The organism is Georgfuchsia toluolica (genome assembly GCF_907163265.1).
Classification (GTDB): domain Bacteria; phylum Pseudomonadota; class Gammaproteobacteria; order Burkholderiales; family Rhodocyclaceae; genus Georgfuchsia; species Georgfuchsia toluolica.
In genome coordinates this window covers 1-57,671 of record NZ_CAJQUM010000001.1, presented here as the reverse complement: position 1 = coordinate 57,671, position 57,671 = coordinate 1, and the positions used below count along the sequence as shown (strand labels likewise).

Annotated in this window: 50 protein-coding genes and 4 pseudogenes (1 of these 54 running past the window's edge); 22 read left to right on the top strand and 32 right to left on the bottom strand. The window is 54.6% G+C overall.

Annotation, left to right across the window (positions count from 1 at the left end; all coding sequences use genetic code 11):
- The 14 genes from K5E80_RS00265 to flhD form a co-directional block, all read right to left on the bottom strand.
- Nucleotides 1-474, bottom strand: the 5' portion of a protein-coding gene (locus tag K5E80_RS00265) for an RNA polymerase sigma factor FliA (RefSeq protein WP_220634268.1). The gene continues 237 nt to the left of window position 1, outside the view; the window shows 474 of its 711 coding nt (coding positions 1-474); its start codon is at nucleotides 472-474; the stop codon falls past the left edge of the window.
- A 45-nt stretch (nucleotides 475-519) separates the two neighbouring features.
- Nucleotides 520-1,473, bottom strand: coding sequence for a MinD/ParA family ATP-binding protein (locus K5E80_RS00260; RefSeq protein WP_220634267.1), 954 nt, complete (start codon nucleotides 1,471-1,473; stop codon nucleotides 520-522).
- A 1-nt stretch (nucleotide 1,474) separates the two neighbouring features.
- Nucleotides 1,475-2,701 (bottom strand): flagellar biosynthesis GTPase FlhF, encoded by a 1,227-nt coding sequence (flhF, locus tag K5E80_RS00255; RefSeq protein ID WP_220634266.1) that lies wholly within the window; start codon nucleotides 2,699-2,701, stop codon nucleotides 1,475-1,477.
- Entirely contained in the window at nucleotides 2,698-4,785 is a 2,088-nt protein-coding gene (gene flhA / locus K5E80_RS00250; protein WP_220634265.1) for a flagellar biosynthesis protein FlhA, read from the bottom strand. Before flhA ends, flhF begins: the two co-directional genes overlap by 4 nt.
- Nucleotides 4,782-5,924 carry a flagellar biosynthesis protein FlhB gene (gene flhB, locus K5E80_RS00245; protein ID WP_220634264.1) on the bottom strand — a complete coding sequence of 381 codons (1,143 nt, stop codon included), beginning with the start codon at nucleotides 5,922-5,924 and terminating at the stop codon, nucleotides 4,782-4,784. Before flhB ends, flhA begins: the two co-directional genes overlap by 4 nt.
- Nucleotides 5,925-6,342: 418 nt before the next feature.
- Complete coding sequence (locus K5E80_RS00240) at nucleotides 6,343-8,085, bottom strand: putative bifunctional diguanylate cyclase/phosphodiesterase (protein ID WP_220634263.1); 1,743 nt, start codon at nucleotides 8,083-8,085, stop codon at nucleotides 6,343-6,345.
- A gap of 92 nt (nucleotides 8,086-8,177) precedes the next feature.
- Nucleotides 8,178-8,930: a protein phosphatase CheZ gene (gene cheZ, locus K5E80_RS00235; protein WP_220634262.1), complete on the bottom strand. Its 753-nt coding sequence runs from the start codon at nucleotides 8,928-8,930 to the stop codon at nucleotides 8,178-8,180.
- A 41-nt stretch (nucleotides 8,931-8,971) separates the two neighbouring features.
- A complete protein-coding gene (cheY, locus tag K5E80_RS00230) occupies nucleotides 8,972-9,370 on the bottom strand; it encodes a chemotaxis response regulator CheY (RefSeq protein WP_220634261.1) in 399 nt (132 codons plus the stop codon).
- Between the two features lie 96 nt (nucleotides 9,371-9,466).
- Nucleotides 9,467-10,975, bottom strand: a complete 1,509-nt coding sequence (locus K5E80_RS00225; protein ID WP_281420329.1) for an HDOD domain-containing protein — start codon at nucleotides 10,973-10,975, stop codon at nucleotides 9,467-9,469.
- A complete protein-coding gene (locus K5E80_RS00220; RefSeq protein WP_220634259.1) occupies nucleotides 10,969-11,784 on the bottom strand; it encodes a class I SAM-dependent methyltransferase in 816 nt (271 codons plus the stop codon). The genes K5E80_RS00225 and K5E80_RS00220 overlap by 7 nt, the downstream gene beginning before the upstream one ends.
- Nucleotides 11,765-12,673, bottom strand: coding sequence for a flagellar motor protein MotB (gene motB, locus K5E80_RS00215; protein WP_220634258.1), 909 nt, complete (start codon nucleotides 12,671-12,673; stop codon nucleotides 11,765-11,767). Before motB ends, K5E80_RS00220 begins: the two co-directional genes overlap by 20 nt.
- 17 nt (nucleotides 12,674-12,690) lie before the next feature.
- Entirely contained in the window at nucleotides 12,691-13,551 is an 861-nt protein-coding gene (gene motA / locus K5E80_RS00210; RefSeq protein ID WP_220634257.1) for a flagellar motor stator protein MotA, read from the bottom strand.
- 52 nt (nucleotides 13,552-13,603) lie between these two features.
- Nucleotides 13,604-14,200 (bottom strand): flagellar transcriptional regulator FlhC, encoded by a 597-nt coding sequence (gene flhC, locus K5E80_RS00205; RefSeq protein ID WP_220634256.1) that lies wholly within the window; start codon nucleotides 14,198-14,200, stop codon nucleotides 13,604-13,606.
- A 16-nt stretch (nucleotides 14,201-14,216) separates the two neighbouring features.
- Complete coding sequence (gene flhD / locus K5E80_RS00200) at nucleotides 14,217-14,552, bottom strand: flagellar transcriptional regulator FlhD (RefSeq protein ID WP_220634255.1); 336 nt, start codon at nucleotides 14,550-14,552, stop codon at nucleotides 14,217-14,219.
- Nucleotides 14,553-14,835: 283 nt separating this feature from the next.
- On the opposite strand from flhD, the gene K5E80_RS00195 reads away from it, so the two are divergent.
- Complete coding sequence (locus K5E80_RS00195) at nucleotides 14,836-16,266, top strand: PAS domain-containing sensor histidine kinase (protein ID WP_220634254.1); 1,431 nt, start codon at nucleotides 14,836-14,838, stop codon at nucleotides 16,264-16,266.
- On the opposite strand, the gene K5E80_RS00190 is transcribed toward K5E80_RS00195, so the two are convergent.
- A complete protein-coding gene (locus K5E80_RS00190; protein ID WP_220634253.1) occupies nucleotides 16,243-16,440 on the bottom strand; it encodes a hemerythrin family protein in 198 nt (65 codons plus the stop codon). The two genes, K5E80_RS00195 and K5E80_RS00190, sit on opposite strands and share 24 nt — an antisense overlap.
- Nucleotides 16,441-16,460: 20 nt before the next feature.
- On the opposite strand from K5E80_RS00190, the gene K5E80_RS00185 reads away from it, so the two are divergent.
- The 3 genes from K5E80_RS00185 to K5E80_RS00175 all read left to right on the top strand — a co-directional run bounded on the left by K5E80_RS00185 (nucleotide 16,461) and on the right by K5E80_RS00175 (nucleotide 19,251).
- Nucleotides 16,461-16,604 carry a hypothetical protein gene (locus tag K5E80_RS00185; protein WP_220634252.1) on the top strand — a complete coding sequence of 48 codons (144 nt, stop codon included), beginning with the start codon at nucleotides 16,461-16,463 and terminating at the stop codon, nucleotides 16,602-16,604.
- Nucleotides 16,605-16,947: 343 nt separating this feature from the next.
- On the top strand, nucleotides 16,948-18,609 hold the full coding sequence (locus K5E80_RS00180) for a methyl-accepting chemotaxis protein (protein WP_220634251.1): 1,662 nt from the start codon (nucleotides 16,948-16,950) through the stop codon (nucleotides 18,607-18,609).
- 246 nt (nucleotides 18,610-18,855) lie between these two features.
- On the top strand, nucleotides 18,856-19,251 hold the full coding sequence (locus K5E80_RS00175; RefSeq protein ID WP_220634250.1) for a DUF3135 domain-containing protein: 396 nt from the start codon (nucleotides 18,856-18,858) through the stop codon (nucleotides 19,249-19,251).
- A gap of 310 nt (nucleotides 19,252-19,561) precedes the next feature.
- On the opposite strand, the gene K5E80_RS00170 is transcribed toward K5E80_RS00175, so the two are convergent.
- From K5E80_RS00170 to K5E80_RS00150, 6 genes and pseudogenes are all read right to left on the bottom strand, one after another.
- Nucleotides 19,562-21,415 carry a chemotaxis protein CheA gene (locus K5E80_RS00170; protein ID WP_220637175.1) on the bottom strand — a complete coding sequence of 618 codons (1,854 nt, stop codon included), beginning with the start codon at nucleotides 21,413-21,415 and terminating at the stop codon, nucleotides 19,562-19,564.
- Nucleotides 21,416-21,470: 55 nt separating this feature from the next.
- The gene (gene cheZ, locus K5E80_RS00165) at nucleotides 21,471-22,280 is read right to left on the bottom strand and encodes a protein phosphatase CheZ (protein ID WP_220634249.1); all 810 of its coding nucleotides are present in this window, start codon (nucleotides 22,278-22,280) and stop codon (nucleotides 21,471-21,473) included.
- A 26-nt stretch (nucleotides 22,281-22,306) separates the two neighbouring features.
- Nucleotides 22,307-22,681 carry a chemotaxis response regulator CheY gene (cheY, locus tag K5E80_RS00160; protein ID WP_220637174.1) on the bottom strand — a complete coding sequence of 125 codons (375 nt, stop codon included), beginning with the start codon at nucleotides 22,679-22,681 and terminating at the stop codon, nucleotides 22,307-22,309.
- Nucleotides 22,682-22,748: 67 nt separating this feature from the next.
- Nucleotides 22,749-23,186, bottom strand: coding sequence for a response regulator (locus K5E80_RS17010; RefSeq protein ID WP_343213256.1), 438 nt, complete (start codon nucleotides 23,184-23,186; stop codon nucleotides 22,749-22,751).
- Nucleotides 23,187-23,213: 27 nt separating this feature from the next.
- A pseudogene (locus tag K5E80_RS17005) lies at nucleotides 23,214-23,603 on the bottom strand (chemotaxis protein CheW); the annotation flags it as partial.
- Between the two features lie 132 nt (nucleotides 23,604-23,735).
- Nucleotides 23,736-24,686: pseudogene (locus K5E80_RS00150) on the bottom strand (chemotaxis protein); the annotation flags it as partial.
- A 526-nt stretch (nucleotides 24,687-25,212) separates the two neighbouring features.
- Here K5E80_RS00150 and K5E80_RS00145 point away from each other — a divergent pair.
- The gene (locus K5E80_RS00145) at nucleotides 25,213-26,922 is read left to right on the top strand and encodes a methyl-accepting chemotaxis protein (RefSeq protein WP_220634248.1); all 1,710 of its coding nucleotides are present in this window, start codon (nucleotides 25,213-25,215) and stop codon (nucleotides 26,920-26,922) included.
- Between the two features lie 530 nt (nucleotides 26,923-27,452).
- On the opposite strand, the gene K5E80_RS00140 is transcribed toward K5E80_RS00145, so the two are convergent.
- The 7 genes and pseudogenes from K5E80_RS00140 to K5E80_RS00110 form a co-directional block, all read right to left on the bottom strand.
- Nucleotides 27,453-27,824 carry a pyridoxamine 5'-phosphate oxidase family protein gene (locus tag K5E80_RS00140; protein ID WP_220634247.1) on the bottom strand — a complete coding sequence of 124 codons (372 nt, stop codon included), beginning with the start codon at nucleotides 27,822-27,824 and terminating at the stop codon, nucleotides 27,453-27,455.
- A gap of 109 nt (nucleotides 27,825-27,933) precedes the next feature.
- On the bottom strand, nucleotides 27,934-29,232 hold the full coding sequence (locus K5E80_RS00135) for a DUF1329 domain-containing protein (RefSeq protein ID WP_220634246.1): 1,299 nt from the start codon (nucleotides 29,230-29,232) through the stop codon (nucleotides 27,934-27,936).
- A 20-nt stretch (nucleotides 29,233-29,252) separates the two neighbouring features.
- Nucleotides 29,253-31,322: a DUF1302 family protein gene (locus tag K5E80_RS00130; protein ID WP_220634245.1), complete on the bottom strand. Its 2,070-nt coding sequence runs from the start codon at nucleotides 31,320-31,322 to the stop codon at nucleotides 29,253-29,255.
- A gap of 271 nt (nucleotides 31,323-31,593) precedes the next feature.
- Nucleotides 31,594-34,065, bottom strand: a complete 2,472-nt coding sequence (locus tag K5E80_RS00125; protein ID WP_246590806.1) for an efflux RND transporter permease subunit — start codon at nucleotides 34,063-34,065, stop codon at nucleotides 31,594-31,596.
- Complete coding sequence (locus K5E80_RS00120) at nucleotides 34,058-35,095, bottom strand: WD40/YVTN/BNR-like repeat-containing protein (RefSeq protein ID WP_220634244.1); 1,038 nt, start codon at nucleotides 35,093-35,095, stop codon at nucleotides 34,058-34,060. The genes K5E80_RS00125 and K5E80_RS00120 overlap by 8 nt, the downstream gene beginning before the upstream one ends.
- A gap of 824 nt (nucleotides 35,096-35,919) precedes the next feature.
- Nucleotides 35,920-36,890 (bottom strand): IS5 family transposase gene (locus tag K5E80_RS00115; protein ID WP_246590805.1). Its coding sequence is split into 2 segments (ribosomal slippage): nucleotides 35,920-36,743 and nucleotides 36,743-36,890, totalling 972 coding nucleotides; the frame shifts between segments, so codons are not numbered across the junction.
- An 82-nt stretch (nucleotides 36,891-36,972) separates the two neighbouring features.
- Nucleotides 36,973-37,203: pseudogene (locus K5E80_RS00110) on the bottom strand (DDE-type integrase/transposase/recombinase); the annotation flags it as partial.
- 531 nt (nucleotides 37,204-37,734) lie between these two features.
- Here K5E80_RS00110 and bssD point away from each other — a divergent pair.
- The 13 genes from bssD to K5E80_RS00045 all read left to right on the top strand — a co-directional run bounded on the left by bssD (nucleotide 37,735) and on the right by K5E80_RS00045 (nucleotide 50,229).
- Nucleotides 37,735-38,733, top strand: a complete 999-nt coding sequence (bssD, locus tag K5E80_RS00105; RefSeq protein WP_220634242.1) for a [benzylsuccinate synthase]-activating enzyme — start codon at nucleotides 37,735-37,737, stop codon at nucleotides 38,731-38,733.
- A 27-nt stretch (nucleotides 38,734-38,760) separates the two neighbouring features.
- A complete protein-coding gene (locus K5E80_RS00100) occupies nucleotides 38,761-38,937 on the top strand; it encodes a benzylsuccinate synthase gamma subunit family protein (RefSeq protein WP_220634241.1) in 177 nt (58 codons plus the stop codon).
- A 23-nt stretch (nucleotides 38,938-38,960) separates the two neighbouring features.
- A complete protein-coding gene (locus tag K5E80_RS00095) occupies nucleotides 38,961-41,555 on the top strand; it encodes a glycyl radical protein (RefSeq protein WP_220634240.1) in 2,595 nt (864 codons plus the stop codon).
- An 88-nt stretch (nucleotides 41,556-41,643) separates the two neighbouring features.
- Nucleotides 41,644-41,874, top strand: a complete 231-nt coding sequence (locus K5E80_RS17065; protein WP_220634239.1) for a benzylsuccinate synthase beta subunit family protein — start codon at nucleotides 41,644-41,646, stop codon at nucleotides 41,872-41,874.
- A gap of 258 nt (nucleotides 41,875-42,132) precedes the next feature.
- The gene (locus K5E80_RS00085) at nucleotides 42,133-42,999 is read left to right on the top strand and encodes an AAA family ATPase (RefSeq protein ID WP_220634238.1); all 867 of its coding nucleotides are present in this window, start codon (nucleotides 42,133-42,135) and stop codon (nucleotides 42,997-42,999) included.
- A gap of 36 nt (nucleotides 43,000-43,035) precedes the next feature.
- Nucleotides 43,036-44,778 carry a vWA domain-containing protein gene (locus K5E80_RS00080; RefSeq protein ID WP_220634237.1) on the top strand — a complete coding sequence of 581 codons (1,743 nt, stop codon included), beginning with the start codon at nucleotides 43,036-43,038 and terminating at the stop codon, nucleotides 44,776-44,778.
- A complete protein-coding gene (locus K5E80_RS00075; protein ID WP_220634236.1) occupies nucleotides 44,768-45,343 on the top strand; it encodes a DUF4125 family protein in 576 nt (191 codons plus the stop codon). Before K5E80_RS00080 ends, K5E80_RS00075 begins: the two co-directional genes overlap by 11 nt.
- 16 nt (nucleotides 45,344-45,359) lie before the next feature.
- Entirely contained in the window at nucleotides 45,360-45,647 is a 288-nt protein-coding gene (locus K5E80_RS00070) for a MoaD/ThiS family protein (protein WP_220634235.1), read from the top strand.
- A gap of 21 nt (nucleotides 45,648-45,668) precedes the next feature.
- Entirely contained in the window at nucleotides 45,669-46,193 is a 525-nt protein-coding gene (locus tag K5E80_RS00065; protein WP_220634234.1) for a hypothetical protein, read from the top strand.
- A gap of 28 nt (nucleotides 46,194-46,221) precedes the next feature.
- Nucleotides 46,222-46,776: a YgiT-type zinc finger protein gene (locus tag K5E80_RS00060; RefSeq protein ID WP_220634233.1), complete on the top strand. Its 555-nt coding sequence runs from the start codon at nucleotides 46,222-46,224 to the stop codon at nucleotides 46,774-46,776.
- Between the two features lie 11 nt (nucleotides 46,777-46,787).
- Nucleotides 46,788-47,711, top strand: a complete 924-nt coding sequence (locus K5E80_RS00055; protein ID WP_220634232.1) for a DUF4037 domain-containing protein — start codon at nucleotides 46,788-46,790, stop codon at nucleotides 47,709-47,711.
- A gap of 10 nt (nucleotides 47,712-47,721) precedes the next feature.
- Entirely contained in the window at nucleotides 47,722-48,657 is a 936-nt protein-coding gene (locus K5E80_RS00050) for an NAD-dependent epimerase/dehydratase family protein (RefSeq protein WP_220634231.1), read from the top strand.
- Nucleotides 48,658-48,789: 132 nt separating this feature from the next.
- On the top strand, nucleotides 48,790-50,229 hold the full coding sequence (locus K5E80_RS00045) for an amidohydrolase (protein ID WP_220634230.1): 1,440 nt from the start codon (nucleotides 48,790-48,792) through the stop codon (nucleotides 50,227-50,229).
- Nucleotides 50,230-50,258: 29 nt separating this feature from the next.
- Here the strand turns inward: K5E80_RS00045 and K5E80_RS00040 are convergent, their stop codons facing one another.
- The 3 genes from K5E80_RS00040 to K5E80_RS00030 all read right to left on the bottom strand — a co-directional run bounded on the left by K5E80_RS00040 (nucleotide 50,259) and on the right by K5E80_RS00030 (nucleotide 53,551).
- A complete protein-coding gene (locus K5E80_RS00040) occupies nucleotides 50,259-51,155 on the bottom strand; it encodes a DMT family transporter (RefSeq protein WP_220634229.1) in 897 nt (298 codons plus the stop codon).
- Nucleotides 51,156-51,467: 312 nt separating this feature from the next.
- A complete protein-coding gene (locus tag K5E80_RS17060) occupies nucleotides 51,468-51,650 on the bottom strand; it encodes an FAD-dependent monooxygenase (RefSeq protein WP_220634228.1) in 183 nt (60 codons plus the stop codon).
- A 197-nt stretch (nucleotides 51,651-51,847) separates the two neighbouring features.
- On the bottom strand, nucleotides 51,848-53,551 hold the full coding sequence (locus K5E80_RS00030) for a sigma-54-dependent Fis family transcriptional regulator (protein ID WP_220634227.1): 1,704 nt from the start codon (nucleotides 53,549-53,551) through the stop codon (nucleotides 51,848-51,850).
- A gap of 414 nt (nucleotides 53,552-53,965) precedes the next feature.
- On the opposite strand from K5E80_RS00030, the gene bssC reads away from it, so the two are divergent.
- The 3 genes and pseudogenes from bssC to K5E80_RS00010 all read left to right on the top strand — a co-directional run bounded on the left by bssC (nucleotide 53,966) and on the right by K5E80_RS00010 (nucleotide 56,995).
- Nucleotides 53,966-54,148, top strand: coding sequence for a benzylsuccinate synthase subunit gamma (gene bssC / locus K5E80_RS00025; protein WP_220634226.1), 183 nt, complete (start codon nucleotides 53,966-53,968; stop codon nucleotides 54,146-54,148).
- 26 nt (nucleotides 54,149-54,174) lie between these two features.
- Nucleotides 54,175-56,759, top strand: a pseudogene (gene bssA / locus K5E80_RS00020) (benzylsuccinate synthase subunit alpha).
- Nucleotides 56,760-56,773: 14 nt separating this feature from the next.
- A complete protein-coding gene (locus K5E80_RS00010; protein ID WP_220634224.1) occupies nucleotides 56,774-56,995 on the top strand; it encodes a benzylsuccinate synthase beta subunit family protein in 222 nt (73 codons plus the stop codon).
- Here the strand turns inward: K5E80_RS00010 and K5E80_RS16870 are convergent.
- Complete coding sequence (locus tag K5E80_RS16870; protein WP_281420152.1) at nucleotides 56,986-57,117, bottom strand: hypothetical protein; 132 nt, start codon at nucleotides 57,115-57,117, stop codon at nucleotides 56,986-56,988. The genes K5E80_RS00010 and K5E80_RS16870 overlap by 10 nt on opposite strands.
- Here K5E80_RS16870 and K5E80_RS00005 point away from each other — a divergent pair.
- Nucleotides 57,116-57,671, top strand: a 556-nt coding sequence (locus K5E80_RS00005; protein WP_220634223.1) for an AAA family ATPase, incomplete at its 3' end; no start/stop codon positions are given. The genes K5E80_RS16870 and K5E80_RS00005 overlap by 2 nt on opposite strands.

The window sequence follows — 57,671 nt, the reverse complement described above, 5'->3', positions numbered from 1 at the left end:
ATGACGATCGAGAAAGCAGTCGTCGTCGGATCCGTCGAAGTCCTCGTAATAGAGCAATTGATAGCCGCGCGCATCCTGTAGCCACAACTGGTACTCGGCCAGCGAAACCTTGAGATAGCTCGCCAGCTCCTGCTCCGTCGGTCCGCGCTTCAGTGTCTGCTGCAATGCGCTGACTGCGGCTTCGATGCGCCGCATGTTCTTGCGCACGCCGCGCGGCACCCAGTCGCACTGGCGCAACTCGTCGATGATTGCACCGCGAATGCGCTGCGACGCATAGGTTTCGAACTGCGCCCCAAGGGATTCCTGATAGCGATTGACGGCATCGAGCAAGCCCATCATGCCGGCCTGGATGATGTCGTCCACTTCCACGCTGGCCGGCAGCTTTGCCATCATGTGATGAGCTATGCGTTTGACCAGCGGCGCATACTGGACAACCTGCTGTTCCTTGTCGGCGAGTCCTTCGGCTGTATACATATTTTATTGGTCTCCTGTATGACTTTTCCAGTTATTAGATTCGCATCACGATGCCAGTGCGATTCTTGCTCCGGAGGCCCGGGGCTTCACGGAACCCGCACCACGGGGGACACACCACGTACTTGATGGTTCCTTACCGCTGGCGGGGGTCTGGTTCGCAACGCACCTGATGAGTCCATGCAGAAAACCGGCAATATCGCCGCCGTCTATGGGCCGTGGCCACTCCGCAACTGCCATCCCCAAGTGCCGAAATACCGCGGCAGCAGACGAATCCGGAAATGCCTTGAGGACGGAGAGGCCCATTCCGGCCGCGCGCTTGACGGCGTCATCGGCGGGAATCATGCCCATCAGATCGAGTTCGACCCCAAGATAGCGCCGCGCCGCATCAGCCATGTTTCTGAATATGGCGCGCCCCTGTTGCTCATTGCGTACTTTGGACATCAGGACACGATAGCTTCGCTTGCCGTATTCGTTGGTCGCACCCTTGATGAAGGCATATGCATCCGTGATCGACGCAACACTGTCCGTAACCACCAGGATTTCCTCCTGGTCGCGCAGCGCCAGCGGCAACAACCGGCTGGACGATCCGGCTACGGTGTCGATGATCACCACGTCACAGGCCAGCTTGCATGCCGTCAACGTATCGCTCAAGCGCAGGCGATTCTCGTGTGGAAGCCGGGCCAGTTCCGCCATCCCGCATGCCGCCGGCAGAAAGGAAATGTCCGCAGCGCGTTGAATCGATTCCTCCAGTTCGCATTGTTCCCGCACCGCTTTGAGAAAGTTGCGATGAGCAGGCTGACCCAGGCAGTCCGCGATATTTCCCTGGTCTTCGTTCTCGTCCAGGATCAATACCTCGCGCCCCTTTTCAACCAGCGCGGCAGCGAGATTGATCGCGCAACTCGTCTTGCCGACGCCGCTCCGCCCCGAATTCAGGCGCACAATCCGCAACCCCTGTTGGCCGAGCAAACGGCGCAAACCCTCTGCCTGATCGCGTGACATGTTATGCAAGGGATGCTCCTTCGCGCCGCGCAGCCGTTGCAGAATTACGCGCGGCGCAATTCATCACCAGCGAAAACTCTTCGTCGTTCAAGGCATGCACGGCATTGTCCGGCACGGCCTTGAACGCGCGACGTGCCAGGTCGTCGCGCTGCGCCACATGCAGATCCTCAGGCACGCGCTGCCCGTTGGCTACATAGTGAAGTGGCATCCGGTGGCGGATAACCGTATCGAGCACCGGGCCGACATTGACCGCTTCGTCGAGCTTGGAAATGATGCAACCATAAAGGCCGCTTCCCTTGTAGGCCAGCATCACATCGTCGAGCGTTTGGCTGCTGCTGGTCGCGTTGAGCAGCAACAGACGCCTGGCATGGCCGCCCTCCAGTAGACTCAGTTGCTCCCCTACCATCTGGTCGCGCTGACCGACGCCCACGGTGTCGATCAACACCAGGTGCTTGCTCTTCAATTCACCCAATGTGCGCTGGAAATCGGCGCCGTCGTGTACCGCGTGAACGGAAACTCCGAGTATTCGACCGTAAATTCTCAACTGCTCCTGCCCGCCGACACGATAACTGTCGGTGGTCAGCAGCGCGAGGCTCTCCACGCCATGCCTGACGACACAGCGTGCCGCCAGTTTTGCGGTGGTAGTGGTTTTGCCGACCCCGGTCGGCCCCATCAATGCATAGACGCCGCCCGCGGTAATCATTTCATCCGCGGCCGCCACCGGAAGATTGCGCGCAATCGTTGTTTGCACCCATTCGGCGCCATCGCCCGCACTCAGCCCCGTCGGCAGGTGATCCATGATTTTGCGCGACAGCGCGGGGCTCAAGCCGGCCTCCAGCAGGATCCGCAACTGGAGCATTCTTGCCGGGTTGCGACGCTGCGCCTCACCCCACGCCAGACCCTCGATCTGCTGCTCGATGGTGGCCCGCATCATGGCAAGTTCCTTCAACAAGGTCTGCGCCAAGGCTTCCGCGGCAGGCGGTTGCACCGAGACACTTGACTCCTGGCCGGCCGGCCGCAGCACCTCGCGTATCCTGACTCCATCCTGGGGCGCAACGCCGGTCCTGGTTTCCGTAGCGTCCGGAATATCCCCGGCCGCCATAGCCACGATTTCGACGCCGCCTTCCACTGTGCGATTCGACAGCACCGCGGCTTCTGCGCCCAACAGACGTTTGACTTCGCGCAATGCTTCGCGCGAGTTCGTGCCAAATACCTTGCGGATGTTCATGCTCCACTCCCTATCATCATGGCTACGCGGATTTTTCTGGAGTCAGGAATTTCAGCGTGCGAAAGAACCTTGAGTTGCGGCACCGTGCGGCGCAGGAAACGCGACAACTGTGTCCGCAATTGCGCGGGCACCAGCATCACCGGCGGCAGACCGATCTGTTCCTGACGTTCGGCGGCACTCGCTGTCTCGCGCATCAGTGTGTCGGCGAGACCAGGCTCTATGCCGGCACCGCCACTGCTATCCGCCTGCATTACCTGCAGCAGCAGACGCTCCAGTCCCGGATTGAGGGCCAAGACCTGCATTTCGGTGGCCGAGGGAAACAACTGCTGGGTAATGGCGCGGCCTAATGCAATTCGCACTGCCGAGGTAAGCAGTGCCGGATCCTGCGTCTGTGCCGCATTGTCGGCCAGGGTTTCGATGATGGTGCGCATATCGCGGATGTGCACCGCCTCTTCCAGCAGATTGTGCAGCACCTTCTGCAATACGGAGAGCGGCAGCATTTTGGGCACCACGTCCTCCACCAGCTTGGGCGCGGATTTCGCCAGATGGTCGAGCAGCTGCTGTACTTCATGGCGCCCCAACAACTCGGCGGCATGGATTTGTATCAAGTGGTTGAGATGCGTTGCCACCACGGTACTCGAATCGGCGACGGTATAGCCAAGGCTTTGCGCCTGCTCGCGCAAGGCGGGTTCAATCCATACCGCTGGCAGGCCAAAGGCGGGATCCTGCGTGCTGATGCCGGGAATGACCCCCAGCACCCGGCCGGGATTAATAGCCAGCATCATGCCGGGCTGTGCTTCGCCGCAGCCGATCTCCACCCCTTTCAGGGTGATGCGATATGCATTGGGCTTGAGTTCCAGATTGTCACGGATATGCACCGGTGATGGAAGGAAGCCGATTTCATGGGCAAATTTTTTACGTATCCCCATGATCCGCTTGAGCAGTTCGCTATCGTGAAATTTGTCCACCATCTGTATCAGCCGATAGCCGACTTCAAGACCGAGTACATCGACCGGCGTGACATCGTCCCAACTTGCCTCCTGCGACGACAGCGTGGTCGCTTCCGCCAATGGCAGAATGCCTGCTTCAACCGCAACGGGTGCTTTCTTCAGCATATGCGCCCCGCCCAGCAATAAGCTGGCAAGCAGCAAAAATGCGAAATGCGGCATGCCCGGAATCAGCCCCATGCCACCGACAATGCCGCCAGTCAGCAACAGCACCTGCGGCTTGCTGAACAACTGGTTTACAACCTGCTCGCCGAGGTCTTCATCGGTCGATACCCGGCTCACCACCATGCCGGCGGCGGTAGAGATTATCAGCGCCGGTATTTGCGCCACCAGCCCATCGCCGATGGCCAGCAGCGTGTAGTTGTGCGCCGCCGTGGCAAAGTCCAGATCGTGTTGCAGCACGCCGACCACAAGGCCGCCGATGACGTTGATGAGCATGATGATGATGCCCGCCACCGCGTCGCCGCGCACGAACTTGCTGGCGCCATCCATGGAACCGAAAAAATTGGCCTCCTGCGAAATCTGCGCGCGGCGCCTGCGTGCCTCTTCTTCGCCGATCTGCCCAGCGTTGAGATCGGCGTCGATGGCCATCTGCTTGCCCGGCATGGCGTCCAGTGCAAAACGCGCGCTGACTTCAGCGATGCGTCCGGCGCCCTTGGTGATTACCACGAAATTGATCACCACCAGAATCACGAACACTACAATTCCGATAGCATAATTTCCGCCGACCAGAAAATGGCCGAAGGCCTCGATCACCTTGCCGGCGGCGTCTGGACCGGTATGGCCCTCCATCAGCACCACGCGGGTCGAGGCAACATTGAGTGACAGCCGCATCAGGGTGCTCATCAGCAGCACGGTGGGAAAGGACGCGAAATCCAGCGGCTTAAGGCTATACAGGGATACCAGCAACACCATGATGGACAACGCGATGTTGAAGGTGAACAGCAGATCGAGCAGGAATGGCGGCAGCGGCAGGATCATCATCGCCATGATGAGGATGATCAGCGCCGGGCCGGTTATGCCTTTCAGGTTTTCCTGATTGGCCCAGACGGGCAACGATGTGGCGTTTGTGTTCATGCGAACGTACTTTCCGGATCAAGGCCGGCCGGCACCGGCAGATCGCGCGGCGGCTGTGGCGGACGACCACCCTTGATGCTGTGTCGGCGCAATTGATAGATATAGGCAAGGACTTCCGCTACTGCCGCGTAGAGCGCCTCCGGAATCTGGTCGCCGAGTTCGGTATGCCGGTGCAGCGCACGCGCCAATGGCGGCGCTTCGACAATGGGAACCCGGTGCTCGGTGGCAACTTCACGGATGCGCGCCGCTACCAGCGATGCCCCCTTCGCCACCACGCGCGGCGCGCCAGTGGCGCCTTCCTGGTAGCGCAGGGCCACGGCGAAACGGGTCGGGTTCACAATCACGACATCTGCCTTGGGCACTTCAGCCATCATGCGTTTGCGCGCGGCATCGCGCTGCAGGCTGCGTATCCGTGCCTTGACATTGGGATCGCCTTCGGTTTCCCTGGCCTCTCTGCGCACCTCATCCTTGCTCATGCGCAGCTTGCGGTGATGATCCCAGAGCTGAAACGGCACATCCAGCGCAACGATGGGGACCATGGCGCAGGCGATGGCAATGAAGCTCATGACCACCAGGCTGCCAAGATGTCCCACCCCAACCCCCAGCGGTTCGTTGCTCAGGCCCATCACGCCATCCCGGTAATGCCACATGATCCAGACGGCGATGCTTCCCACGATCAGGGTCTTGGCAATGGCTTTGGCCAGCAGTACGAGACCGTGCAGGGACAGCATCCGCGACAAACCCCGCAACGGATTGATGCGCCCGAAATCCGGTTGCAATCCCTTGGCGGTGAACATCCAGCCATTGAGCAACAGCGGCGATGCAAGAGCGGCGATAAACATCAGGAGCAGCAATGGCAGCAGCGCGGACAAGGCATCCCACCCCTGGACGGAAAGCCGCTCCATCATCAACTGCGGATCAAAGGCCATTTCACGAGGCAGCACCAACCCGGATTCAAGCATCCTTGACAGGCGTGAGAATATGCCGCCTCCCATCAGCCAGATTCCCAGACCACCGGCCATTAGCACGGCAAAGGTCGATAGCTCCTGGGAACGGGCGACCTGCCCCTCCTCGCGTGCCTGTTCCAGGCGCCGCTCAGACGCTGGTTCGGTTTTTTCGAGATCGCCTTCCTCAGACACATCATTCCCCTCTCAATGAGAATGATTATTCGCTGGCAAGGGATTCCGCCGTACAAAAAACAACCGGCTGATTGCATCACACTCTTTTGGTTGGTGGTCCCATAGGAAATTCAATGGGGCGCTGGACGATCACCCAGAAACGGTGGTATGGGTCAATGCAAACTGTCCGTAAGCGCGGCAGCGACGCGTGACTACTGGATAAGAATCAACCTGGAAAAGCAATTCACCACGGCAGGCATGACTAAAGGAAATGACCCCCGGGAATCACTGTGGGATCCCCGTGGGACGGCAGAAAAATCAAAAGCTTGCCAATGGACTTTGTTTCACCCAATGGGTAAGGCGCCGCATGCCTGCCATGCCTTGTGTTTTCGCCGTGCCGCCGTGTTCGCCGTGGTTCAAATGAGGGTTTCAGAATCAATTAACCGGGCTGTGCTATGACGATACCTGATGACAGCATGTCGCTGATTTTTTCCGCCGTCGTTGGCTTGCTGAACAGGTAGCCCTGATATTCATCGCACTCCGGATACTGCAGGAATTGTAGTTGCGCCTCGGTTTCAACCCCCTCCGCAATCACTTTGAGATGCAGGCTCCGCGCCAGTGAACTGATGGCTCTGACGATGGCCAAATCTTCGGCCTCCTGGGTTATTTCATTGATGAAGGATCTGTCGATCTTGAGGGCGTGTACCGGGAAACGTTTCAGATAGGCCAGGCTGGAATAACCGGTGCCGAAATCGTCGATGGCGATTCCCACACCCATATCGCTCAACTGCCTCAGCGTCGCCACCGAACTCTCGGTGTGATTCATCAGTATGCTTTCAGTGATTTCCAGTTCGAACAAGCCGGGATCTATGCCGTATGCGTTAATGGCAGATACGGTGGCCCGCAACAGATTCTTGTTCTTGAACTGCCGTGCCGACAGATTGACCGCGACCTTGAGAGTGAGCCCCGCATCGGTCCAGAGCCGGCATTGCCGGCAGGCCTCGTGCATCACCCAGTCACCAATCGGCAGAATCAGGCCGGTATCTTCTGCCACCGGGATGAAAGAAATCGGTGGCACAAAACCGAGATCCTTGTTATTCCAGCGTAGTAGCACCTCGACTGCGACGATCCTGCCGCTCTTGACATCAACCCGCGGTTGATAAACAAGAAACATTTCGTTGCGCTCCAGCGCATGGTACAACTGGCTTTCCATGGTCAATCGCACCGGCGATTCGGCATGGGTCGCGCAGGAATAGAACTGGTAGTTGTTTCTGCCCTCCAGTTTGGCGCTATCCATGGCCAGATTGGCCGCCTTGATAAGTTTTTCCTCGGAGTCCGTGTGATCAAGGTAGGTGGCAATGCCCATGCTGGCGGTTACGAACAACTCCTCGCCCTGAATCAGTATCGGCTCACCAAAGATTTCAAGAATCTTGTCGGCGAGCAATGATATTTCATCGATGGACGACAGCCCCTCCATGATCATGGTGAATTCGTCGCCGCTGAGCCGGGCGATGGTGTCAGATTCGCGCATAGCGGTCTTGAGACGGCTGGCAATATGCTGCAGCACTGTGTCTCCAACTTCATGACCCAGTGCCTTGTTGACCTCCTTGAACCGGTCGAGGTCGAGGAACATCAATGCCATGATGCGATTTTCGCGCTGGGCGCGCAGCATGGCGAGCCTCAGGCAGTCACGGAACAGCATGCGGTTGGGCAAGCCGGTCAGCATGTCGTACTGGGCCAGATGATTAATATGCTCTTCCACCAACTTGCGTTCGGAGATGTCCGAAAAGCATATGACGTGATTTATGAGCTTCCCGCCATCGTCATGCACTGCCTTGATGGTCACCCACTCGAGATGGATCTCGCCGTTTTTGCAGCGGCACCAGAGCTCTCCTTTCCACCTTCCGTTTTCGTGGACATTCCGCCGCATGTTCGTGACAAAGACAGGGTCGTGCTTGCCGGAATCAAGCAACTCCAGCGCGCAGCCGGCGACCTCTTCCTGGGTATAACCCGTGACCTCGGTGAACACTTTGTTCACTAACTGAAACCTGAATTCATCATCCGTGACCACAACGCCTTCCCAACGCTTGTCAAAAGCCAGGGTTTTCAGTCGATTGTGTTCCTCCCGACGAAGGCGCCCAACGCTATCAGGATTAATGATTCTGATGAGTGAAGCCGGCATCTGCCTCTCACTGCCATCGCAGACATGTTTCTGCTGTGCCGCGCCGGCAGGCCGTCTGTACGATCTTTCCGAAATCCGATATTCGGCCATGGTTAGAATCCCAAGCTCTCCAGCAAGTCGTCGACCTGATTCTGGTCCGTGACCACTTCAATGCCATTTTCGGCATTGATGACAGGTCCGTTCATCAAGCCGCTTGACACCTCCGTCCGTTTTTTGGCAGGAATGTTGTCAAGCAGAAGTTGCAACAACTGGCGTTCCACCGTCTGGATGATTTCTGTGGTCTTCTTGATCACCTGCCCAGTGAGGTCCTGGAAGTCCTGAGCCATCATGATTTCCATCAATTGCATCTTGGTAGCGGCGGTTTGCCCCGGAACCTTGTCGAGATAAGCGCGCGTCCGTGCCACCAGTTCCTTGAACTCGGCAATCCCAAGCTCGTTAGCGAACAGCCGGCTCCATTGCTCCGACAACGCAGTGGCGCCATTAGCAAGCTGATCCTGGATAGGCTTGGCCACGTCGGTGGCGTTCAGCGCCCGCTCTGCCGCCTGCTCGGTCATCGTAGTCACATACGCCAGCCTGTCACTGGCGTCGGGAATCGCGGCTGCGGTCTTTTCAATGATCTTGTCGTAACCGAGGGCGCGCAAATTTTCATGCAGTGCGCGCGTCAAGTGGCCAACCTGGATCAATACTTTATCAGCGCCGCCTGTTATCCCGTCGTCGGCAATGTCGGTAACTCGCAGCAGCTGACTGACGCCATGATGAGCCGTGATTTTCCCCTTTGTCACGATGCTGTCGAAAAGTTCTTCCAGAGCGTCGACATTTTCGGAAATCTCTGACGCCTGATTCACTATGCCACCTCGATTTGTCGTTATGAACAGCCTGATCCGGGTCAGGCAGCCGCAGCTTCCATATTCTTGAAAACCTTGGCCAGCTTCTCATCCAGGGTCCCGGCGGTAAACGGCTTGACCACATATCCACTGGCGCCGGCCTGGGCAGCAAGGATGATGTTTTCCTTCTTGGCCTCCGCAGTGACCATCAGCACCGGGATATGTTTCAGGCCTTCATCGGCGCGGATCGACTGTAGCAGTGCCAATCCGTCCATATTGGGCATGTTCCAATCGGAGATCACAAACTCGAAGCTCTGATTTTTCAGCTTTTGCAAGGCAATGACACCATCTTCGGCTTCATCGACATTGACGTAGCCGAGCTCCTTGAGCAGGCTGCGGACAATTCGCCGCATGGTAGAGAAATCATCCACGACTAGAAACTTAGTATTTTTATCAGACATCGTGAACTCCAAGGTTGCTTCGTCGCATAGGCAACGGATATAACGGCACTCGCGTGAAGAAATTTAGTCTTATGGAAAACGATTTGACAAATCGGTTCATTTGAATTTTGCCCGGCCAGCCTGGTCGGCGCCCATTCGTTTCTCCGCGGCCATTACAACATTCCTGAACTGCGTGAATATCTCTTCTTCGCCGCAGGCATGGGGTGATAGGCAGTCTGCGTAAATCAGGCTCCCGCACTGCCCCAGGTCGTCGAGCAAAGGCAGCGCCATACATTGTTCGGCAGGGTTTCGGCCACAGGCTTCCACCGACAGCAGTTGCGCCAGGATCTCGCGTAACTGAGCAAGTTCTGTCGCATCACGCATTTGCCGCAACAGCCCGCTCAATTGTGGGCTATCCAGCGCCGAAAAATGCAATCCCCGAGAATTTCCGGCACTCCGCCCACCCACGATATATCTTGGAACAAGCAAGCTGCCACTCTCGTCCACATCGAAAAACAGCACCCGATCAAAACCCAGCGCGGCGTGAATTCCGTTCATGGCACTGGCCACTGTGTCGATTGCGCCGATATTTCGCGCCGTGATGTGCGCATGGTTGTATGTCGCCGCATGTCCTGCGGCCACGGGGCAGGACAAATAATGCAACGTCTGCTCCAACAATTCGGAGTCAAAGCCGTACTGGGCCCCTGACAGGCGATTGGAGTAATGGTGAAAAAACAAGGGAGCCGGCGGCAGCCACGTGGCAACGGCGCTCTCGGCGTGGTATTGCTGGTTCGTGATTGCAGCCAGTTCGACCCAATAAATGTTTCTTTTTACTTCCTGGCCTGGCAAGCCCAACAAGTTTTCGATTTCGGCGAGATCGTCGGGAAGCGCCTCATCCCACCAGCCATGCGCGGAATGGCGTGCGAACGCAACTGCCAGCAATGCATTGCGGACGCGCTGCCGATGCACCTGTTGCTCGTCCATCAGTGACCTCAACAAGTTAGGTAACAGCCATTCCCGGCACAGCGCCAATTGCAATTCGGACAATCTCACGCCCAGTACCGCCTGCTGCACTGCTGCGTTGCGTAACGGGGAAACGGACTTCATTCTGTCCGCGATTTCAATTGCCAATTGGGGTGCAAAAAACCAGATCAGCAATTCCGCCATGTCATGCAGCAAAGCGGCAATCGCGATTTCATCAGATTCAATGTCGGAACGTAGCGCCGCCCAGTTTCTGGCGTGCAACGCCGCATGTTGTGCCCTCGTCGTTACCTCCATAAATCCGCGCAACACCACGGGATTTTCGACAAACAGATCCTCGACTATGGAAAGATTTTGGAATTGTCGAAAAAAAGGCGACACCCCCATCATCATGACGCCGTGTTCAATGGTGGTGATGTCAGCGATCTGGCGATTCGGGCGCAGCGTCTGCAAAGTGCGCAATACCGACAGCGTCAACATCGGATCGCGTAAAATGACGTTGGAAATATCTCGCGCCACCACCTCGTCTTCGCGCCGCATGAGTTCGAGCAAGGCTTCCACCGAGCGGCGGAGCACGGGAATCCGCGCTTCGCGAAGCCTGGCAATCCAGCCTTCCAGTGTAAGTGGTGAGCAAATAATCAACATTGATTCAAGCACCACAAGTAGACATTTGCTCCGGGTCGAGGGCTGACCGTCTGCGTCGGCGCAACGCCTGGAATCGGGAAGCTGTTGCTGATCAACAGGCTGCCGGGGCGCATCTCGCGCCTGACCTTGGTCCACAGGGCGGGCATGCACGCTGGTGAGAGGTAGGCATACACGACGTCATAAATGCCAAGATCCACTCCCCACAAATCGCCCCAACTCACCTCGTAGCCGGCCAGCCGACCCCGTATCCAACTCACTGCGAATGGCAGGATCGCGCCCTCGATTCCGTGGTACTCGCAGTCGCTACGCCGCATCGCCAAAGTGCTAAGAACGCCACCAAAACCGCAGCCGAGATCGATGCAACGGAGTTCTGAGCGCGACGGTAACAAGTCTGCCACCACTTTCGCCACCGCTCTTCTGGAAAGATGGGTCGGCACCTGGGTTCGGTAAGTCGCCCCATGTACCAGAAACAAGAGGATAAATCCGGCCAGGAACGGCCATGAAGGCATGCTCATGGAAAACGTCAGCACCAATGCCGGCAGGAACACCATGTGGATTGCCAGCCACCAACGCGCCATGGAAAAATAGTGAGCCAGCAGGGTTGCCAGCGCTGCCTGAATCATCGCCCAGGCGATCATCGGCAACGCCGTCAAAAACAGAATGGTCCAGGCGCGCGCCAGGCCAACAATGATGGCGCCTGCCAGTAATTGCACCATGAGCGCCCTGATGGCAGGTTTCGGCAGCGGATTCCGTCCCTTGCCGCTCGATCCGCCATCCTGGCTGTCAGTGTTAGCCGTCGCTGATGTCATCGGCGCTACTCACATTGAATTCACCAGCCTGCTTGTTGAGCGAGTCCTCGGTCTGCTTGTTCATGACGACAATGCTGATGCGGCGATTCATGGGATTCAACGGATCAGTTTTGTTGAGCAATACTGCTGATGACAATCCGACCACGCGCACAATCTTGCCGTCGTCCATGCCGCCTTTAATTAACTCGCGCCGGCAGGCATTGGCGCGGTCGGAGGACAGTTCCCAGTTGCTATAGCCTTTCGCGCCACCCGGATAAGGAGTAGCGTCGGTATGTCCCGACAGCGCGATCTTGTTCGGGACATCGTTCAGCATCTTGCCGATCTCATGCAGTATCTCGCGAGTGTAAGGCTGCAGGTCCGAACTCCCCATGGCAAACATGGGACGGCTCTTCTCATCGATGATCTGGATGCGCAGGCCTTCCCTGGTAATGTCCAGCAGCAACTGATTCTTGAACTGGCGCAGCATGGCGCTGGCATCAATGGCGGCTTCCATGTGTGCCTTCAGTGCTTTCAGGCGAGCCGTTTCGATTTGTTGCAATTCGGCCTCGGCCGCCTTGAGATTGACGGTTCTCTTTTTGGAGTCCACTTCGCCCTGATTGATCTGACCTTCGCGTCGTGTCAGATCCTTGCCGCCACCATGAATGATACTTGAGCTGTCACCGCTTCCCGAACCACCGGCCAGCCCGACCTGCAGCGGATTCTTGAAATACTCGGCGATGCCTTCCAACTGCCCCTTGGTGGTGGAACCAAGCAGCCACATCAGCAGAAAAAACGCCATCATTGCCGTCACAAAATCGGCATAGGCAATTTTCCATGCACCGACATGATGGCCATACTCCTTGCGCCGGCTGCGGCGAATCACTATCGGGCGTTGCGCGATCTCAGCCATGTCTGACTTCTCCGGGGTTAACGATTTTTGCTTTTCTTGACATGATCTTCCAGCTCGTTGAACGAAGGGCGCTCGGTTGAAAACAGCACCTTGCGGCCGAACTCGACCGCCAGCGCCGGGGCATAGCCGTTGAGGCTGGCAAGGACGGTGACCTTGATGCACTGAACCAGCTTGCTTGATTCCTGCAGCTTTTGTTCAAGCACGCCGGCGAGTGGCCCAACGAAACCATATGCGAGAAGAATGCCGAGGAAGGTGCCGACCAGTGCATGCGCAATGAGTATGCCCAATTCAGCCGGCGGCAGCCCGACCGACTCCATAGTGTGGACTACGCCCATCACCGCGGCAACAATGCCGAAGGCTGGTAGCGCGTCGCCCAGCTTTGAAATGATCTGTACCGGCACGAGGCCCTCGTCATGATGGGTCTCGATCTCGTTGTCCATCAGGTTTTCGATCTCGAAGGCATTGAGATTGCCGCCCACCATCAGCCGCAGATAATCGGTGAGGAACTCGATGGCGTGGTGATCGCCGAGTATCTTCGGGTACTTGGCGAAGATTGGACTTTGGTCGGGAAAGTCCACGTCGTTCTCAATGGACATCAAACCTTCCTTGCGTACCTTGGCCAGGACTTCGTATAACAGGGACATGAGTTCCATGTACATGGCCTTGTTATAGCGGGAACTCTTGAACAACGTGGGGAGCGCCTTGAGAGTGGCCTTGATAGCCTTGGGTGTGTTTCCGACGGCGAAGGCTCCGACCGCAGAACCCACGATGATCAGGAGTTCAAGAGGCTGCAGCAGAACTGCCACATGCCCACCGGAGAGTACAAAGCCCCCGAGGACCGACGCGGCAACAACAAGGTATCCAATAATTATCAGCATGGTTCCAGTACGGGCGGAAGCCCGACCGCAGGGCCTATACTGAATTACGGATTTATCCTCCGATACTTGAGACCTTCAACGCATTGTCGCCGATTGCGCTGTCTACTGCCGTCCTGGCATGTTCCGCCAGTTCCAGGCTGCGGCTTCTTCCCGCGCGTGATGGCGGATTGCACAAACCGCAGACGTAATGGTCATACAGCTCCAAGGCATGAACCACGAAGTTGCCCTTGCATCTGGTGCATGGTGTGGTCTGGAGCAATTTGGATTCAAAGTAGCGCAACAACATCCAGGTTCTGGTCAGGCTGAGCATCGGCTCGTGGCCCTGGCTTTCGACATGTTCGAGATAAAGCCGGAATGCCTTGATCAAGGCCTCGATACCTCTAACACCCGTGTTGATGATCAGATATTGATAAATGTCGATAAACAGTGAGGCATGAATATTCGGCTGCCAGGTGACAAACCAATCCGTGGAAAAAGGCAGCATGCCCTTGGGCGGCGATACTCCTTTCAATTCCTTGTAAAGTTTGATCAGTCGCTCGCGGCTCAGCGTCGTCTCGGCTTCCAGCACCTGCAGGCGCGCCCCCAAGCCGATTAACTCTGTCGCCAACCGGATCTGCCGACCTTCGGTTACTACGCTCTTTGCCACCATGTTCGTCTTGTTTCAATTAACGGACAGAACCAGCACAGCTCATCCGCGCTGCGGGTTTGCCGGTCATCACAATGGCGGCATGGGAATTGTTTGTCGCGGGAATTCTGCCATGACCAGCCATCAACTCGAAGACAGCACGATCATCGCAACGGAAACAGCACAGCAAAACACTGGAGGACGCCATTTTTGCAATCTGCGCCGGAGTCAGCACCTCTATGATCTCGGCGACGTCCGCGCCGATCCCGAGCCGGTACATTGCGCTGTTGCGATCCTCGCGCAACATCTGTTGCGCGAGCATGAGATAGGTAAGGTTGGCTTCCCGGATTTCACCTGTCAATTCTGTTGAATTCATTGCTATCCCCTAAAGTTTTTCTTCGATGTGGCGTAAACTTGAACTGTTACGCTGGGGTAGATGATTTCACCGCGTTGCCGCGGACGCAATTCAACGGTCTTCCCAATGTTGCGTAGGAAGTCGTCTGCGCGCTTGCAGGAACTTTTCCTACAAACAAACGGCCGTGTTTGACTCATTTACACTATGAGCAACCGGCGCAGAAATAGAATGATCATACATAAAATAGTGCCAAAATGCGGCAAAGTACCGGAAATGTAGTTCCGCTGCCGCAAAGGAAAATCTGATGCTCACTCAGTCTCTGACGTTTATGCAGCTACTGTCGCTGATTCTGCTGCTGTTGGGAATCGGACTCGCTTTTTCCCATATTCGGCTTTCAGGCTGGGTTCTGGGCTGGATTCTTCTCAGCGGGGCACTTCTGCTGCAAGGATTCCGTAGCATACTGGACGATATCGTCGCACAAGGCGTCGTAGATCCAGCTATCCACGCAATAGCCAAAGACTGGATGGGGTTGGGATTCTCGCTGCTGATCATCGCCGCAATGTACTTGATGCGGGACGTATTTACTCGACACAGGCTGGCCACCGAAAGCCTGCGCATGATAAGCGCCGCCGCCAATGATGCCATCATCATCATTGACAAGGCCGGGACGATTACTGTCTGGAATCAGGCGGCGCAAAGAATTTTCGGCTACGACACCGAGGAAGCGCAAGGAAAAAAGCTGTGTGAACTAATCGTCCCGGAATACTATCGCATTGATTTCGACAGCATCTTCAATCTTCTCGACAACGAATCCCGGAAATCAATTAGTGGTACACCCACTGAGCTCGCGGGGCTGCGCAAGGACGGGGAAATAATTGTCACGGAATACTCCATTTCCAGCGTAACCATTAACGGAATATGGCACGCGATCTACATCGTCAGGGACATCACCGCCCGCAAACAGGCCGAAGTAGCAAGCCGGGAAAGGACTGCAGCCCTGGAACTGCTCTCCGCCAAGATGCTGAGCGGCGATGAGCAAGAAAAGAAAAAAATCGCGTTTGGTCTGCATGAAGGTCTCGCCCAAACACTTGCATTGATCAAGATGCTCATTGAGCGCAAGCTAAAACAAGTCGTGACAAGCAAGGGACACAATCGCCGCGCTTATGACGATTCCCTGGCATCCACGGTTCCGCTGCTGCAAAGTGCGATTAACGATGTCCAGACCATTGCAAGCGGACTTCGTCCCTTGATCCTCGACGAACTCGGTTTGCTGCCGACGATCGACTGGTTCTGCCGCAAATTTGATTCCCTGTATCCGGCAATCAGGATTACAGAAAGGATTTCAGTGCAGGAAAATGACCTGCCTGTGCCGCTGAAAATCGTCATTTACCGCATCATTGAGTCGGCCTTAACTGACATCGTCCGCAATGAGAACCCCGACCGGATTGAACTCTCATTGCAGTTGCAAGATGGCGTCATCACCTTGACAATCGATGACGCATCGCAGGATACGCGTTACGCGTCCGCACAGAAACTCGATTCGGAGTCCGATCTGCAGGCGCGATTTGGCGAAGCGAAGGAGCGCACTACCTTGTCCGAGGGGAATTTCACGATCGCACGCAACAAGACCGGCAGAGTCGTGCTACACGCTGTGTGGGACAAGCATGAACTGTTGGCGACCTCTCACGAAGCAGGCCACAGCATTGGGAATCTACATATACAGAGCGCGGCCTAGCACTTTATCGGTTTTCATGATGTGATTAATCAACCAGTCGCGGATGAAGGTCATTACCTCGGTGGAAAGTGCTTCGCCACCTTCAAAGCGGGCCTGATGGGCAAGAACAACTTGCACTAACTGCCGGTGCCGGCTTTGGTGTGCATCCGCGTCAACATAGCCATGTTTGTCCATCAGGCGTCTTCAAACTGAAAATGACCCGCGGTGTGGTCAATCAGTTCATCGAGCACGTTGCCCACCAGCTGTCTGCCTTGGCCGGTGCGGATAGCCTAGTTGAGACGATTGCCGATGGCGATGAGCTGGCGATGTTGTTCATTGATTTCCGACAGTCCGGTTGACAGCGCATCGTTCCACATCAGCAGCCGAACCTGCCTCCGTTACCATCGGCAATTCTGGCCCACTGGCTACCGAGCCGTACCTGAAGACTTTGTACATCCTTTTCCGGTGCTGCCGAGTCGGCTGAGGCTTCGCGGATGGTGGTCTCCGTGGTCTCGGAAACCAGCACCGAGCTTGAAACGCACTATCTGACCGATGCCTACCCTTTCATCTGGCACCTTGCTACTAAAGAATAATCAGGTAATACCGTTAATAATCTTGAGTATTGGTAGCCGCCGTGATGGGAAATGGGACTCTGCTCTCTCTCACACTGGTATCTCTTCCACTCCGATAAGGTGAATATAAATGTTCGGCATATCCGTCTCTAAACGCTGGGAGAAAATCGGGCTGCAATTGAAGTTGCAGCTTTTGATTCAGGGATTCCTGATAATCATTCTGGTCCTCACTCAGCTAGGGATAACCAATCAGTTTGAGAATCAAGTCATGAGCACTGCCGAAGAGCGAGCAATTGCCGTGGCTGATGGCGCCATCAACGGTTTGAACGTCTTGATGATCACTCAAACGGGTCAGGGTGCCATTATCAGTGACCGGAAGGCCCGCGCTACCTTCATCGAGAAGATGGCCGCCTCGGACAAGGTCAAGGAAATACGGGTCATCCGCAGCAAGCAACTTGAAACCGCGTACCCTCCAGATCTTCCTCAGGCTGCTCCTGTGGATGAAATGGACCACCGCATCCTCACCAGCGGCAAGAGGGAAGCCAAACTGATCCGCAACGGCGATGAAGTGTGGCTCAGGGTAATGATACCGTTCATTGCAACGAAAAATTTTCGCACCATCAATTGTGTTGAATGCCATGGAGTCAATGAAGGCACGGTTCTCGGTGCCGCCAGCGTCACCATCGATGTCAAGGACGATTGGGCCACCGCAAGAAATATTGCTATCTGGGGCTGGATCGGACAGGGCATGCTGCAGATCATATTGTTCTTCTTCATCGGCCTCATCGTCCGTCGCTTGCTCAGTCAGCTTGGCGGCGAGCCGGCTTATGTGATCAATATCGTTCGCCAAATCGCCAAGGGCGATCTGTCGAAGTCAATAATCACCCGCAGCGGCGACAGCAGCAGCATGCTGTGCGCCATGAAGCAGATGCAGGTCAATCTCAGAAATATTATCGAAGGAATTGTCCTAAGCGCGGACCAACTGGTCCAATCTGCCCAACAACTAACCAGTTCCTCGCGCCAAGTACTGAAAGCCTCCGAGCGCCAGAACGATGCGTCCGCCTCGGCAGCGGCTTCAATTGAGGAGATGACTGCATGCATCAGTCAGATCTCGGAGAATTCGAGCGATGCCCAAAAACACGCCGCGGAAACAGGCTCATTGGCGAAAGAGGGATCCAATGTCGTTCAGGGCGTGATTGTCGAAATGGACAAGATATCGGAGGCAGTCACGAATTCCTCCGCTGAGGTTACTTCACTCGGCGAGCAATCCCACAAGATATCCAGTATTGTCAATGTCATCAATGAGATCGCGGATCAGACAAATCTGCTGGCCTTGAACGCCGCTATCGAAGCCGCTCGTGCCGGCGAACAGGGACGAGGGTTTGCCGTCGTCGCTGATGAAGTAAGAAAACTGGCCGAACGTACGGCGCGCTCCACCCAGGAAATCGCATCAATGATCCAGACAATCCAGGACGGGACGAGCGACGCGGTAAAAGGTATGTCAATAGGTAACGAGCGTGTCAATCAAGGCGTCAGGATGGTGGGACATACCGGAAGTTCGATGGAAAAAATTCAGGAGGGCGTTGAAAAGGTACTGGTTGCCGTGAGCGAAATCTCGTCGTCGCTGAGAGAACAAAGCTCTACCAGCAACCTGATTGCCCAAAACATCGAGGGAATCGCGCAGATGACGGAAGAGACCAGCACCACTGTCAGGGAAGTCTTCACCGCTGCGGATCACCTCGAGGAACTCGCAGGTAAACTGAAGCATTCGGTCGACCAGTTCAAGCTATAAGGGCGCCTTGAGTAAATCGACAATTTATTGAAGACGGCCATTTCAGACCATGGCTGTTTAATCAACGTGGTGAAATGGGCGATATCTAGCTCAGGATTCAGCCGTACTTTCTGAACCGGGTCGATTCTCCACAGAACCTGGTGTTCATACAGACTTGCCCTCCTAAAGCAGAAGGGATATTCTGGACGATATATATTCATCGGTCTTTCTCCTTCTGGTGTCTTGGTGCAGATGACGGGAGCGGATATGAGTAAACATCATTCGATAGAACTTCCAAGCCACGATTTTCTTTCAACACTCGCACGCACTGATCCGAAAGGCTATGAGTTGTTGCGAAGCAAGTTAATAAAAGAATTGATAGACAGATCACCAGAGAGCATGAAATCTCGCCTGCGCGGAATGCAATTTCGAATTGATTGTGAACGCCAGTTGTCACACTCCGCTTTAGGTATGACGGTAAAACTTTATGAGTTGATGTGGGGGTCGTTTTTGAATTTGAATGATCGCTTGCAGGATTTCATTGCCCCAGAAACAGAATCTCTCACATCACAGAGATCAAAACCTGGCTCAGGGGCGGTCGTGCCGCCGCTTTCGGAACAATGCGCGCAAGTTCTTGAATTTCGGCCGCGGGATGAAAGGTGAATCACTCTCGATTGAGTCCTTCTGGAGTTTTTTGCCGGTGATTCCCTTGGTTTTACCGGAGCAAAAAGCCTGACTGGGGCAGTGTATATCACCTCGCACAAGACGGCCAAAGGAAAGAATTTGGCGTTCTGTTATCCGCTGACCAATTACGCAAACACCGGCTACTGCGCGACCGACTGCAACATTCCATGGCGCCTTGGAAAAGAGTCTCGGACTGGCGATAATAGTTGAAGGCGAGCCCCCGAGACTCAGCGCAGACGCTTCAAAAGCGATAGGCTTCAACAGAGGCTTGGCAAATAATGGAATCGGCTCAAGCAGCTGTGGGCAGCGCGCTAAAAAAGGTGCTACGCGGAACGGCGCATGTCGCGGCACGTTTGGCCATCAACTCTTTCATGTCGGCGATTAGTACAATCTCGCCGGTAGCCATGGTGCTGACACCCGCAATACCTTCCGGGCGAAAACCTTCAAGCGATTTGATGACGGCATCTTCTCGACCAAGGAAGCGATCCACCGCGAGTATGAATGTCTGCCCTGTGCTGTGCATGAGAATTCCATACTCCGGGATCTGCTGCGATTCCCATCCCATCAGATTGGAAAGCGGATAGATCGGCATTGCATCGCCGCGCACGACCATGGTGGCGCGACCGCCGATCTCCTGCACATGGTTGATGTCGATAAGCAGGATCTCGCGCACCATCGACAGCGGCACGGCAAATGGCTGCTCGCCGAGCAGTACCACCAGCACGGGCAGGATCGCCAATGTCAGCGGCAGCGAGATCGCGAACGTAGAACCCTTGCCAGACACCGAGACGATATCGATGCTGCCGTTGAGCTTACGGATATTCGTGCGTACAACATCCATGCCGACCCCTCGGCCGGATACATCCGATGCGACATCCTTGGTGGAAAAACCGGGCAGGAAGATCAGGTTGAAACTTTGCTTCTCGTCCATGGTGTCGGCTGCTTCTTGCGAAATCAGGCCTTTCTGTACCGCCTTGGCGCGCAGCAATTCAGGTTGCATGCCGCTGCCATCATCGCTCACTTTGATGACGATATGGTCTCCATCCTGGTAAGCCTCAAGGCAGACCAAAGACATTTCGGATTTTCCCGCGGCAATACGCTGCTCGGTGCTTTCGACACCGTGATCGATCGCGTTGCGGATCAAGTGGATGATCGGGTCTGAAATATCCTCGATCATCGTTTTGTCGATTTCGGTTTCTTCGCCAATCAGCCGCAGTTCTACTTCCTTTCCCAGTGCACGAGCCAAGTCGCGGGCGATACGCGGATATTTCTGGAACAGTCGGCCTACAGGTTGCATGCGGGTTTTCATTACCGCATTTTGCAAATTGGAAACCAGCAAATCGAGTTGATCTACCGCCTGATCAAGCGCTTGCAAGGTTGCCTTGTCGCGCTTGTCGGATAGGATGTCGGAACGCAGCGAAGTCAGCCGGTTTTTGGTGAGTCCGATTTCGCCCGAAAGATTCAGCACTTGATCCAGCCGCACGGTATCGACGCGGATCGTGTTATCACGGTTTTTTTCATTGTCGCGTCGCCCGGCAGGCGCCGAGTTGCCGGGTCTGTCGGTCTTGCGGCGACCGATGGCTTGCTGAATGATTTTCTCTTCAGCTTCGACTCTGAGTTGTGGTACGGGTGGCGCCTTCACTACCCCGGCACCGGTAATTGCTCCATAGAGTTGCGTCCAGTTCGGCTCTACAGCGACAGGTTTTTCACCGGCTGTGGAAAGTGGTGCAACCATTGCGGCAGTGAGCGCTGATGCAGTCGATATTGGTTCACCTTCGATTACCGCTTCTAGCCGCACCAGCAGACTTGCATCGGCGGGCTTGGGCAGGATGTTCTGCTCCATCTCCGCAAACATGCTACGTACTGCCGTGGCCGCATCAAGGATGACATCCATCGTGCCTGAGGTCACCCGCAACTTGCCGGTACGCAGCAAGTCGAACAGGCTTTCAGTATGGTGGCATAGCGTCACCAGTTCCGTTGCCGCCAGGAATCCGGCTCCACCTTTTATTGTGTGGAACCCCCGAAAGATATCGTCGAGAAGCTTCTTGTTGTCGGGGGCTTGTTCCAGGTCAACCAGGCCGTTTTCCACGCTGGACAACAGGTCCCCGGCCTCGATTAGAAAGTCCTGTAACAGTTCTTCCATTCCATCAAAATCGCTCATGGCACTCTTCCCCAATAAATTGGAATTATTAAACCGTCTAAAAGCCCAGGCTTTCCAGTAAATCATCCACCTGGCTCTGCGACGACATTACGTCGCTACGTCCTTCGGCGTTAAGAGCCGGGCCGTTCAGCAGATTTTCGTTCTTTTCCCACTGGTGTCCGGCTGGAATGGCCTCTATCAGCAAACTCACCAGTGAGTCTTCCATTTCCTGCGCCAGTTCCACCACGCGCTTGATCACTTGCCCGGTCAAATCCTGAAAGTCCTGCGCCATCATGATTTCCATCAGGTGGCCATTTGTAGCGCGATGCTTATCCGGCGATGCGCGGAAATAATCGCGCGTTGCCTCAGCAAGCCGCTTGAATTCTTCAACAGCAAGTTCGTTGGCGAAAGCTTTGTTCCAGCGTGCGGAAAGCACCTCGCTGCTGGCGAGCATTTCATCCTGCAAGGGTTTGGCGGCATCCGTGGCATTGAGTACGCGGCTGGCGGCCTGCTCCGTCATTTGCGCAATGTAAGCTAGACGCTGACGCGCATCGGGAATTTTCGATGCGGTTTTTTCAAGAATATTGTTATAACCGAGCTCGCGCAAGGTGTCGTGCAACTGGCGCGCCAGAAGACCTAGTTTGTTGAACACCCTGTCTTTGTCCGGGCTTGCCGTGAGTTCCCCTTGCGGAACGACGCTCCGTGCTGTGGCATTGGTTTTCCCCCCAACAGAGTCGCTGGAGGCGTCGGGCTGAAAATCTGCCGGTTTGATGGCGACAGACGTCTGCGACCTTGCCAACACGGTTTCGAATAATGCTTCTAATTCCGCCGAGTCGCCTGCCTTGCTGGTGTTGACTAAATCTGCCATGATTTTTTCCTGTGGGTAAGGGCTGCTCAAGTGCCAAGTTTTTGGAATATCTTGTTTAATTTTTCGTTGAGAACAGCCGCTGTGAAGGGCTTGACGATGTAACCGGAAGCACCCGCCTCAGCCGCGGCAATGATGTTCTCCTTCTTCGCCTCGGCAGTAATCATCAAAAAGGGAAGCATCTGCAGCGTAGTCTCGGCGCGGATAGTCCGCAGTAACTCAAGGCCATCCATGTTGGGCATGTTCCAGTCGGACACGACAAAGTCGAAGTTGTTCACCCTCAGTTGCTTTAGCGCGGAGACCCCGTCCTCTGCCTCGTCAACATTGGTATAACCAAGCTCTTTAAGCAAGTTGCGGATAATTCGCCGCATGGTTGGGAAATCGTCGACGATCAGAAATTTGATTTTGCTGGGATCAGCGTTCACGAAACACTCCAATAATAAATCTGCATATAGAGCAACGTCCTGACCGCTATTGATTCAGGAAGGGGCGCAAGGTTCCTGACAAATGGTCGGCATCGAACTTTGGCACATAGGCATCGATCCCGACGCTGCATGCCATGGCGCGGTTTGCATCTGAAGACAGCGAGGAATGCATCACGACCGGAATACCCTGGAACCGCGGGTCGCCCTTGATATTCCTGGTGAGCACATAGCCATCCATTTCAGGCATTTCGGCATCGACCAGAATCAGATTGATCTCTTCGCTCAAATTGCGACCGGAATGGTTGGAGACGGAGGCCAGGCTCGACAGGCGCGTCCATGCCTCCAAGCCGTTCGTGGCATGGCGGTGACGTATTCCCATACGCTCCAGCACTTCCACAATTTTTTTGCGCGCTACGGCAGAATCGTCAACGAAAAAGACATTGTTCACGGCACCTTCGGGGAGCGCCTCAATGTGTCCGATCATGGGGTCTCCCAGCGTATCTGCCAATATCTGTTCCACATCCAGAATCGACACCAGCCTGCCGTCGGGCAGTTCGGTAATTGCGGTGATGTAGTCAACTGTACCGCTACTGCTGCTTGACTTGGGTGCATGCACTTTGTCCCAGCCAATGCGGATGATGCGATCAACGCTGCCTACAAGAAAACCCAGCGTGCATTTGCTGAATTCGGCCACCACCAGAGTATTATCACGCTCTTTGCCGGGCGCATGCAGTTTCATTATCTTGCCCAGGGAAAGCACGGGAAGGATGCTGCCGCGGAGGCTGATGAGGCCTTCGACCGCAGCAGCCATATTCGGCGTCTTGGTGATTTTAGGCGCTTGTGATACTTCGCGCACCTTGAATACATTAATGCCAAAAGTCTCGTTGGTTCCCAACTCGAATAGCAGGATTTCCTTCATGTTGGAGCCTACAGGGCAGGTTCCTGCTTCCGGACTATCGATCAACCACTTGTTGTCATCGTGATCGACCATGTTTGCAATACCCTCATTTATGTTGCTATTGACAGATGAGAGTCCAGCATTCAGTACTCGCGTCAATACATCGGCCAGGCGTTGCGGTTCAAATTTGGATACATAGGCGTCTATTCCCATGGATTTGCCAACTTGTTGATTCGACATGTTGGACAGGGAGGAATGCATTACGACCGGGATACCGGCAAAACGCGGATCGGCCTTGATGCTCTTGGTCAGCATGTACCCATCGACTTCCGGCATTTCGATATCGGTCAGCACCAACTGCAGCAACTCACACACTTTCTTGCCTCGTTGTTGTGCCGTTTGGGCAAACTTTTCCAACTCATCCCACGCCTTGCGTCCATTTATGGCCGATACGTGCCTGACGCCCAGTGCGTCCAGGGTTTTCACTATCTGGCCACGCGCCACCGAGGAATCGTCCGCAAAAAGCACGGTGATTCCGTTCTGCCCCAATGGCTTCAAAGAACTGAATATATGAGCATTGGCTTCATCGCTTTTTGTGGTTTCCGACAACAGACGTTCGACATCGAGCATCATTACCAGACGTTTGTCATCCATCTCCGTGACTGCCGTTACCAAGCCGCCCAAATGACTGGTGAGCATATCGGGCGGTAGTTTCATATCGCCCCAGTCCGCACGAAGGATCATATCCACAGAGTCAACCAGAAAGCCCTGGGTGTGGCCGTTGTATTCGGTCACGATCATTACATCGCGCGGTTTTTCCGGCTGGAGTCCGATGTATTCGGCAAGGTCGATGACCGGCACTAGTGCACCGCGCAAGCTGACCATTCCCTTTACCGACTCGGGCATTTCTGGCGCAGTAGTTACCGTTGGAGTGTGCATCACTTCACGCACTTTGAAAACGTTGATGCCGAACGTCTCGCAACGCCCCGTACGCTGGTCAAGCCCAAGTGAAAACAGGAGCATCTCCAGCTTGTTGGTACCCGCAAGACGGGTACGAGCATCTATTTTTTTTAGCAAATCGGACATGGAATACTCCTCTTCTCTTGAATGGCCGCATCTAAATTGACAATATCTTAGAAACCTTTTGGGACAAGCATTCCCATGGCTCAGGCTCCTCCGCGGTTTTCAGGCTTACCGTCCGCATATTATCGGCAGATCGCGCAGATGCTTTAGCTGTGCTTAAAAAATCAATGCCGCACTTAGGTGGTTAAGTCCGAGGAACGCAGTCGGTAATCATGCTGACGATTTGGTTCCACAAGGGGAACGGCTCAATGGGCAAGCCCATATCCGTGCACGATAGTGTTGCTGCCGGAATTAATTGATGCTGCTCATTATCTCGTTCCTGCAGTTGCATCCGATACTCCGACCGGAGCGTTTTTGAAGACTGCTGAACGTCCTGGCGCAATCAAGGTCGCATAGGTATCAATCGGTCACAACAACAAATTTTTCATTTCAGGGCATCTCTCTTGTTCCCTAAAGTTTTTCTTTCCAGATTCGTAAATGACTTGATAGCGCTGTTAACGCCACCGATGGCATAAATTGAGCAGACATTATGGAAAACCTTACGATCAAATTGAAATTAATCTTGCTTGCGGCATTGTCTCTGGTCAGCCTTGCTATTGTTGGAACTTCCGGTCTGTTTGGTGTGAGGCAATTGATAGGGGCCCTTGATGAAATTCAAAATCGAAGCATGCCAGCCGTTGCCTCGATGTCCGAGTTGCGCTCAAACAAGCTTCAGTCGCTTCAGGCGACGTACGAGATCGCCAACATCAATACCGAGGTTTTTGAGGCTTCCAAGGATTCAAACGTAAATAATACAGCCCTCAAGGAAGATATCTCACTTGCGAAATCAGTACTGGAGCGAGTCGACATTACCGACAAGCAGGCCAAGGCTGCGGTCGACTTGTACATGAAATTGCCTAAAACTCCCCGGGAGCAGGCGCAATGGAAAGTGGTAAGCACCGCCCTAAAGGAGTTTGACACTCAATACCTGTCACTTCTTGAGCAAATAAAACAATTGGCCAACGTTTCCAGTCCGGAGGACGTGCGCTCGATAATGGTTACATACGGATTGGCAAGCGATGGAGTTACTGCTTCTGTTCCACAACTTCTTCGCGATTTAGACAAACTGCAGGCGATTACAAAGCAGAACTCGGATGAAGTGAAGACGTCGGCGGCGAGAATCGAGACCGGCGCCGAGACCCTGATCGGGGTGATGCTTGCAGTCGCCGTGATTGGCCTTGGCGCCATGACCGCGCTGATCGTCAGAAACGTCGTCGGATCCCTGCGTGCTATGCAGAGTGCTATGGCCAGGGTCGCGCAGACCTATGACTTCACCACGCGCATGGGATTCAAGGGCAAGGACGAAATCACGCAAACGGCAAATGCTTTCGATAGTCTTCTTGACAGCGTGCAAAGCTCCCTGCGTGCCGTCCTCGAAAGTGCCGGCAGCATCAACAATGCCTCCGACAGCGCCGCCGATGCGGCAAAACGCGGCTCCGAAGCCTCGGAACGCCAAAGCGAAGCAGCCTCTGACATGGCTGCCGCCATTGAGGAAATGACAGCCAACATCAGTCAAATTTCCGATGGTGCACGCGAGGTGCTCAGTCGATCAAAAGATGCAAGTAATAGAGCCAGCCAGGGCACAAAAATCATTACGCAGACGGCTGGCGAAATGGACACGATCAACAGGACAGTTGGTCTTGCCGGGGAAACCATCAACAATGTCGGCGACCAGTCAAACAAAATATCTACGATCATGCATGTCATCAGAGAAGTTGCCGAGCAAACTAACTTGCTGGCCCTGAACGCCGCGATAGAAGCAGCTCGCGCAGGTGAGCAAGGGCGCGGTTTTGCCGTAGTGGCTGACGAGGTGCGCAAGCTTGCCGAACGTACTGCACGTTCAACGGAAGAGATCGGCAGCATGATTGCCGAGATGCAATCCTCGTCAAGGGAAGCGGTGGACAGCATAGAGTCCATCGTACACAAGGTTAAAGAAGGCAAGGATCTGTCGATACAGGCTGCGAATCATATGTCCACGATTCAGGAAAATACCGAGCATGTGACGCTTGCCATCGACGATATTTCATCGGCACTGAACGAGCAGAGCGCCTCCACCCAAGAGATCGCACACCGGGTGGAACTGGTAGCTCAATTGAGCGAGGAAAACTGTCGTGTTGCCAACGATACTACCAAGTTTGCCAATCAAATAAAGAATTATGCTGAGTCACTACGCTCTGCTGCCAACCGGTTCAAAGTCTGATGCTTGTCGCACTCTACTGAGACTTTGTTGACATGTTCGGCCGTTTTAAAACAATTGCAGTACGCAGATCTATGGCCGTTAACTGCTCAGCGACTAATCTTCAGAGGCCGCCCATCAGAAAACGGTCGTACCAATCAGGCCGCTCCCTGCTGGGCTTGGCGACCATCGGGGTGGCTTCCTCGCGTGTTTACGAAAGAAGTGCTATCAAGCATGAGCGAAGGAAATCCCCGTGGGGCGCAGGATCATCCAGCACAAACACAAGTGACCACCATGCAATGCGGGATGCTGGGGTAAGTGCCAGCGGCTACTTTGCACATATTGCCGCTACCGCCTCCAAAGCGTCTTCAGGGGTAAAGTCAGTTCGAGAAAAGCCGGGGCACTGCACAGCTAAAAGACTCTGCATGACGAACCGGTTAAGAAATGCGAACTACAGGATCAAGATCAGCCTGCGGTTGGTGCCACCCGGATTCATTAACCCACTTGACATGAGCCGGCTCATGGGTGCCGCAGATCGCATCACTTCAGCTGCATCAGACCTTGAATGTGTAGGAATCCTCTACAGCAACTTTAACCACGTGTTTGACAGCCATATTCCTGGCGGCATATTCTTGGCTAAGTTGATCAAACAGCGGACCAGCTTCGAGTATCTCGGATATTCCCGAAACACGACAACCGCTGCGCGTGGCCGGATCCAGGCAGAGAATAGCTACCTGCGGGTTCTCTTGCAGATTGTTGAGGGTCCCTGGGGATCTAACATCGACAAAGAGCAAATGTTCGTCATCAAGTACGCGCAAAGAGCCCTTGGCAGAGACATTGGGTTTGCCGGTTCGACTGGCGGTGGCGATCAAACCTGGCTTGATTTCAGCGATCGCCCTTTTCACTTCCTGCGACATTTTGGTCATGATGTTGGCAATCGCCCCCTCTATCTAAATATGCATCTAATTTACAAATGAAAACTCCCCCGGCTTTTTTGCCAAGCCGGGGGAGAAGTGCTTTGGTCACACCAAACGCTCAGTCACCGCGCATGTTTTGAACGTTAAACAATGCTGGTGGATTGAGCTTCTCGTCTATGATCACGTGCAACCTCATGTTCGTGCAATGATTCGATTGCACGTCAGTCATGGCTGCCGTGGAGTAGAGCGCTACACCGGCATTTTTGTTGGCGGGTGCGTGGTAGGCGGAATCACTGAACCCGACCGCCCACCGCTTCCAGAGTTCCCCTTTCTTGTCATAGATCAGAATCATCGGGAATATGGCAGTTTGCGCATCCATATAGAGGATGCGCTTACCGATAGGACTGGCGGGATCGGTGGGAACGGCTTCAAGAATGTAGGTCTTTCTCAACGACCAAGGGGTATTAAAGAAGCATTGAGCCTTGCCACCAAACGTCACATGTTTGTAGCCGTCAGGTTCCACGAGTTCGGTCTTCTTCAGCTCGGTGTGGCGATAAACCGGCAGCAACATGTTGGCTGTGCCCTTGTAGGTCCACTTGAAGTCCGAAACGCGGCTCCACAATCCTTCGAAGTCCTCGATCATCAGGTCAGAACCCAGGAACGAGTCTGTCGTTTGCGACATCGACAGACGCCGTACGCGCCGCTGGAAACCCAGGTACAGATATGCATCATCGGCCTTGGTATCGTCGTCGAAGCGGTGGATCAACAGTTGAGTGTCTTTCACATCAAGGGGGGCGAGTACCTTTGCATAAACCCCGCGATACCACTTTTCCGGATTAGGGGTAATGTCAGGCACGGGCGGTTGCGTAACCCGGTGCTTGAAGTTGATGAAGTGAAAATCGAAACTGATGGATCGCTCCAGCTTGCCGTTGTTGAAGTCCCGGTAATACCAGTAAAACGGATAGATACGCCCGCTGTCCCCCATGATCATGCCGTATTTGTAGTTGAAAGCCAGTTTTTCTCCCGCTCTCGGGTCCTGCAGGCTCGGCTCCGCTGGGAATGGCCGGCCGGCCTGAACTCCTTCGATAGTTCCAAGCTTTGCCCCCAGTTTGACCTGATTGGCATATTTCTTGGTCGCCGCGATATAGTTCTTGTCGTAGGCGATCGAATTCGTTGCTCCTACCTCGATATCGTGCCAACCATTCTTGACAAAATTCAGGGTCGCCGCGTCGAGAACATCTTTGTACTTATCTACGTTGCCTTTGTTGATTGTCATACCTGGCTTCAAATCCGCAAAGGATGGCACACCTTTATCATAGGGGGAAAAGGAGGCATCTATTTCTGCATCCGTGACCGCCTGTGCCAGTGGCGAGAGAATTGCTGCGAGTACTGAAAGCCCAATCAGTTTATGTTTCATCGTTATATCTCCACTCTAAATTAAAATTTGTAGCGCATGCTGACGAACAACTCGTTCTCCTTCATAGCCATGCCGATAGGGCCTGAGCGGAAACGTCCGAGAGGCTCAACGCCAGCCAGGCCGAGGGAAGAATTGTCAAATGGATTGGGACGCGCCGCAGGGCCTTGCAATCCAGTGAACGGCGCCCATGGGTTGGTAGACCGGGAATCATCGAACTGCCTGGAACCATCGCCGAACTTGTAATTGGCACCGAAGTTGAACTTCAGATTGTCGGTTACCAGCCATTCCACCGAGGGGGAAGCCACCGACGCCGACGCCCTGAAGTCATGCGCCATGAGCAGTTGCGGACTAACCTGGTCATTCTTGAACCAGCCCTTGATCAGGAAAGTGGCGATGTTGTTCATCTTCCAGTCCGGCATGCCGGTCTTGCCCCACGGAGAGTTATGCAGTTCGTGATTGAGTATATTCTGACCAAACAATTGCGCTGACAAGAAGAAGGCGCGCGTGGTACTCAGGAACGGGATGAAAGTTGGACGATCCCAGCCGATCACGTAACGCCAGACATGCGAATCCGAATACAACGAGGAACGGGCGGTATTGGGGAACTCTTCGCCACTGGTAAGCGCGGTTTCCACCCGGAACGTCGAGCCAATTGAATCCGCCTGAATATCGGCCGAAGCCCCTATCAGTTTAACGCGCGGGAAGTCGATATCAAACGCGATGATGTAGGGAGATGGCTGTAGCGCACCAGTGAAAGGATTCATCGTCTGAACCCCCTTCGAATATAAATTTCGCAGGGAAGGCAACTGCGAGCGGTAGGTCAAGGCATTCAGCGAGAAACTGACCCCCTTTATGGCCCCTTCCCACTTCACGCCAAACTGCGTGTTGGCAAGCGACCATTCAGGCAAATTAGCTTGGCGGATACCGATCTGACCGGGTCCGAAATTGGTGGCATAGCCAGGATTGCCTGGGCCGGCCAGCGCAAAATTGGCCACCGTGCCGCCATTATCCCAGAGGTTTTTCATCCCGCGGAAGAAGTCACCCGCATCGAGGATCTGGTTCGGCGTACCGCCCTGACCCAGGTTACTTGGCCGAAACTTGTCGAAATTCCAGACAAACTGAAGATTGTTGTCTTCAAAAAGCTCGCTCGTCCCCATGCGATATTCGGCAGTAGCAATCCACATCGGAATGCGTATGTCCTGCATCTCGTCATAAATGTTATTGCGCGAATAATCCATCGGGTTGATTACGTCGAGAACCCTGAACAAGTCGGTGCGCCCCCAGATAACCTGCTGCTTGCCCACCTGGAAATTCCACATTGCGCCGTTATCCAAAGGCATCTTGGCGACGATATAGGCTTCCCGGATAAAGTCGAGTCGGTCGTTGAACTCCGGTGACTCCAGATCATGCCGCTTGGCGTCCATGTAATCCTTGATGCAGCCGCGCGAATCGACATCGCAAGGACGCACCGGCACGCCAAAGGAGACCCCATTGTGGATCCCGCCCAGGCGGCTGCCAAGGACTATCATGCCATCATTACCATTCAGAGCACCCTGAGCGGTGGGATAACCGTCAGCAAATGTATTCCCCGCCAAAAAGGGCGCACCAAGTGGCGCAGCAAGACCGGCAACGGAACTGTGGTTGATGATCCCGCCGCCTTGGGGGACAGAACTGGGTGTGCCCAAGGCTGGGGGCAGAAACGGCGCAAGCGCTTGCAGACCTGGATCTCCGTTTTCCAGCATGATCGGTCCGCCAGCCTTCTTGCCGTAACGCCTGTCGTTTATAGAATAGACACCGTCATAAGTGCCGCGCAGTTTGGTGCGGATCTTGAGACTGGAGAACGTGCCATTGCCGCCCAAGTCCTTGTCGGCCTCGACCTGGAGAGTATTGCGGAATTTCGACAGGCCGACTCCCTGCCGAACGTGGGTGTCGTTTTCGTAAAAGGTATCTACCCTCCATGCCGAACCAGAACCGCCCATATCGGGCAAGCCGTCCGCACGTGCCGCAGTCGCGCCCAGCAGCAGCAATGCGGCACATAGCGCGGGAACGGCTGGCTTTAAGCGATTCCTAACTAGTTGAATTTTTTGCATAGTCTCACTCCTCCTTAAATGTTAATCTTCACCAATACACATTAAATTCCGTTGTCGAATCTACAGGTGTTTATAGACCAAACGCGTTGCATGCCTCCCTCATGCAATACAAGACCAGCATATCCCTTTGCTTTGGCCAGCTCCACTGCCTGCTGCTTAAAGCCTTGACCGTTCCCTGCTCCCCGATTTGCAATATATCATCTTCATCCAGACAAGGGACACTGTATGTCAGATGTCAGACACACACCCCTTGCCAATGCCTTGGCGCGGTCTATTGGGCAGCGCCCGCCTTAACCGCATATATGTTTTTCCTACTGGTGCTATCCTTTTCCTGGTTATCCAGTTCGTTTTCTTGCAGCACACCGTCAGCATCGTAGTGTGTAGCCACAAGAAAATGCGGCCGGAACACGACACACCACGCCGGCACGATGAGCATGGCAGCAATAGCGTTGACGACGAGCATGAAGGAAAGCAGGATGGCCGCATCGGACTGGAAACGCAGGTCCGACAAAAATACCCACATGATGACGCCGGAGATCAGCATCGCGGCAGTGAAAAAGACGGCATAGCCGGTGGTCGCAACGGCATTCACCACGGCTTTATGAATGTTGTGCGTGGTTGCCATTTCTTCGCGGATGCGATCCATAAAATATACGGCATAGTCGATACCAACGCCAACGCCGACGGCAATGACCGGCACGGTATTCACGCTGAGGCCAATTCTGGCGGCCCCCATGTAAGCATAGGTCATCAGGGTGGAGAATAACATTGGCAAAATCATGAGCCAGCCCGCATGCAGCGACTGGTAGTAGGTCATGACGAGCAGAAAGGCGCAGATCATCACCGCAGGAATAATGATCATGTGATCCTTGTGCAGGGCCTGATTGCCTGCTGCGGTGACGCCAATGATGCCGCCGCCCAGTTCTATGTGAAGACCGGGAACTTCGGCTTCGATCTTCTTGATACCGGATTCGGCAACGGCGACGACACGGGCGATGGTCTCGGCCTGATGATCCTTGTAATAAAAAATCATGTTGGCTTCATTCTCGTCCGAGTTGATGAATTCTTTCAGCGCACCCGGGATCGGGCTTGATGCCATGTAGGCGAACATGAGGCCGCCGACTTCGCTTGCGTTGTCAGGGATCTGCATCCAGCGCGGATCGTCATTATGGGTCAGCCGGTTCACGACTCGAACGACGCCAGGAATAGCCTTGGTACCGCCTAGAATCGGGTCTTCCAGCATGTGCGCCTGGAAGCGCTCAATGGCAGCCATGACCTTGGGATCCTTGATACCCCCCTTCTCGTCCGTGCGAACCACGACGTGCAGTTCCTCGGAACCGGGAAAACGGGTATTAATAGCCTTGGTGGCCAGGTTAAATTCGTGATTCCGGGCCAGGAGTGGACTGCCCGGTTCGGATTCGCCCATCTGGACGCTGCTGAGGAAGTAGGCACCACCCAAGGCTGCCAAGACGGTAAGTACCAGCATTGTGCGCGCACCGCTGTTAGTACCGCCGGTGCGCGCCATGGCCCAACCCAGGAAGTTGCGCGCACCCTGATTCTTGTTCGTCATGGCCTTTGGCTGCGGCAGAACGGTTAGTGCAAGCGGAACCATGAAATGGACGGTAAAGATGACAGAGAAACCCCAGAAGCCGGCCGCTATACCAAGCTTGTGATTGAATGGGGCGGAACCGAGGACAAGGACAAAGATACCGATGGCATCAACGATAATGGCCAGCGACCCAGGCCGGAATAATGCGTCAAGCGCATTCCGCGCCGCTTTCTTGCCATTGTGCACTATAGCCAATTCTTCGTAATAACGCGAAACGAGCTGGACGCCGTGGGATGTAGCTCGTGCAGCAATCAGGAAGGGGATTGGCAACGAGAGCGGTTCGAGGTTGATGCCCATCAGCGCCATAAAACCCAGGCCCCAAGTGGAGGATAGCCCAATGCCTAGCAGCGGCAGCGCGACGCCGTAAAAGCGCCGGAAATTGACGATCAGCAGCAGTGCAATCAGGATCGCAGTGTAGGCGAGGATCGAGACAATCTGGTGGGTATAGGTGAAAACCCAACCGGTCAACGCTGGGTTGCCCGTAATATGGATGTGATGGCCAGGTTTATCAGCGGTGGCCTTCAATTTTTGCAGCGCGGCGAAGGTCTTGACGTAGTCGATGCCAGATTCATTCATCTGGGCCTTGATCAGCGCCGCTTTGTAGTCGGGGGAAACCATCAGACCGTACAGGTTAGGATCGGCAGTAACATCCTTCTTCATCTGATCAAGCTGAGCGACCGTACGCATCGGTCTGAGCGGGTCGTAGTACAGCTCTGACATGACGGATCCCTCTTCCGAGAGAAACACTTTGCGTGCGGTGCGGTGAGTGAGACTGGAGACGAGATTGTGGTTGACGCCGGGAATCTCGTCGAGGCCTTGGGTAACTTGAAATATGAGTTGAAGCGTTTCGTTATTGAAGATGGTACCTCGATCTACTTCGACGGCAATGACTATCATGTTGGCGCCACCGAAGCTCTCCTTGATGCGGTTGTAGACCTTGATATAGCGATGGTTCTGCGGCAACAAATCGGCAAAGTCGGAGTACACCCGCAGTTTCGGCAGGCACAGGGCAAACAGGATGGTGACAGAAAAGATAATACCGAGGACGATCTTGGGATTTGCAAACAGCCATTCCTCGCCCACGTGCAGGACGCGGGTAATTTTCTGGCGCAGGGCGTGCATATGGCTAACCATTGTGTTCTTTTCCTTCACTTAATTTTGGGGTGTCGATGACGCGGACAAGGCCACCTGGCCCGCCGATCACTATGGCCGCTTGCGCAGGCAGCGAGGTACCAGTTCCAAGAAATACGGAGACGGCATCCGCATAAGGCACGGGCAGGAAAACGTTGTCTTCCAACCGGGCAATAGTGCCGCCGGGGCCAACACCGTAGGGTTTACCTTCGTGCAGGAAGAGCCGGTACAAAGAGGCATGGGTGGCATTCTCGATCTTGTTCCATGTATTCCCGCCGTCCTGAGTACGCAGGGCAGTGCCGGCACCGCCGCTCACGTAGCCCTCCTTGGAGTTCAAAAAGACCGTAGCGTATGGGTAGAAATCGGCGCTGATGCGCGAACCTTTCTTCCAAGTGGCACCACCGTCATCTGTCTTCGCAACGAGGCCGAACTCGCCCAGAGCAATCCCGGTTTGGCTACCAGTAATTGCGAACGCCAATATCTGTGCATCTTCTCCGAGGTCGCTGACTTGCCAGTTCGCTCCTTTATCAACGCTCCTGGCAATCGTGGCACGAGAACCGCCAACGTACCAGTACCCTTGTGCGTCGCAAGCAACCACGAGCGGAACGCGCGGTTTATTTAAGGCGACGCTCTTCCACTCCGTGCCCCGCGCATCCGAACTCCAAACCTTATGGTTGAAGTCGATCCCGACGAAGCTCCCGTCTGGACAGGATGACAGTCCTATCAATGAGGTGAACGGGCCCAATTCTTTCCGTGACCAAGTCTTGCCTTGGTCAGCAGAGACAAGCACCGCACCATTTTGCGTTCCAGCGACAACTGCCGTCCCATTCGCCGCCAGTGCTTGCACAGTATCGTAACGCTGGATAGGCTTGGCTCGCTCAGCATTCATCGCGCTTAAGTCAGGAACTTGCGTGCAAGCGTTGAGCAACACGGCTGACAACAAGAGGGCTCGACTGCTCGGCATAGGCTTATTCAACCATCCTAAGACCATTGCCGTTATCTGCTGCATACCAATTCCTCCCAAGAACATCATGATCGTTTGTCCTCTTCCTCATATTTATTGAATAAATGCCAATTATTAAATGCCCTATAGCATAGGTGCAGTCGAGCACATACGATCTGCGAATAGCATATGCCAGAGTAAATTTTTACTAGTTATCATTTTATTATAATATTACCAGCGACGAGCCATTGTATAAATTTTTGGTACCACGCCTCCTATTCATAGGATCGTAATCTGACGATTATGGACCTTACAATTGGTGCTATCACCTATTCCGTAAGACATAACCACCAATCTCAATCTGCTCTACCTGCGGCAGTTTCCACTTTCGAACAGGTCTTAGTGTCAGGGTCGGCTCCGTTTGATTGAACAGAATTCCCACAAAGATAAGTGGGGCCTTGTGGTGTAACGTTTCCACATGCGGCCCGCCGAAGATCTCTCTTGACCGCAGGCGGGTTGCGCGGTGGATAACGCGCTCATCATGCCGCCTTTCCTGCGGCAGGCCGCGAAGTAAATCTCATTCGGAGTGTTGCTGTCAAGCGGCTGATGTGGCCGACGGGTGTTATGGAAGTTCACGTAGATGCCCAGACCGGCCTTGGCGGCTGATATCGAGCGTAAATCTTGCGATAGACCTCCTCGTGCTTAACGCTCCTCCCTGGCCGTTCGGCGAAGACATTGCCACGCCAGTATCCATTGCGGTCCATGCTGGTCTGGAAGTCATGTTCTTTAAGGAAACGCTGAATAAGCCGCCGCAAAACTCAGCGGTAATCCGGAATTGAGACGAAAACGTGACATCAATGACATTTTCATCGAAAAACTGGCCTGTTTTGAACGGAAACGCAGGGCATTTCACCTCATGCTGGACGCACCTCTCCCGTCAGAGGCCGTCCCCATTTGCCGACGTTGAGCATTGCCAGCATGGCGAAGGCCCGGTTGGCGTTCTTCGCCAGGCCGCGATAGCGCACCCTGGCAAAGCCCCGGAGACGCTTGAGGGTCGGGAACGGATGCTCGGCCCTGGAACGCACACTGGACTTGCGACGGTTGGTCTCCTTGTCGGCGTCCGTCAGCGGGCAGTTCCGGTGGGCACGTTTGTTGGTGAAGTCCTTTGCCTTTGGCGCAATGTCCTTGAGTCGTTCGCGCTGCGCCTTGCCCCGGCAGGCGCTGTTACCGTGGAAGCGGGTTTCCTCGCCATGCAGCAGGTTCGGCACTTCATGGCTGTCATGGACATTGGCGGCGGTGACGCTGGCGCCATGGACCCGACCGCTCTGGCTGTCCGTTCCAATGTGAAGCTTCATGCCGAAGTACCACTGGTTGCCCTTCTTGGTCTGGTGCATCTCCGGATCACGGCTCTTGTCCTGGTTCTTGACGGAAGACGGTGCGGCGATCAGCGTGGCATCGACGATCGTGCCCCCCGACAGTTTCATGCCGCTGGCCAGCAGCAATTCGCCGACCTTGGCAAACAGGGCCGCGCCCCGGCCGTGCTGTTCCAGCAGATGCCGGAAGTTGCGCAGCGTCGTGGCATCCGGTATCCGTTCGCGTCCCGGATCAAACCGGCAGAACTCCCGGAACACGGCCACGTCGTAGAGCGCGCCTTCGCAGGCTTCGTCCGCCAGGTTGAACCAGTTGGCCACGCAGTACATCCGCAGCATCCGTTCCAGCCCGACTGGCGGCCGACCATCCCGACCTTCGGGTAATACGGTTCAATCGGCGCACAAAACCCGGCCCACGGCATCAATCCGTCCATGCGCGACAGAAACTCCGCCTTGCGCGTCGTCCGGTTGTGCTTCTCGAGTCCTCGTGTCGCCGCCAGCGTCATCTGCTTCATCGTTTCGTCCCTTGTGCTCGATACTCCGTGTCAGACAGCATGATAAAGAAAGCGTTCACGGCATTTGTTACTTATTTAGTGTTTCCTTGAGTAGCTCGGTAAATTCGCTGTTGCCGAATTGGCTGCCCTGGTCGGTACTGAATATCTCTGGCCTGCCGCAGCGAACAATTATTTCCCTCACCGCATCCAGACAGAAGTCCAGCGTCAGGGTATTGGAGACTCGCCAGGACAGCACGCGGCGGCTGTACCAGTCGAGTATCGCTACCAGATGGATGAAGCCTCGACGCACCGAGATGCAGGTGATATCGGTTGCCAATCATTTTGGTTGGAGCAATCAACGACGAGATGCCTGAGTAGGCAGGATAGATCGGGCGTGCTTGCTCCATTTCATGGCAAGATGACAGGATTGAGCAATCTGTACGACTAGGAAGCAATACGAGGTGGATCACCCGCGACCGCAAATAGACTAGCTCAACCCTATGGTATTACTAATAAGATTAGTGCTAGTACCTATTGACTACAGCGGTTTAATAAAATCAAATCGTTACTGCTGCTTTACTTGATGCCAAGGAAACGTTTTTATTAAATTCGCCCCCGCGAAAGCGGAATCCAGCAAGTGTTTGGATTCTCGCTTTTCGGGAGTGGCAGCGTTAGGATTATTGAACGCTTTCCTAGGTCAGTTCGCGTTCTAAATCTCCACAATAAAAAAGAGGTTAATTGAACGAAAACACTTTAATGTAAAAGCACGCTACAAGAAAATATATACTATAAAACATGTAATATAAAAAGAAAAAAGAAGTCAAAACTTGGGGAGTTGCTTGATGACGCATATTGCAGGAGTTATATGAAAATTCCTTTGATCACTGAAATACAGCGATTTAGCCTACAGGACGGGCCAGGATTCAGAACTACTGTCTTTTTGAAAGGTTGCCCACTGAAATGCCCGTGGTGCCACAACCCGGAAACGCAACGCCCAACCAAGGAGTTTTATTACAATCAGGCCCGCTGCGTCAGTTGCGGACGCTGTGTGGCGGTATGTCCGTCAGGCGCCTCCTCGCTCGTTCAGGGACCTGGAAAAGATTTGGTGCTTCAGCTGGATCGTTCGAAATGCATTAACTGCATGCGCTGTGTAGCCGTATGCCTGACTGAAGCGCGCGAGTCTGTTGGCAAAACGATGTCGATGGAAGATATTTTGCAGGAAGTCCTGTCGGATGAGCCGTTCTACCGCAACAGTGGCGGCGGAGTGACCATCAGCGGCGGCGATCCTTTGCTTTATCCGGCATTCACGCTGGGACTGGCGAAACGTATCAAGCAAAGAAATGTTCATGTTGCGATCGAGACATCTTGCTTCCCGAAAAGCTGGAAGACTATCCAGCCTTTATTGAATTTCGTGGACTTGTTTATCGTCGATTTGAAATCGATGAATCCACAAAAACATGCTGATGTGATTGGCTGGCCACTCAAGCCGATACTCGACAATATTGAACGACTGATCGAGTCCCACGCGCATGTCCGTATCCACATTCCGGTCATCCCTGGTTTTAATGATTCGCAACAGGATTTTGACGATTACATAGCCTATCTCTCTCAATATTCGAAGCAGCTGGAAGGCGTGGATATCCTTAATTATCACGTCTACGGAGAAGGCAAATATATCTCCCTGGGCAGGGAAAAAGAATACCAGTACATGGGCGTGAAGGAAAACCCGCCCGAGAAGGTATTGCCGCTAGCGAGGGGTCTGAAGCTCGCCGGCATCAGCAGCGTCACAATTGGTGGTCTGGTTGGTATCACGGAGAGCAGAAACACAAGCAGTCGTGATGCCGGTATGCAGTGTGTTGCGTAGTAAGTTAGTTAAATGGAGGAATGAATCATGGCAACGTGTAAGGAATGTACGCAATTTTTCTTGATCCCGGAAGGTGCGGACGATTATGCCGCCGGCAAAGCTGATTGCGTAATGGAAAAAGAAGACGAAAAGGGCAAGTATTGGCTTTCCAAGCCGGTATTCGAAAACACTGAACAGTGTGATGCCTTTCGCATGAAGCGTTAACCCCGGAACTCAAGGAGACGGACATGAATCAAATGTTAGACGCAAAGGTATTGGAATACAGAGGGAAAACGCTTAATTTTTCCCCGGAAGATCCTGCGGAAGCAAAGTTACCGGCTGAAGATCTGCATGAACACCTACAGAAGCCCTCGACGGCGCGGACCAAGCGGCTCAAGGATCGCTGCCGCTGGAAACATGCTTCGGCTGGTGAGTTCATTGAAAAAAGCGTGACTGCCGGCATCGAGCGGATGCGCTATTTGACCGAAGCCCACAAGGCCAGCGTCGGCAAGCCGGAGGTGATCCGACGCGCGCTGGGTTTGGAGAATGTACTGAACAAATCTACCCTGGTGCTGCAGCAGGACGAATTCATCGTCGGCTATCACGCCGAAGACCCGAACATGTTCCCGCTTTATCCGGAACTGTCGCACATGGCAGTGGATGATTACCTGAAGAGCGATTACTCACCGCAGCCGGCCAAGGAAGCGGCCGAAATCAATGAATACTGGAAGCCGCACAGCCTGCAAAGCAAGTGCCAACCGTACTTTGACATGAAGGATCTGGGCCGTATGTACCAGGTCAGCAGCATGGAAGCTCCATCCTTCGCCTCCGGCTACAACAGCATTGTGCCGCCTTATGAAACCGTGCTGGAAGATGGCTTGCTGGCGCGCATCCGCCTTGCGGAAAGCCACATCGCCGAAGCCCAGAAGGATATGATGACCTTCCCCTGGAACGGCACCAAGGGACTCGACAATATCGCCAAGATCGACAACTGGAAAGCCATGGTCATCGCCTGCAAGGCGGTCATCAGCTGGGCACGGCGGCATGCGCGCTTGTGCAAGATTGTCGCGGAACATTTCGAGACAGATCCGAAACGCCAGAAAGAACTGCTCGAGATCGCCGACATTTGCCAGCGCGTGCCGGCCGAGCCCTGCAAGGGTCTGAAAGACGCCATGCAGGCGAAATTCTTCACCTTCCTCATCTGCCATGCCATCGAGCGCTACGCGAGCGGCTATGCGCAGAAGGAAGATACGCTGCTGTGGCCGTACTACAAGGCCAGCGTGATCGACAAGAGCTTCCAGCCGATGGATCACATGGGGGCTGTGGAAATGGTGGAAATGGAGCGACTGAAGATCTCCGAGCATGGCGCCGGAAAATCCCGCGCCTACCGGGAAATCTTCCCCGGCTCGAACGACTTGTTCATTCTGACGGTCGGCGGCACCCTCGGCGATGGCTCCGACGCCTGCAACGACATGACCGACGCCATCCTGGAAGCGGCCAAGCGCATCCGTACGGCCGAGCCCTCGATCGTCTTCCGCTATTCGAAGAAGAACCGGGAAAAGACCTTACGCTGGGTGTTCGAGTGCGTTCGCGATGGTCTCGGCTATCCCTCGATCAAGCACGACGACATTGGCACACAACAGATGAAGGACTATGCCAAGTACAGCCTGACCGGCAATGGCGCCACCGATGAGGAAGCGCACAGTTGGGTGAACGTGCTGTGCATGTCGCCGGGCATAGCCGGTCGCCGCAAGACACAGAAGACCCGCTCCGAAGGCGGCGGCTCGATCTTCCCGGCCAAACTTCTGGAAATCACGCTCAACAACGGCTACGATTGGTCGTACGCCGACATGCAACTTGGTCCTCAGACTGGCGATATCAAGACGCTGAAGACCTTCCAGGATGTTTGGGAGGCGTTCCGCAAGCAATACCAATACGCCATCAATCTGTGCATTAGCACCAAGGATGTCTCGCGCTATTTCGAGGCAAGGTGCCTGCAGATGCCTTTCGTTTCCGCCATCGATGACGGTTGCATGGAACTGGGAGCTGAAGCCAATGCACTGTCCGAGCAACCCAATGGTTGGCACAATCCGATCACAACGATCGTCGCGGCCAACTCGTTGGTTGCCATCAAGAAACTGGTGTTCGACGACAAGAAATACACCCTCGAGCAGCTCAACGAGGCGCTGCTGTCCAACTGGGAAGGCTTCGAGGAAATGCGCACTGATTTCAAGAAGACGCCAAAGTGGGGCAACGACGATCCCTATGCCGATGAAATCATCAAGAACTTCTACGAGGATATCATTGGCGGCGAGATGCGCAAGATCACCAACTACTCGGGCGGTCCGGTGATGCCGACCGGCCAGGCGGTGGGCTTGTACATGGAAGTCGGCTCACGCACCGGTCCGACGCCGGACGGTCGTTTCGGCGGCGAAGCTGCTGATGACGGTGGCATCTCACCCTATATGGGCACCGACAAGAAAGGTCCCACGGCGGTATTGCGTTCGGTTTCCAAGGTGCAGAAGAACCAGAAGGCCAATCTGCTGAACCAGCGCCTGTCTGTGCCGATCATGCGTTCCAAGCATGGCTTCGATATCTGGCACTCCTACATGGACACCTGGCATGAACTGAACATCGATCATGTCCAGTTCAATGTGGTGAGCACGGACGAACTGAAGGCAGCACAACGCGAACCCGAAAAGCATCAGGATTTGATCGTACGGGTTTCCGGCTACAGTGCGCGTTTCGTTGACATCCCAACCTATGGGCAAAATACCATCATCGCCCGCAATGAGCAGGATTTCAGCGCTGCAGACCTTGAGTTTCTGAATGTAGATATTTAATACACAACTGCGGCGGGGAACTTCAGCTTAATTCAAGTTCCCTACCGCAATAAACAAGCAAATGATTTAGGAGCCCGGAGCAAATCATATGGAAGCGAAAAAAAACGTACAGAACCAACCGCACGTTGAAGAAGGAACTACCAAGCCATGCAAGACTTGCAAGTGGCAAACACCGGATCCGACCGATCCGAAGCGCGGTCAGTGCACCGTCAACCGTCATGCGATGGGCGGCGTTTGGAAGAGATGGCTAAGAGACGTTGAGCATTTGACCTGTAGCCGTCATGAGGAAGGCAAACTAAGCTTCCGGGAGCACGTCTAGCACTCGCCATCGCCTGAAAAGCTGGCTGTATCATTAATCAAGCCATTGCCACTTTCAGGACAAGGACATAATAACAAATCAGCGCAGCAGGAGGGGCGATCTCCCTAAAACAAGACCGGTATGCGTCACGCCACGGAAAGCTGGCGATCTGGAATCTTCCCGGAGCCTTGCCGGGGGCGGGTGTTTCCCGGCTTGCACCCGGCAATTCGTGCCTACCTCAATTCGAGTTTACATTAATGATAGTAGCTTTGGAGCACCATGAAATCATCACTTAACAATGCAAACAGTGTTTTTGTACCCGAAGTCGACCCCTATTACTATGTAAGCACGGAAACGCAGGGGTTTCTGGCCAAATTCAACAAGATTTCAAAAAAACACCCTGTCAATATCCTGGTCGTTGGCAAGCAGGGCTGCGGGAAATCCTCCCTGGTACGCCAATACGCAGCGGTCAATAAACTGCCTTTGGCCACCTTTCAGATTGGCATCCTTTCTGAGCCAGGGCAGTTGTTCGGCGAATATGCCCTCGAAAACGGGGAAACCAAGTATAAGCAATTCCTTTTTCCCCAGGCCATACAAACACCAAACTGCGTGATTCACCTGGAAGAAATCAACCGCCCCGAACATCCCAAAGCCCTGAACATGCTGTTTTCCATTCTGTCAGACGACCGTCAGGTCTGGATGGACGAATTGGGATTGCTGCAAGTGGCGGATGGTGTAGTGTTCTTCGCGACGCTCAACGAGGGCGCGGAATTCGTCGGCACGGAACTGCTCGATCCGGCACTGAGGGACAGATTCTATGTGACCACCATGGACTTCCTGCCCAACGAAGTGGAAACCGAGGTACTCCAGAAAAAAACTGGCGTGACCTATGAGCAGGCCAAGGAAATCATCGAAGTCGCAAACAGCATTCGCGGCAATGCCGAGCTCGGCGTTGAAGTATCCACGCGCAAAATTCTGATGATCGGCGAAATGATCGCTGCAGGCGGCAGCCTGAGGGATGCCATCGTCACCAGTCTGCAGACAGACAAGCAGACCCTTGAATCAGTATTATTGTCTCTGCATATCAATCTCAACAAGATTGAAAAAGGCAAAACTGAATTCGTACAGTACATCACCAATGAATGATGCCCCACCAAAGCAAGACACAAACGTTGGCTTGTCATGACAACTAATCGGGGACTGAAAGTTCTCAGCCAGGAAGCCGTTGTCCAGCGCTTCGTGATCCCCGGTGGAGAGGGCTACTCTGATTTTTGGAGACGCGACAAATCGCCGATTGAACCGGTGGAACTGGTCAAACTGCTGGTGGCAATCAGAAAGATTGCCTCCTTCATTGGGCGTAACGTCGGGGAAATTGTCTGGTCCGGAATGGAGCTGGAAAACGCGCTGGCGCTTGACCCAACACCGATCATGGGCAGCTATCCGGTATCCGCGGCGAATACGGACCTGATGGTCGGCATCATGATTCAGGAGGCCTATAAAAAGGTCGAGTGGAGCGAAAGATTGCATGAGATCGCCAAGCTTCGGCTCCAGCTCAAGCCCCAGTATGAGTACAAGTTTGATCTTTTCTTCAGGATTTGCGAATACGTTTATGTCGATGGGCTGGCGAATCGCAATGTGTTTGGCCTTTACGCGGAAGCTGCTCGTACTTGGCGCATTGTCAAGACTCTGCGGACAATGATCAACCCCCCCACGGCTTCCGAGATGCTGCACATATGGTGGCGGTTGGCGGCGGACCGGGATGAGAATCTATATCTGGAAGGCTATACCGATCGGACTTCCGGTGGCATGTGGACACGCAATACGCTGGATAAGTTTTACCGGAAGCCTATCGATCTGCTCCACACCATGTTACCGGCTTTGCGGCATAAATGCCCCAATATTCCCAGCGTAGCCGACCGTTGCGATTTTCGTCTTGAACTCTACATTCAGACCTGGAATAAGTTAATTCAACTTATCAGATTCTGGCCAGGCGATCGCAGCGACAGATTCATGATCCCGGACATGGGCGACGAAGATATCGCGCAGGAGGAAGCAGACCGCAAGGCGGTCAAGGCGACCATCGTCAATTATGCCTCGCTGATCGAGCGTACCCTGCCCCAGAAGAATCGGGACTTCACCGAACAGGTAAAGGGCAATGTCGCCAATGCCGAGGGTGTCGTGCGCATCGAAGGCAACGATATCGTCATGATGGCGCGTGACAAAGTGAATAAGGCATTGCTCAACAAACTCAAGCAAGTGGTGAGAACCGCCACGGAGCGCAGAAGCATCTTCAACCGGGGACTGACGACCGGAAAGATTCACAGAAGGAGCTTGTACCGTGCCCATACCACCGGTGCAGTCTTTCAACAGAAGAAGCATGAATTTGACTTGAGAAAGAATGTGGTGCTGCTGGTGGATGCCACCGGCTCAATGGCTGATCCGACCAAATGGGACCGGGCCGAGATGATCTATCAGACGCTGTTTGCGGCAATTCAGTGCTACGCCAGCAACGCCAGAATCTATGCGTATAACGAAGTGAAAAATGCCTGTCGGATCACGGAGCTATACCGTGGTGGTCACATGCTGATGGTATTGCCGCATGGAAAAACCGCCTCGGGCGAAGCCATCATCGCTACCGCTCTAAGTACCAAAACCCTAGGTAAGAAAACATTGCTGATCCATATTACCGATGGCGCTTCCAACTGGGGCTGCGGTGTCAGCGATGCGATTACCTATTGCAAGAAGAACGGAGTCAGTCTGCTCACTCTGGGCATCAGCTGCGGTTTGGCGGCCAAGCAGTCACTCAAGGATGAATATGGCAAGCTGGTGCAGTTTGTCGATAAGACCGAGCAATTGCCACAGCTATTTGGTACGCTGATCATCAACGAAATGAGGGAAGGACGACGAGGCACAAGTGAAAAGTGAACTTCTCGATCAGGTCTTGGCGATGGAATGGCAGATGTTTGTGCGCGTCAAGAGTGCGCATCGTGCATCGTGCCAGAGTGCCCCTGACAATTTCAAAATGATCCGATCCAGTCTTTTCGAGACCTGGACCGAGGAGATGCTTGCGTCCTATCTCGATGACCTCAAGCAAGCTGCAGATGATCAGCGCAATCTTCTGATGGAAAAGTATGCGCGCATGGACAATCTGATCCCGCCGTTGTCCGATAATCCCCTGATCCCGATCATCGTAGCCATTGAGAACGTATGGCAGGATGAACTTCAGCATAATTTTCCTGCGCTCTACCAGCGTTGCTGTCGCAGCATGGCCCAGACCGGGGACGGCAAGAATTTCTCTATTTATCTCGGCTGCGAATTGGAAACCTACGGTGATCACACTTTAGAACTCTATTATGAGAACCTGAATGCCGCGCTGGAGCAAGACCGCAATCTGGCAATAGAAGCCCTGCAGCGGCTAGTGCACAAGAATGGCTACCGCGACCTCGCTCATGCCGAACAGGAACTGAGTCGGCTTTGCGACGTTCACTAAGATAAATGGGCAATACATGAATATTACCGTAACCCTCAACCTGCTGGGCATCCCATCGCTGAACGTTCTGCAGAGCGATATGGCTTTAAGCATTGCAGAAAAGACCACGATTGCCGATTTGATAATGCTGATAGACGAGAGGAACCCAGGCTTCAAACAGGCCATCTGCGATGAGGTGGGGAACATTTCGAAGCAATTCGTGTTCTTCATTAATGGCCGCAATATCGGGTACCTGGACGGGGTAAAAACAGCCATTTCGCCCGATGACGTGGTAAACGTGATCCCGGCCATCGCCGGCGGATAAGAATGTAAAGGAGTTACGGACATGATCGTTGACCGGCCCGGTTCGCATTTCATTTTCGTAGTCCCTTTCGATCATGTGTATCGGGGCTACCACTATATCAACCTGAACGGGGTTCCCCTGACCAACAAGGAATATCTGGAAAAATGGGGAAAGTGGCTGGTATTCGGCCAGCGCGAGGAGATGGAAGAACTGGCTAGAAAGCTCGATCCTTTCGTCGAAGATAGGAAAGTGCCTGCCGTAAAGTATGACCGCAAGCTGATTACTGAATTCCAGCTGAATCGCTGCGTAATGTGCGTGTATTGCCACCACGATTTGCGCGAGGACGTCTGGACAATCCTCTCCTCCTTGGGAGTCAGAGACAAAGCCTGGATGTTCGAACGCGAAACGCTCGAAAAATGGCTGCCCGGCGGGGTCAATCTGGAGAAATGGATCCAGGGCAGAAATCTGGATCCGGAGCAGGCCGAGCGCGTCCGCATCGGCGCCAAGGAGAAATTCAGGCAGATGTTCGAAAACGATGATGCCATCTTCGCAGGGATAGATCAGTAACTTGGACTGCATCGAGCAATCCCATGAAATGGCATGGTTTGCCCAGCGGGTGCAGGAATCGCGTTATATCCTATCGGAACATGTCATTCGCTCACTGATGGCGGGCAATATTGTGACGGTTGCCGATATCGAAACCGTGCTGCTGACAGGCAGGCTACTTGAGGAACACCACCATGCAACGCGCGGCAGAAGTTATCTGGTGGTGGGTAAATCAAGGCAAAAGATATTTCACGTGATGTGTGCCGGCGCCAGCAATGGCTGGCTGATCATCACCTTTGTCTACATTCCGGCGCCACCGATCTGGCGCGATGCGTTGCACCGCAACCCGGGAGGAGAAAACATCATGACGGAGCCGTTCAGCACCTGCTTTTTTTGTGGTGGGGAAATGAAGAAGATCACAGTAGGGAACTTCGATTACCGCCTCGAAGGTCAATTGTATGTAATCAAGAAAGTCCCAGCAGGACTGTGCCAGCAATGTGGCGAGAAATATATCGAAGCAGATGTCGGCAGAAGAATGAACGACTTGATTGCGAGAAAACAATTCAGCCGAACTGAAGAAGTCGGCGTCATAGACTACCAATAGGTGCAGCGACCATGCGCGGACTTGTCCTGGCGAAAGAGTTTTACCAAGAATTCGGGGCGCCCCTGCTCCAGAAGATGTTTGCCGCGCAGCAGGAGCGTATCGCGGCCGGCTTGGTCGGTGACGGATCAGACTGCCTGGGTTTTGACGACAAGTATTCAACCGATCACGACTGGGGACCGGGCTTCTGCTGGTGGCTGAACAAAACGGATTACGAACAATTCGGCGCACAACTGCAGACAGAGTATGCCAAACTGACTACAAGCTTCCATGGTTTCGAACGCAAGACCAGCGAATGGGGCGATGGGCGTGTCGGAGTGTTTGAAATCGGCACGTTCTACCGCGGATTTCTGGGACGAAACGGCGTCCCGTCCACTTTGGCGGACTGGTTGCGCATTCCCGAGAAAAATCTGGCGGCCTGCACTTCAGGGGAAGTGTTTGTCGATCCACTCGGCGAGTTCTCAAAAATTCGTCAACAATTGCTGCAAGGCTACCCGGAAGATGTCCGCTTGGCGAAGATCGCCGCGCGCTGCATGTCCTGCGGACAGGCTGGACAATACAATTTTCATCGCTCCATCTGGCGCGGGGAATATTTTGCCGCGCAATATGCCGAGACAAAATTCTGTTCCGATATCATGTCGCTGGTGTATTTGCTCAACCGCAGCTATGCGCCATTCTACAAATGGCTGCACCGCGGTGTCGCGACCCTGCCCATACTGGGCAGATTTATGGCGCAGAAGGTCACTGCCCTGACGGCTACTTGTGAATATGAAGAAAAGAAATTCATCCTCGATGAAATCATCAGTGCAGTAATCGTCGAGCTGCAAAGCGCCGGGCTGAGCGACTCGGACAGCAAGTTCCTGGTCGATCATGGACCGGTTGTGCACAGTCGGATAGTCGATCCCGGTTTGCGCCAATTGAATGTCTGGGTCGGCTAAATCCCTCTCCATGAGAAACATCCTGATCATCGGCGGCAGCTATTTTGCCGGACGCATCCTGGTTGAGGAACTCGCCAAGGAAAGCAACTGTGCTATTCATGTGTTTAATCGAGGCCGACGTCCGCTGGGCATGACCGACGTCACTGAACTCATCGGCGATCGCGAACAAGCCGAACAAATTCGCGAGGCTATTCCCGTAAAGGAATGGGATGCCGTGGTTGATTTCTGCGCCTACACCCCCATGCAGATCAAGACCATGCTCGACAATCTGCCGGGCAAGATCGGTCAATATATTTTCATCAGCACCACCAGCGTTTATCAGCAGAGCTGGCACCTGCCGATTGCCGAAGACGGACTGCAACTCACCGGCGCGCAACCTGAACTCGGCAACTATGCGACTTACGGCTACGACAAAGCCATGTCCGAAATCATGTTGCAGCAGATCTGCGAAAGCCGGGGAATTCCATACACCATATTCAGGCCGGCAATTATTTACGGCTACTATAATTACGCTCCGCGCGAAAGCTATTTCTTCGATCTGCTGCGCAGCCATCTGCCGATTGTCATTCCTCAGCATGATCTGGCCCTGTTCAGCTTCATCTGGGTTGTGGACATGGCGCGCATGATCATCCGCTGTATCGGCGATGAACGAACTTATACCCAGACTTTCAATCTGGCTTCGGACGAACTCGTTTCCTATTCACGCATAGTCGAAGTATTGGGCGAGATCACGGGAAAAACCATCGATCCGGTCCGTATGCCAGCAGTGGAAATCGACCGCCAGGGAATTCCTTTGCCTTTCCCCATAAACGAACATTTGCTCTACTCTGGGGCGAAAATAAAACGGCTTTTCGATTTTGAGTACACCCCATTCAAGAAAGGCTTGCGCGAAGCGCTCAAGTATTACCTGATGGTACAAAAACAGCGAAATTCTCCCGCTGCCTGAATTCCCTTTCCGCAGCGCTAGCCTTGCGAAATGGCAGTTGATCTGATTCTGTGCAACCTCAAGGCCATCACATTTTCACAAGAATGTGCTGGCCCTGAACTCATTGCCATTAAGGGAAACAAAATTCTCTTCATGGGATCGAAGGACGCACTGGGCGATCTGAAAGGTCCGGACACGCGCATGCTGGATTGTCAAGGAGGCATTGTCCTGCCTGGATTCAACGATGCACACTGCCACCCAATCGCCTTCGCCATTACCCAGAGATACCTGGATTGCTCCTCACCGCAAATACGCTGTATCAGTGACCTTCAGGCAGCCTTAAGAATAAAGGCCGGTGAGGTCGCGGACGAACGCTGGATCCGGGGAGCCAATTACGATATCTCGATAATTGCTGAACAACGCTTGCCCGATCGCTGGGAACTGGATCAGGCCGTGCCCCATCTCCCTGTAGTGCTTGTGGAACGCTCTGGCCAGCATTGCGTGCTGAATAGCCGGGCACTGGAGCACTGCGACATCAGCAACAATACCCCGGACTCGGATGCCGGCAGGATATTACGTGATCCGATAACCGGCTTGCCTAACGGGGTTGTATCGGGCAATAGCGAACTGGTGGCAAGAGCGATTCCACCCTTGGGTGATGACGAAGTCGAAATCGGCTTGCGCGATGCCAGTCAGGAATATTTGTCACATGGAATCACTTCGCTTCAGGATACGAGTTGGTCAAACGCCTATCCGCACTGGCAGAGAATGCAGATATTCAAACAGCGGGGGTTTCTGACGCCGCGCCTGGCGATGCATGCCGGACTCGATGCCCTCGAACAGTTTGCCCTAAGGGGTTTGAAAACTGGCCACGGGGACGACCATTTGCGACTGGGTGCCATGAAGATCGCACTGGACGAAAGCACCGGAAGCAGCCATCCGCCGCAAGACGACCTGAACCAGTCCGCCCTACGTGCTCATCTGGCAGGTTTTCAACTTGCCTTTCATGTACCCGATGTCCATCTGCTGCAAATGTCTCTGCAAGCGCTGGAATTTGTCAGATGCATCGCACCTGACGAATGCCACCGTCCGCGTTTCGAGCACTGTCCGGTCTGCCCCACTTCGTTATTACCTGAACTGGCACAAAGCGGTGCCATCGTGGTTTCGCAACCGAACCTGCTCTACCAAACTGGTCCTGAGTACCTGCGCGAGTTGGCAGCAGAGCAGTTAAAGTGGATATTCCCGTATAGATCCTGCATAGAAAATGGAATAAGACTGGCATTCAGTTCGGATTCCCCGCTCACCCCTTGCGATCCGCTACAGGCCATCAGGACCGCCATCACCCGCCGGGTCAAGGGCGGCGCAAGACTGGGAGAGGACGAGGCGATCAGCCTGTTGCAGGCGCTGGAGATGTACACCAGTGCTGGCGCCTATTGCAGCAGCGAGGAAACGCTGAAGGGCTCCCTCGCCGTGGGACAACTGGCCGACCTGGTCATCCTCGAGTGTGGCGCAGACAAGGGCTTGGCGGATGAGCTACTCGACGCGCGGGTGCTGATGACGCTGCTCGACGGGAAACTGGTCTGGAACCGCTGATCCTTGTAGCAGCGACCGGGGCAGTCGCTTCAGCGGCGGCTGACGACGATTACGCCGGCAATCACCAGCAAGGCTCCGGCAATCTGCGCTGGTGAAATCACTTCCTCCAAAAGCCAATTGCCGAAGAATATCGTCAGCAGGGGGCCGATGCTACCGATCAGGGCGGCACGACCGGCGCCGATATGACGCATGGCGGCGGATTGGGCGAACACCGGCAGGATCGTGGAAAACAGTGCCAGGCTCAGGCCCAGCGCATAGATCGGCCAGGGCTGCAGCAGCGCGGACAGCGGCTGGGTGGCGAGGAAATGAGCCAGGACAGCGGCCGTCGACACCAGCATCGCCAGCGCGCTGAACCGCGAAGGACCTATCCTTTGTATCATCTGCCCTGCGCCGACCAGGTACAAGGCGTAGCACAGCGCGGAGGCAAAAACCAGGGCGCCGCCAATCCAGATTCCAGCCGCATCGGCACTCGCTCCAAGGTCGTGGACAAAAGCCACAGCCATGCCGACATAGCACAGGCTCAGCGCTACCCATTCGCGCCGCTCGATACGCTTGCCGAGCAGCAGTGCGCCGAACAGGACGGTCATGGTCGGATGGGTAAAGGCGATCAGCCTCTCCAAGCCCGCCGAGATATAGCGCAAGCCCATGAAATCGAGCATGACCGCGCCGTAATAGCCAAGCAGGCCAAGAGCGACGAGCGCAGCCCAGTCGCGAGCGCTTAGCGGCGCTGCGTTGCGCGATTCGCGCAAGCCGACAAAGAAAAACACCGGGAAAGCAAACACCATGCGGAGTAGCAGCAAGGTGATCACTGCCACCGGGACGGCAGCGGGTTGGGCATAGGCCAGCTTTACCAGTATCGCTTTGAAGGAAAAGCCGAATGCAGCCAGGATAGCCAGCCAGACGCCGGTAAAGTAAGAAGATTTCAATCGGTTACAGGAAAACTGGAGGTCTCACGCCCTCTCCTTGCGGAGCTACCTATTGAAACAATTCCACACCCTCTCAATTCGGCCTGATAATTATTATATTGACATATCACCATATATAGAACAGTAAAAGAAAATCGTGCTCAATTCCGGTACGGCCTTTCCGGATCAGGAATGATGCAAGCGACCGCACATACAGTCACGCAGCGGGGCTCTTCATGGAGTCCCGGGCATTCCGTGCATCTGCCGGGATCAATCACATGAATGTCGTCACCGCGCGAAATTGCATCATTGCCGCATTCCATATGACATATTTCACAGTTTGTCTTTTTCGAGAATCAGAACATCAATCCCTTCCTGTTTCAATGCCTTGGCACACAAGGAACCAGCAGGGCCGGAGCCGACGATGATAACTTCATGTTCTTGTATGTTACTTTCCCCCCTCTCATGGTTTTGGCAACTAAAGACATTAGAAGCGTTGAGCGACTCGTTCGGCATAACACGAGCGAGAGATTTTCGCAATTCTCAATTTTAACTATGGCGGTTCCAAGTGCGAAGTGCAACAAGTTTCGAACTGAGATTTTAAGAATGAAAATACGGTGACGTGGCGGCGCAGATTAAGACGGACGTCTTCGGTCGGTCTCCTGGACTCGTTTTCGCCGGTCCTGTAGCGGCAGCAAACTTCTTCGCCCTGCTCAGCATTGCGAGCTTTCACTGATGAGTTGTGGCGTGCTTTCGCCACGTTTGAGGCGATAGGTAAGCTGAGCTCGCGTGATGCCGAGGATGCGTGCCGCGGCGGCGAGGTTGCCCTTTGCGCTTTCAACCGCGTTGCGCAACAGCATCGATTCGATTTCATCGAGCGGCATGCCAGTGGCCATGATCGCATCGCACAGAAGCTGCTCATCGGCTGTGGTCTTTTCCTCGATTCGGCCGCCCTCGTTCACTCCTTCCTCGTTCGTGACAGAGTCGTCCGGGCTCGGGAACAGGTCGCTGATCTCGATATCGCAGCCGGCCGAGGCGAGGATGATGCCGCGCTCGATCATGTTCTCCAACTCGCGCACGTTGCCGGGCCAGTGATAGGTCGTCAATGCCTTCAGCGCCTTGTCTGTGATGCCGATGTCGCGCTTGGCATGCTCCGTACTGAACTTGGCGATCATCGCCTCGACCAACGGCGGGATATCGAGCGGGCGATCACGCAGCGGCGGAATCCAAATCGGATAGACGTTGAGACGATAAAAGAGGTCGGAGCGGAACTCGCCATTCTTGACAGCCGCTTTCAGGTCCACGTTGGTGGCCGCGATGATGCGGACATTAACCTTGCGCGTCTGGTTCCCGCCGAGACGCTCGACCTCGCCCCCCTGCAGCACGCGCAGGATCTTGGCCTGCGCCGTCAGCGGCAGCTCGCCAATTTCGTCGAGGAACAGCGTGCCGCCGTCGGCACGCTCGAAACGGCCGACACGGCTGGCGTGGGCGCCGGTGAAGGCTCCTTTCTCGGCTCCGAATAGTTCGGAGTCGATAAGGTCGGGCGGCAACGCCGCGCAGTTGACGGCAACGAAGGGAGCATCCTTGCGGCTGCTTGAGTCGTGGAGTGCGCGGGCAAAGCGTTCCTTGCCAACGCCGGTTTCCCCTAACAGCAATACCGTCACATTGGTGTTGGCGGCCCTGAGCATGAGGTCGTTGGCTTTCTGGAACGCAGGCGACACACCAATCAGGTCTTCGACCTGGCGTTGCTTGTTGAGCGAGGAGCGCAAGACATCGACTTCCTTGTGCAAATCAAGCAGGCGACTGAAGATCGAGTCTTCTTCGTAGTAGCGCGTGTGCTCGGCGGCGTCCGGCCAATCCTCGGCCGGCTTGCCGACGATGCGGCATTGCGCCGGGCCGCAGGCGGCGCACTCGACCTCCTTGAACAAAATGAAGCGGCCCATGAACGCACTGGAAAATCCGGAGGCGTGTCCGATCAACATCCAGCAGGCCGGATCAGTCTGCGGGCCGTACTCCTTGACGTGCGCTTCCGCTTCCCAGGAGTTTCCCCACAGAAACTCGCCATAGAACGTGCCTTTGGCGATATCCATGTCGAGCTTGATCTTCGAGACGCGGACGTTGCCTTCGAGCATGTGTAATTGTGGCCCACCGGCAAAGGAATCGATGAGGTTTTTGCGGCCGCGGATCTTGCACGCCAGCTCGGCGTCGCGGATACCGGACTGGTAGCCGATGCGTGTCAGAATCCGGCGGGCATGCTCCGAGCCGACCGAACTGATGATCTCTCTGCGAAGCCCCGCCAGCGTCGCCGCATGCATCAGCAGCATGCGATTCTCGGCGAGCCAGATGGTTCCGTCTACCGTCGAAAAGCGGATCAGGCGGCGCAAATCGCCGATATGCGGGTATTTGGTATTGTTCATGTATTCCTCTGGAATACCGTACCTGTCTATTTGCTTGCACGTTGTTCAGGGCGCTAGTTTGCCTTGATCTCGCGGTTTATGGAAGCCCGCTAACGATACCGGGTCTTGGACCTGCGCCGTGTATAAAACGCAATCCCAACCAAGGAGTTGATGGTGCACTGCATCGTGTTCATTTCAGCATTTCTGCCAGTTCAGGCTTCATCAAATTAGACATTGAGAATAGCGCCTTGGGTTCGAAGAAAAATGGAGAAAGAAAGACTTCCATTAAAAAACAAGTTGATTGACCAAGTGGCATGGAAGTTGATAAGGAGAAAGAGGCACAGCGTCACCATTGTCGGCATCGCAAAACAGCGAAACCGCGTACGGCGCCATTCTTAACGTTCAGCAATTACACCAAGCAAAAGGAGGAATCAAATGACGACATGCAAAGAATGCGAATTCTTTTTCACGATCCCCGAGGACGCCGATGACTTTGAAAAGTTGAAGGGTGACTGTATCACTGAAAAGGAAGACGAGAAAGGCAAATACTGGCTGACGAAGCCGGTCTTCGAACTTAACCAATGCTGCGGCGCTTTCCACACGCGCCAGTCAGTGTAACCTGCGCAGGAGGCGATATGGGCGATATGATCACCGAACAAACCTTGGAATACAGAGGCAAAGTAATTCAGTTTCCCCCGGAAAATCCGGCAGAAAAGGATATCCCGGCCGATGAACTTCACGAACATCTGCAAAATCCGTCCACTGCCCGGACCCGGCGGCTTAAGGCACGCTGCCGATGGAAACACGCCTCGGCCGGCGAGTTTTGCGAAAAGAGCGTCACCGCGGGCATCGAGCGCATGCGGCTAATCACCGAGGCGCACAAGGCGACGGTTGGCAAGCCGGAACCGATCCGCCGCGCTCTCGGCCTCAAGCACGTCCTCGATAATTCCACGCTCGTCTTGAATACTGACGAGTTTATCGTCGGTTACCACGCCGAAGACCCGAACATGTTCCCGCTCTATCCGGAGTTGTCGTACATGGCGGTGCAGGATTACCTGGGAACCAGTTATGCGCCACAGCCTGTCAGTGAAGCGCAGGCTATCGTCAATTACTGGAAGCCCTTCAGTCTACAGTCGCGCTGTGAGAAGTATTTCGATCCGGTCGATCTGCGCCGCGGTTATCAGGTGAGCACGATCGAAGGCCCGGTATTCGCTTCAGGCTATAACAGCGTTGTTCCGCCGTACGAAACCGTCCTCGAAGACGGCCTGCTCGCCCGGATTAAGCTGGCAGAAAAGCACATCGCTGAAGCCAAGGCGGAAATGGAGAAGTTTCCCTGGAACGCCACCAAGGGTCTCGACTGGGTCGACAAGATCGACAACTGGGAAGCGATGATCATCGCCTCCAAGGCGGTAATCGCCTGGGCCAGGCGGCACGCGCGGCTGTGCCGGATCGTCGCCGAGCACTTCGAGACTGATCCCATGCGCAAGAAGGAACTTCTCGAGATCGCTGACATCTGCCAGCGTATGCCTGCCGAACCGGCCAGGGGCTTGAAGGACGCGATGCAATCGAAGTGGTTCACCTTCCTCATCTGCCACGCCATCGAACGTTACGCGAGCGGTTACGCGCAGAAGGAGGACTCGTTACTGTGGCCGTATTACAAGGCCAGCGTCATCGACAAGAGCTTCCAGCCGATGGAGCACAAGGATGTCGTCGAACTCGTGGAAATGGAACGGCTGAAGATTTCGGAACATGGCGCCGGAAAATCGCGAGCCTACCGCGAGATTTTTCCAGGATCGAACGATTTGTTCATTCTCACCTTGGGCGGCACCAACGGCGATGGCTCCGACGCCTGCAACGACGTGACGGACGCGATTCTGGAAGCCGCCAAGCGTATTCGCACTACCGAACCGTCGATCGTCTTCCGCTACTCGATGAAAAATCGCGTTAAGACGTTGCGCTGGGTTTTCGAGTGCATCCGCGACGGTCTCGGTTACCCGTCGATCAAGAACGACGACATTGGCATCAAACAGATGCTTGAATATTCCAAGTACAGCCTCACCGGCAATGGCGCCACAGAAGAAGAATCCCATTACTGGGTTAACGTACTGTGCATGTCGCCTGGCCTGGCTGGCCGCCGCAAATCGCAGAAAACGCGTTCCGAAGGCGGCAGCGCTATTTTCCCGGCGAAGATCCTCGAAATCACGCTCAACAATGGCTATGATTGGTCCTACGCTGACATGCAGATGGGACCGGAAACGGGCCATGCCGTCGATTTCAAGAGCTTCGACGACTTGTGGGAAGCCTTCCGCAAACAGTACCAGTACGCGATTGCTTTTGCCATTCGCTGCAAGGACGTCTCCCGAATTATGGAATGCCGCTTTCTGCAAATGCCCTTCGTCTCAGCTCTCGACGACGGCTGTATGGAGCTCGGCATGGATGCCAACGCACTCTCCGAGCAGCCCAACGGCTGGCACAACCCGATTACCACCATCGTTGCAGGCAACTCCCTGGTCGCGATCAAGAAGCTGATCTACGACGAAAAGAAGTACACGATGGCCCAGCTCATGGTAGCGCTGAAGGACAACTGGGAAGGCCATGAAGATATGCGCTTGGCCTTCAAGAAAGCGCCCAAGTGGGGCAACGACGATCCGGCAGCTGATACGCTGATCAGCAAATTCTACGAGGACATCCTCGGCGGTGAAATGGGCAAGAATACCAACTACTCGGGTGGCCCGGTACTCCCGTCGGCCAGGCGGTTGGCCTGTACATGGAGGTCGGCTCGCGTACCGGTCCGACGCCAGACGGGCGCTTCGGAGGCGAGGCGGCAGATGACGGTGGCATCTCACCCTACATGGGTACCGACAAGAAGGGTCCGACGGCAGTGCTGCGCTCGGTATCCAAGGTGCAGAAGAACCAGAAGGCGAACCTGCTCAATCAACGCCTGTCGGTACCCATCATGCGTTCCAAGCATGGCTTCGATATCTGGCACTCCTACATGAATACCTGGCATGACCTGAACATCGATCATGTCCAGTTCAACGTGGTGAGCACCGATGAGTTGAAGGCCGCTCAACGGGAACCGGAAAAGCATCAGGATCTGATCGTCCGCGTCTCAGGCTTCAGCGCCCGCTTTGTCGACATCCCGACCTACGGCCAGAACACCATCATCGCCAGACACGAGCAGGATTTCAGCGCTCAGGATCTGGAATTCCTTAAAGTCGACCTTTGAGCTGGATATCTGACATGACTGTGATACACACGCAAGTACACAAGGAAGATAATACCAACAAGCCCTGCTACGACTGCAAGTGGCAGACACCGGACCCGACCGATCCGTTGCGCGGCCAATGCACGGTAAACCGCCACGCGCTGGGCGGCGTCTGGAAACGCTGGATCAGCGATGTTGCCCACTCGACCTGCAGCCGGTATGAGGAGGGCGAACTGAGCTTCCGCGATCACGTGTAGGTGGCAGGTAGGCGGAAAGCCTGTAAGGCTTCCGCCGTCAGTTCTCTGGCGACGGCGCGGGCGTCGAAGGTCGTCCGTGTCGTCAGTCTGCGCCCACCGACCAGAATAAGCGCGCCTATCATGAAAATCCTGGCAGCAATCTCAACAGCGTTCTCATCCCGGACGCCGATCCTACTACTATCTGTCGACCGAATCCTGAGTTTCCTCGACAAGATCAACAAGATATCGCATCGACACCCGGTCAATGTGCTGGTCGTCGGCAAGCAGGGATGTGGCAAGTCCTCTCTCGTCAGGCAATACGCCGCCGTGCATCGGTTGCCCTTGGCGACTTTCCAGATCGGAGTGCTCTCCGAACCGGGACAACTGTTCGGCGAGTACGCGCTCGAAAACGGCGAGACCAAGTACAAGCAGTTCCTCTTTCCACAGGCGATCCGTACACCCAACTGCATCATCCACCTGGAGGAAATAAACCGGCCCGAGCACCCGAAGGCGCTCAATATGCTGTTCTCCATCCTCTCCGACGACCGTCAGGTGTGGATGGATGAACTGGGCCTGCTGCAGGTCGCGCCCGGCGTAGTATTCTTCGCCACCTCAACGAGGGCGCCGAATTCGTCGGCACGGAACTACTCGACCCGGCGCTGCGCGACCGCTTCTACGTCACCACCATGGACTTTCT

What these genes read in the sequence shown, in the direction of transcription:
- K5E80_RS00260 (WP_220634267.1), bottom strand. Translation starts at nt 1,473, where the DNA reads ATGTCACGCGATCAGGCAGAGGGTTTGCGCCGTTTGCTCGGCCAACAG.
- flhF (WP_220634266.1), bottom strand. Translation starts at nt 2,701, where the DNA reads ATGAACATCCGCAAGGTATTTGGCACGAACTCGCGCGAAGCATTGCGC.
- flhA (WP_220634265.1), bottom strand. Translation starts at nt 4,785, where the DNA reads ATGAACACAAACGCCACATCGTTGCCCGTCTGGGCCAATCAGGAAAAC.
- K5E80_RS00240 (WP_220634263.1), bottom strand. Translation starts at nt 8,085, where the DNA reads ATGCCGGCTTCACTCATCAGAATCATTAATCCTGATAGCGTTGGGCGC.
- cheY (WP_220634261.1), bottom strand. Translation starts at nt 9,370, where the DNA reads ATGTCTGATAAAAATACTAAGTTTCTAGTCGTGGATGATTTCTCTACC.
- K5E80_RS00225 (WP_281420329.1), bottom strand. Translation starts at nt 10,975, where the DNA reads ATGTTGATTATTTGCTCACCACTTACACTGGAAGGCTGGATTGCCAGG.
- K5E80_RS00220 (WP_220634259.1), bottom strand. Translation starts at nt 11,784, where the DNA reads ATGACATCAGCGACGGCTAACACTGACAGCCAGGATGGCGGATCGAGC.
- motB (WP_220634258.1), bottom strand. Translation starts at nt 12,673, where the DNA reads ATGGCTGAGATCGCGCAACGCCCGATAGTGATTCGCCGCAGCCGGCGC.
- motA (WP_220634257.1), bottom strand. Translation starts at nt 13,551, where the DNA reads ATGCTGATAATTATTGGATACCTTGTTGTTGCCGCGTCGGTCCTCGGG.
- flhC (WP_220634256.1), bottom strand. Translation starts at nt 14,200, where the DNA reads ATGGTGGCAAAGAGCGTAGTAACCGAAGGTCGGCAGATCCGGTTGGCG.
- flhD (WP_220634255.1), bottom strand. Translation starts at nt 14,552, where the DNA reads ATGAATTCAACAGAATTGACAGGTGAAATCCGGGAAGCCAACCTTACC.
- K5E80_RS00195 (WP_220634254.1), top strand. Translation starts at nt 14,836, where the DNA reads ATGCTCACTCAGTCTCTGACGTTTATGCAGCTACTGTCGCTGATTCTG.
- K5E80_RS00190 (WP_220634253.1), bottom strand. Translation starts at nt 16,440, where the DNA reads ATGGACAAACATGGCTATGTTGACGCGGATGCACACCAAAGCCGGCAC.
- K5E80_RS00185 (WP_220634252.1), top strand. Translation starts at nt 16,461, where the DNA reads ATGACCCGCGGTGTGGTCAATCAGTTCATCGAGCACGTTGCCCACCAG.
- K5E80_RS00180 (WP_220634251.1), top strand. Translation starts at nt 16,948, where the DNA reads ATGTTCGGCATATCCGTCTCTAAACGCTGGGAGAAAATCGGGCTGCAA.
- K5E80_RS00175 (WP_220634250.1), top strand. Translation starts at nt 18,856, where the DNA reads ATGAGTAAACATCATTCGATAGAACTTCCAAGCCACGATTTTCTTTCA.
- K5E80_RS00170 (WP_220637175.1), bottom strand. Translation starts at nt 21,415, where the DNA reads ATGGAAGAACTGTTACAGGACTTTCTAATCGAGGCCGGGGACCTGTTG.
- cheZ (WP_220634249.1), bottom strand. Translation starts at nt 22,280, where the DNA reads ATGGCAGATTTAGTCAACACCAGCAAGGCAGGCGACTCGGCGGAATTA.
- K5E80_RS17010 (WP_343213256.1), bottom strand. Translation starts at nt 23,186, where the DNA reads ATGATCGGACACATTGAGGCGCTCCCCGAAGGTGCCGTGAACAATGTC.
- K5E80_RS00145 (WP_220634248.1), top strand. Translation starts at nt 25,213, where the DNA reads ATGGAAAACCTTACGATCAAATTGAAATTAATCTTGCTTGCGGCATTG.
- K5E80_RS00140 (WP_220634247.1), bottom strand. Translation starts at nt 27,824, where the DNA reads ATGACCAAAATGTCGCAGGAAGTGAAAAGGGCGATCGCTGAAATCAAG.
- K5E80_RS00135 (WP_220634246.1), bottom strand. Translation starts at nt 29,232, where the DNA reads ATGAAACATAAACTGATTGGGCTTTCAGTACTCGCAGCAATTCTCTCG.
- K5E80_RS00130 (WP_220634245.1), bottom strand. Translation starts at nt 31,322, where the DNA reads ATGCAAAAAATTCAACTAGTTAGGAATCGCTTAAAGCCAGCCGTTCCC.
- K5E80_RS00125 (WP_246590806.1), bottom strand. Translation starts at nt 34,065, where the DNA reads ATGGTTAGCCATATGCACGCCCTGCGCCAGAAAATTACCCGCGTCCTG.
- K5E80_RS00120 (WP_220634244.1), bottom strand. Translation starts at nt 35,095, where the DNA reads ATGATGTTCTTGGGAGGAATTGGTATGCAGCAGATAACGGCAATGGTC.
- bssD (WP_220634242.1), top strand. Translation starts at nt 37,735, where the DNA reads ATGAAAATTCCTTTGATCACTGAAATACAGCGATTTAGCCTACAGGAC.
- K5E80_RS00100 (WP_220634241.1), top strand. Translation starts at nt 38,761, where the DNA reads ATGGCAACGTGTAAGGAATGTACGCAATTTTTCTTGATCCCGGAAGGT.
- K5E80_RS00095 (WP_220634240.1), top strand. Translation starts at nt 38,961, where the DNA reads ATGAATCAAATGTTAGACGCAAAGGTATTGGAATACAGAGGGAAAACG.
- K5E80_RS17065 (WP_220634239.1), top strand. Translation starts at nt 41,644, where the DNA reads ATGGAAGCGAAAAAAAACGTACAGAACCAACCGCACGTTGAAGAAGGA.
- K5E80_RS00085 (WP_220634238.1), top strand. Translation starts at nt 42,133, where the DNA reads ATGAAATCATCACTTAACAATGCAAACAGTGTTTTTGTACCCGAAGTC.
- K5E80_RS00080 (WP_220634237.1), top strand. Translation starts at nt 43,036, where the DNA reads ATGACAACTAATCGGGGACTGAAAGTTCTCAGCCAGGAAGCCGTTGTC.
- K5E80_RS00070 (WP_220634235.1), top strand. Translation starts at nt 45,360, where the DNA reads ATGAATATTACCGTAACCCTCAACCTGCTGGGCATCCCATCGCTGAAC.
- K5E80_RS00065 (WP_220634234.1), top strand. Translation starts at nt 45,669, where the DNA reads ATGATCGTTGACCGGCCCGGTTCGCATTTCATTTTCGTAGTCCCTTTC.
- K5E80_RS00060 (WP_220634233.1), top strand. Translation starts at nt 46,222, where the DNA reads ATGGCATGGTTTGCCCAGCGGGTGCAGGAATCGCGTTATATCCTATCG.
- K5E80_RS00055 (WP_220634232.1), top strand. Translation starts at nt 46,788, where the DNA reads ATGCGCGGACTTGTCCTGGCGAAAGAGTTTTACCAAGAATTCGGGGCG.
- K5E80_RS00050 (WP_220634231.1), top strand. Translation starts at nt 47,722, where the DNA reads ATGAGAAACATCCTGATCATCGGCGGCAGCTATTTTGCCGGACGCATC.
- K5E80_RS00045 (WP_220634230.1), top strand. Translation starts at nt 48,790, where the DNA reads ATGGGATCGAAGGACGCACTGGGCGATCTGAAAGGTCCGGACACGCGC.
- K5E80_RS17060 (WP_220634228.1), bottom strand. Translation starts at nt 51,650, where the DNA reads ATGCCGAACGAGTCGCTCAACGCTTCTAATGTCTTTAGTTGCCAAAAC.
- K5E80_RS00030 (WP_220634227.1), bottom strand. Translation starts at nt 53,551, where the DNA reads ATGAACAATACCAAATACCCGCATATCGGCGATTTGCGCCGCCTGATC.
- bssC (WP_220634226.1), top strand. Translation starts at nt 53,966, where the DNA reads ATGACGACATGCAAAGAATGCGAATTCTTTTTCACGATCCCCGAGGAC.
- K5E80_RS00010 (WP_220634224.1), top strand. Translation starts at nt 56,774, where the DNA reads ATGACTGTGATACACACGCAAGTACACAAGGAAGATAATACCAACAAG.
- K5E80_RS16870 (WP_281420152.1), bottom strand. Translation starts at nt 57,117, where the DNA reads ATGATAGGCGCGCTTATTCTGGTCGGTGGGCGCAGACTGACGACACGG.